General features: G+C 65.8%; 53 protein-coding genes and 1 riboswitch (2 of these 54 cut by a window edge). Of the genes, 30 read left to right on the top strand and 23 right to left on the bottom strand.

What is annotated here, in order from left to right; translation table 11 throughout:
- Positions 1–198, bottom strand: partial view of a formate-dependent phosphoribosylglycinamide formyltransferase gene (purT, locus tag AC3DE2_RS16175; RefSeq protein ID WP_488427032.1) — the beginning only. Its footprint begins 987 nt before the window's first position; 198 of the gene's 1,185 nt are visible here — the first part of the coding sequence; it begins with the start codon at positions 196–198; the stop codon falls past the left edge of the window.
- A 130-nt stretch (positions 199–328) separates the two neighbouring features.
- Here purT and AC3DE2_RS16170 point away from each other — a divergent pair, with 130 nt between their 5' ends.
- The 9 genes from AC3DE2_RS16170 (at position 329) to AC3DE2_RS16130 (ending at position 7,321) form a co-directional block, all read left to right on the top strand.
- Entirely contained in the window at positions 329–1,213 is an 885-nt protein-coding gene (locus AC3DE2_RS16170; protein ID WP_295376169.1) for an SPFH domain-containing protein, read from the top strand.
- 21 nt (positions 1,214–1,234) lie between these two features.
- The gene (locus AC3DE2_RS16165) at positions 1,235–1,420 is read left to right on the top strand and encodes a type II toxin-antitoxin system antitoxin (protein ID WP_488427031.1); all 186 of its coding nucleotides are present in this window, start codon (positions 1,235–1,237) and stop codon (positions 1,418–1,420) included.
- Between the two features lie 58 nt (positions 1,421–1,478).
- Complete coding sequence (locus tag AC3DE2_RS16160) at positions 1,479–1,658, top strand: DUF4177 domain-containing protein (protein ID WP_295376165.1); 180 nt, start codon at positions 1,479–1,481, stop codon at positions 1,656–1,658.
- A 1-nt stretch (position 1,659) separates the two neighbouring features.
- Entirely contained in the window at positions 1,660–2,964 is a 1,305-nt protein-coding gene (locus AC3DE2_RS16155; RefSeq protein ID WP_488427030.1) for an alpha/beta hydrolase, read from the top strand.
- A 2-nt stretch (positions 2,965–2,966) separates the two neighbouring features.
- The gene (locus AC3DE2_RS16150) at positions 2,967–3,506 is read left to right on the top strand and encodes a PH domain-containing protein (RefSeq protein WP_488427029.1); all 540 of its coding nucleotides are present in this window, start codon (positions 2,967–2,969) and stop codon (positions 3,504–3,506) included.
- A 10-nt stretch (positions 3,507–3,516) separates the two neighbouring features.
- Positions 3,517–4,347, top strand: coding sequence for a M15 family metallopeptidase (locus tag AC3DE2_RS16145; protein ID WP_488427028.1), 831 nt, complete (start codon positions 3,517–3,519; stop codon positions 4,345–4,347).
- On the top strand, positions 4,337–5,764 hold the full coding sequence (locus AC3DE2_RS16140; RefSeq protein WP_488427027.1) for an FAD-binding oxidoreductase: 1,428 nt from the start codon (positions 4,337–4,339) through the stop codon (positions 5,762–5,764). Before AC3DE2_RS16145 ends, AC3DE2_RS16140 begins: the two co-directional genes overlap by 11 nt.
- A 133-nt stretch (positions 5,765–5,897) precedes the next feature.
- The gene (locus AC3DE2_RS16135) at positions 5,898–6,614 is read left to right on the top strand and encodes a DUF4328 domain-containing protein (RefSeq protein ID WP_488427026.1); all 717 of its coding nucleotides are present in this window, start codon (positions 5,898–5,900) and stop codon (positions 6,612–6,614) included.
- A gap of 155 nt (positions 6,615–6,769) precedes the next feature.
- Complete coding sequence (locus AC3DE2_RS16130) at positions 6,770–7,321, top strand: cytochrome b (RefSeq protein WP_295379509.1); 552 nt, start codon at positions 6,770–6,772, stop codon at positions 7,319–7,321.
- A 151-nt stretch (positions 7,322–7,472) separates the two neighbouring features.
- Here the strand turns inward: AC3DE2_RS16130 and AC3DE2_RS16125 are convergent, their stop codons facing one another.
- From AC3DE2_RS16125 to AC3DE2_RS16105, 5 genes are all read right to left on the bottom strand, one after another.
- A complete protein-coding gene (locus tag AC3DE2_RS16125) occupies positions 7,473–8,147 on the bottom strand; it encodes a DNA-3-methyladenine glycosylase family protein (protein ID WP_295379511.1) in 675 nt (224 codons plus the stop codon).
- A 4-nt stretch (positions 8,148–8,151) separates the two neighbouring features.
- Entirely contained in the window at positions 8,152–8,520 is a 369-nt protein-coding gene (locus AC3DE2_RS16120; RefSeq protein WP_295379514.1) for a DUF423 domain-containing protein, read from the bottom strand.
- A 145-nt stretch (positions 8,521–8,665) separates the two neighbouring features.
- A complete protein-coding gene (locus AC3DE2_RS16115; RefSeq protein ID WP_488427025.1) occupies positions 8,666–9,844 on the bottom strand; it encodes a polyketide cyclase in 1,179 nt (392 codons plus the stop codon).
- A gap of 257 nt (positions 9,845–10,101) precedes the next feature.
- Positions 10,102–10,743 (bottom strand): response regulator, encoded by a 642-nt coding sequence (locus AC3DE2_RS16110; RefSeq protein WP_454570346.1) that lies wholly within the window; start codon positions 10,741–10,743, stop codon positions 10,102–10,104.
- Positions 10,740–11,981, bottom strand: a complete 1,242-nt coding sequence (locus AC3DE2_RS16105) for a sensor histidine kinase (protein ID WP_488427024.1) — start codon at positions 11,979–11,981, stop codon at positions 10,740–10,742. Before AC3DE2_RS16105 ends, AC3DE2_RS16110 begins: the two co-directional genes overlap by 4 nt.
- Positions 11,982–12,188: 207 nt before the next feature.
- Between AC3DE2_RS16105 and AC3DE2_RS16100 the strand changes: the two genes are divergently transcribed.
- From AC3DE2_RS16100 to AC3DE2_RS16060, 9 genes are all read left to right on the top strand, one after another.
- Complete coding sequence (locus AC3DE2_RS16100; protein WP_295379826.1) at positions 12,189–12,785, top strand: GNAT family N-acetyltransferase; 597 nt, start codon at positions 12,189–12,191, stop codon at positions 12,783–12,785.
- Positions 12,782–13,564: a septum site-determining protein MinC gene (gene minC, locus AC3DE2_RS16095; RefSeq protein ID WP_488427023.1), complete on the top strand. Its 783-nt coding sequence runs from the start codon at positions 12,782–12,784 to the stop codon at positions 13,562–13,564. The genes AC3DE2_RS16100 and minC overlap by 4 nt, the downstream gene beginning before the upstream one ends.
- 42 nt (positions 13,565–13,606) lie before the next feature.
- Positions 13,607–14,416, top strand: coding sequence for a septum site-determining protein MinD (minD, locus tag AC3DE2_RS16090; RefSeq protein WP_295379824.1), 810 nt, complete (start codon positions 13,607–13,609; stop codon positions 14,414–14,416).
- A 3-nt stretch (positions 14,417–14,419) separates the two neighbouring features.
- Complete coding sequence (gene minE / locus AC3DE2_RS16085) at positions 14,420–14,674, top strand: cell division topological specificity factor MinE (protein WP_141456118.1); 255 nt, start codon at positions 14,420–14,422, stop codon at positions 14,672–14,674.
- 81 nt (positions 14,675–14,755) lie between these two features.
- The gene (locus AC3DE2_RS16080) at positions 14,756–15,538 is read left to right on the top strand and encodes a tetratricopeptide repeat protein (RefSeq protein ID WP_488427022.1); all 783 of its coding nucleotides are present in this window, start codon (positions 14,756–14,758) and stop codon (positions 15,536–15,538) included.
- Positions 15,535–16,047, top strand: a complete 513-nt coding sequence (locus tag AC3DE2_RS16075) for a hypothetical protein (protein WP_295382188.1) — start codon at positions 15,535–15,537, stop codon at positions 16,045–16,047. The genes AC3DE2_RS16080 and AC3DE2_RS16075 overlap by 4 nt, the downstream gene beginning before the upstream one ends.
- Position 16,048: 1 nt before the next feature.
- Positions 16,049–16,738: a YrbL family protein gene (locus AC3DE2_RS16070; protein ID WP_488427021.1), complete on the top strand. Its 690-nt coding sequence runs from the start codon at positions 16,049–16,051 to the stop codon at positions 16,736–16,738.
- 43 nt (positions 16,739–16,781) lie between these two features.
- The gene (locus AC3DE2_RS16065) at positions 16,782–18,800 is read left to right on the top strand and encodes a M2 family metallopeptidase (RefSeq protein WP_488427020.1); all 2,019 of its coding nucleotides are present in this window, start codon (positions 16,782–16,784) and stop codon (positions 18,798–18,800) included.
- 280 nt (positions 18,801–19,080) lie between these two features.
- On the top strand, positions 19,081–19,620 hold the full coding sequence (locus tag AC3DE2_RS16060; protein ID WP_488427019.1) for a metal-dependent hydrolase: 540 nt from the start codon (positions 19,081–19,083) through the stop codon (positions 19,618–19,620).
- A 52-nt stretch (positions 19,621–19,672) separates the two neighbouring features.
- Here AC3DE2_RS16060 and AC3DE2_RS16055 read toward each other — a convergent pair whose 3' ends face one another.
- Genes AC3DE2_RS16055 through AC3DE2_RS16045 form a run of 3 tightly spaced genes read right to left on the bottom strand, consistent with a single transcriptional unit; the run spans position 19,673 to position 21,834 of the window.
- Positions 19,673–20,101, bottom strand: coding sequence for a hypothetical protein (locus tag AC3DE2_RS16055; RefSeq protein WP_488427018.1), 429 nt, complete (start codon positions 20,099–20,101; stop codon positions 19,673–19,675).
- A gap of 21 nt (positions 20,102–20,122) precedes the next feature.
- Positions 20,123–21,379 carry a multidrug effflux MFS transporter gene (locus AC3DE2_RS16050; protein ID WP_488427017.1) on the bottom strand — a complete coding sequence of 419 codons (1,257 nt, stop codon included), beginning with the start codon at positions 21,377–21,379 and terminating at the stop codon, positions 20,123–20,125.
- Entirely contained in the window at positions 21,376–21,834 is a 459-nt protein-coding gene (locus AC3DE2_RS16045; RefSeq protein WP_488427016.1) for a VOC family protein, read from the bottom strand. Before AC3DE2_RS16045 ends, AC3DE2_RS16050 begins: the two co-directional genes overlap by 4 nt.
- A gap of 165 nt (positions 21,835–21,999) precedes the next feature.
- Positions 22,000–22,112, top strand: a riboswitch (glycine riboswitch).
- A 52-nt stretch (positions 22,113–22,164) separates the two neighbouring features.
- On the opposite strand from AC3DE2_RS16045, the gene gcvP reads away from it, so the two are divergent.
- The gene (gene gcvP / locus AC3DE2_RS16040) at positions 22,165–25,083 is read left to right on the top strand and encodes an aminomethyl-transferring glycine dehydrogenase (RefSeq protein ID WP_488427015.1); all 2,919 of its coding nucleotides are present in this window, start codon (positions 22,165–22,167) and stop codon (positions 25,081–25,083) included.
- A gap of 137 nt (positions 25,084–25,220) precedes the next feature.
- On the top strand, positions 25,221–27,092 hold the full coding sequence (locus tag AC3DE2_RS16035) for an LTA synthase family protein (RefSeq protein ID WP_488427014.1): 1,872 nt from the start codon (positions 25,221–25,223) through the stop codon (positions 27,090–27,092).
- A 17-nt stretch (positions 27,093–27,109) separates the two neighbouring features.
- Here the strand turns inward: AC3DE2_RS16035 and AC3DE2_RS16030 are convergent, their stop codons facing one another.
- From AC3DE2_RS16030 to AC3DE2_RS16015, 4 genes are all read right to left on the bottom strand, one after another.
- Positions 27,110–27,589, bottom strand: a complete 480-nt coding sequence (locus AC3DE2_RS16030) for a GNAT family N-acetyltransferase (protein ID WP_488427013.1) — start codon at positions 27,587–27,589, stop codon at positions 27,110–27,112.
- Between the two features lie 46 nt (positions 27,590–27,635).
- On the bottom strand, positions 27,636–27,932 hold the full coding sequence (locus AC3DE2_RS16025) for a hypothetical protein (RefSeq protein ID WP_295382173.1): 297 nt from the start codon (positions 27,930–27,932) through the stop codon (positions 27,636–27,638).
- A 219-nt stretch (positions 27,933–28,151) separates the two neighbouring features.
- A complete protein-coding gene (locus AC3DE2_RS16020) occupies positions 28,152–28,493 on the bottom strand; it encodes a cupin domain-containing protein (RefSeq protein WP_488427012.1) in 342 nt (113 codons plus the stop codon).
- Between the two features lie 179 nt (positions 28,494–28,672).
- Positions 28,673–29,164: a pyridoxamine 5'-phosphate oxidase family protein gene (locus AC3DE2_RS16015; RefSeq protein WP_295382169.1), complete on the bottom strand. Its 492-nt coding sequence runs from the start codon at positions 29,162–29,164 to the stop codon at positions 28,673–28,675.
- A 171-nt stretch (positions 29,165–29,335) separates the two neighbouring features.
- On the opposite strand from AC3DE2_RS16015, the gene AC3DE2_RS16010 reads away from it, so the two are divergent.
- The 9 genes from AC3DE2_RS16010 to AC3DE2_RS15970 all read left to right on the top strand — a co-directional run bounded on the left by AC3DE2_RS16010 (position 29,336) and on the right by AC3DE2_RS15970 (position 40,633).
- On the top strand, positions 29,336–29,773 hold the full coding sequence (locus tag AC3DE2_RS16010) for a DUF6496 domain-containing protein (RefSeq protein ID WP_488427011.1): 438 nt from the start codon (positions 29,336–29,338) through the stop codon (positions 29,771–29,773).
- A 749-nt stretch (positions 29,774–30,522) separates the two neighbouring features.
- Positions 30,523–31,752 (top strand): hypothetical protein, encoded by a 1,230-nt coding sequence (locus AC3DE2_RS16005; RefSeq protein WP_488427010.1) that lies wholly within the window; start codon positions 30,523–30,525, stop codon positions 31,750–31,752.
- 90 nt (positions 31,753–31,842) lie between these two features.
- Complete coding sequence (locus AC3DE2_RS16000) at positions 31,843–33,492, top strand: caspase family protein (protein ID WP_488427009.1); 1,650 nt, start codon at positions 31,843–31,845, stop codon at positions 33,490–33,492.
- A gap of 21 nt (positions 33,493–33,513) precedes the next feature.
- A complete protein-coding gene (locus AC3DE2_RS15995; RefSeq protein WP_488427008.1) occupies positions 33,514–34,434 on the top strand; it encodes a serine protease in 921 nt (306 codons plus the stop codon).
- Positions 34,435–34,856: 422 nt separating this feature from the next.
- Entirely contained in the window at positions 34,857–36,215 is a 1,359-nt protein-coding gene (locus tag AC3DE2_RS15990) for an alpha/beta hydrolase (RefSeq protein ID WP_488427007.1), read from the top strand.
- Positions 36,190–37,521, top strand: a complete 1,332-nt coding sequence (locus AC3DE2_RS15985; protein ID WP_488427006.1) for a ComEC/Rec2 family competence protein — start codon at positions 36,190–36,192, stop codon at positions 37,519–37,521. The genes AC3DE2_RS15990 and AC3DE2_RS15985 overlap by 26 nt, the downstream gene beginning before the upstream one ends.
- A 2-nt stretch (positions 37,522–37,523) precedes the next feature.
- Positions 37,524–38,597 (top strand): chymotrypsin family serine protease, encoded by a 1,074-nt coding sequence (locus AC3DE2_RS15980; protein WP_295382164.1) that lies wholly within the window; start codon positions 37,524–37,526, stop codon positions 38,595–38,597.
- 11 nt (positions 38,598–38,608) lie between these two features.
- On the top strand, positions 38,609–40,057 hold the full coding sequence (locus AC3DE2_RS15975) for a hypothetical protein (protein ID WP_488427005.1): 1,449 nt from the start codon (positions 38,609–38,611) through the stop codon (positions 40,055–40,057).
- A gap of 63 nt (positions 40,058–40,120) precedes the next feature.
- Positions 40,121–40,633 carry a hypothetical protein gene (locus tag AC3DE2_RS15970; RefSeq protein ID WP_488427004.1) on the top strand — a complete coding sequence of 171 codons (513 nt, stop codon included), beginning with the start codon at positions 40,121–40,123 and terminating at the stop codon, positions 40,631–40,633.
- A 45-nt stretch (positions 40,634–40,678) separates the two neighbouring features.
- Here AC3DE2_RS15970 and AC3DE2_RS15965 read toward each other — a convergent pair whose 3' ends face one another.
- Both AC3DE2_RS15965 and AC3DE2_RS15960 read right to left on the bottom strand, forming a co-directional pair.
- Positions 40,679–40,951 carry an XAC0095 family protein gene (locus AC3DE2_RS15965; protein ID WP_488427003.1) on the bottom strand — a complete coding sequence of 91 codons (273 nt, stop codon included), beginning with the start codon at positions 40,949–40,951 and terminating at the stop codon, positions 40,679–40,681.
- A gap of 367 nt (positions 40,952–41,318) precedes the next feature.
- The gene (locus AC3DE2_RS15960) at positions 41,319–42,248 is read right to left on the bottom strand and encodes a DUF3800 domain-containing protein (RefSeq protein WP_488427002.1); all 930 of its coding nucleotides are present in this window, start codon (positions 42,246–42,248) and stop codon (positions 41,319–41,321) included.
- 569 nt (positions 42,249–42,817) lie between these two features.
- On the opposite strand from AC3DE2_RS15960, the gene AC3DE2_RS15955 reads away from it, so the two are divergent.
- The gene (locus AC3DE2_RS15955) at positions 42,818–48,349 is read left to right on the top strand and encodes an AAA family ATPase (protein ID WP_488427001.1); all 5,532 of its coding nucleotides are present in this window, start codon (positions 42,818–42,820) and stop codon (positions 48,347–48,349) included.
- Positions 48,350–48,571: 222 nt separating this feature from the next.
- Here AC3DE2_RS15955 and AC3DE2_RS15950 read toward each other — a convergent pair whose 3' ends face one another.
- The 8 genes from AC3DE2_RS15950 to folP all read right to left on the bottom strand — a co-directional run.
- Positions 48,572–49,864: an adenylosuccinate synthase gene (locus AC3DE2_RS15950; protein ID WP_440469360.1), complete on the bottom strand. Its 1,293-nt coding sequence runs from the start codon at positions 49,862–49,864 to the stop codon at positions 48,572–48,574.
- A gap of 385 nt (positions 49,865–50,249) precedes the next feature.
- Positions 50,250–50,435, bottom strand: a complete 186-nt coding sequence (locus tag AC3DE2_RS15945; protein WP_488427000.1) for a DUF2065 domain-containing protein — start codon at positions 50,433–50,435, stop codon at positions 50,250–50,252.
- A 174-nt stretch (positions 50,436–50,609) separates the two neighbouring features.
- Positions 50,610–51,473 (bottom strand): protease modulator HflC, encoded by an 864-nt coding sequence (gene hflC / locus AC3DE2_RS15940; protein WP_454570321.1) that lies wholly within the window; start codon positions 51,471–51,473, stop codon positions 50,610–50,612.
- On the bottom strand, positions 51,470–52,594 hold the full coding sequence (gene hflK, locus AC3DE2_RS15935) for an FtsH protease activity modulator HflK (protein WP_488426999.1): 1,125 nt from the start codon (positions 52,592–52,594) through the stop codon (positions 51,470–51,472). Before hflK ends, hflC begins: the two co-directional genes overlap by 4 nt.
- A gap of 247 nt (positions 52,595–52,841) precedes the next feature.
- Positions 52,842–54,143 (bottom strand): ribosome rescue GTPase HflX, encoded by a 1,302-nt coding sequence (hflX, locus tag AC3DE2_RS15930; RefSeq protein ID WP_488426998.1) that lies wholly within the window; start codon positions 54,141–54,143, stop codon positions 52,842–52,844.
- Positions 54,144–54,262: 119 nt separating this feature from the next.
- Positions 54,263–54,541, bottom strand: coding sequence for an RNA chaperone Hfq (hfq, locus tag AC3DE2_RS15925; RefSeq protein WP_295374471.1), 279 nt, complete (start codon positions 54,539–54,541; stop codon positions 54,263–54,265).
- Between the two features lie 118 nt (positions 54,542–54,659).
- Positions 54,660–55,616, bottom strand: coding sequence for a tRNA (adenosine(37)-N6)-dimethylallyltransferase MiaA (gene miaA, locus AC3DE2_RS15920; RefSeq protein ID WP_488426997.1), 957 nt, complete (start codon positions 55,614–55,616; stop codon positions 54,660–54,662).
- Between the two features lie 240 nt (positions 55,617–55,856).
- On the bottom strand, positions 55,857–56,204 hold the end of the coding sequence (gene folP / locus AC3DE2_RS15915) for a dihydropteroate synthase (protein WP_488426996.1). Its footprint extends 552 nt past the window's final position; 348 of the gene's 900 nt are visible here — the last part of the coding sequence; its start codon lies off the right edge, out of view; it ends in the stop codon at positions 55,857–55,859.

The raw sequence follows: 56,204 nt of genomic DNA, 5'->3' as shown, positions 1-56,204 counted from the left end.
CGCGGCCGGATCCAGCATGTCGAGTACATGCGCGCGGTGTGCGACCTGCATGGCCGGGGCATCGGCGTAACGGTCGGCGGCGATGACTTCCACGCCCAGCCGCTGCAGTTCCAGCGCGACCTCCTTGCCCAGTTCGCCCGACCCGAGCAGCAGGACCCGGGTGGCGTGGGGACTGAGCGGGGTACCGAGGTCGACCATGGGGCGGAATTCCGATGCGGGAGGGAGCGGCATTCTACCGGCCCGGCCCCTCCGCCCTCTCCCGCCGACAGACGGCACTTGCCAACTGATATCATTTTGATATCTTTCACCCGAACAAGGAGAGACCACCATGAAAGAGAATCCCATCCGCTCGCTGCCCGGCATCCCCTTCCTGCTCGCCCTGCTGGCGGTGACCGCCCTGGCCATTTGGCTGTTCGCCAGCGGCATCGGCCCCGATCCCAAGCACTCCGGCATCGTGTCCGGCCTGCGCATCGTCGCCGGCATCATCCTGGGCGTGCTCGCCTTCTTCAGCCTGATCGGCCTGTACACCGTGCAGCCCAACCAGGCGGCGGTAATCAGCCTGTTCGGCAAGTACGTGGGCACCGTCAAGGACAACGGCCTGCGCTGGAACAACCCCTTCTACTCCAAGAAGAAGGTCAGCCTGCGCGTGCGCAACTTCGAAAGCGGCAAGCTCAAGGTCAATGAACTGGACGGCAGCCCGATCGAGATCGCCGCGGTGATCGTCTGGCAGGTGGTCGATGCCTCCGAGGCCGTCTACAACGTGGACGACTACGAGAGCTTCGTGCACATCCAGTCCGAATCCGCGCTGCGGGCGATGGCTACCAGCTATCCGTATGACCAGCACGAGGAAGGCCAGCTGGCCCTGCGCAGCCACGCCACCGAGATCTCCCAGCACCTGAAGAACGAACTGGCCGAACGCCTGGCCGATGCCGGCGTGCAGGTCATCGACGCGCGCATCAGCCACTTGGCCTACGCGCCGGAAATCGCCCAGGCGATGCTGCAGCGCCAGCAGGCCAACGCGGTAATCGCCGCGCGCACCCGCATCGTCGCCGGCGCGGTCGGCATGGTCGAGATGGCGCTGGCCGAACTGCAGAAGAACGGCGTGGTGCAGCTGGACGAGGAGCGCAAGGCGCAGATGGTCAGCAACCTGTTGGTGGTGCTGTGCGGCGATCGCAGCACCCAGCCGATCGTCAACACCGGCTCGTTGTACTGAGCTGGGCAACGGGCAGGCATCGTGGCCGAGAAGAAAGCCTATCCCCTGCGCATCAGCGCCGACGTGCTCAACGCGGCGCAGCGCTGGGCGGACGATGAACTGCGTTCGCTCAACGCGCAGATCGAATACGTGCTGCGCGACGCGCTGCGCAAGGCGGGCCGCCTGCCCAAACCCGCGTCATCCCCCGAATCGGAAGACGGCAACTAGACGCGGCCCCCGGCGCACGGCGACGGGCCCGCGGAGCAATCGACACAAGGAGAGCAACATGAGCAAGCGCTGGACCTACCAGGTCATCGAAGTGAAGCCCGGCCTGATGGGCGGACTCAAGCACGAGGAACTGCAGAACGAGCTCAATCGCCAGGGTGCGCAGGGCTGGGAGCTGGTGAACATCATCGTGCCGGCACCGATGACCGCGGTGCAGATGATCTTCAAGAAGGAGATCTGAGATGCGCGTTTCTTTGTGGATTGCGCTGGTGCTCGGCGCGCTGTTCTCACCGGCCACGTTCGCCGCCGACGCACCCGGCGCGATTGCCAACCGCCTGCTGGACCACCTGCAGGGCGGCGACTACGCCGCCGCCGAGGCGATGTTCTCACCGGAAATGGCCACGGCGGTCCCGCAGGACAAGCTGAAGGCGGTGTGGGAATCGCTGCCGGCCCAGATGGGCGAACTGCGCACGCGCGGCGAGCCCAAGGTCATGCCGCACCAGGACATGCAGGTCGCGCTGATCCGGCTGGAGTTCGCCAATGGCGCGATCAACGCGCAGGTCGCGGTGAACGCGCAGGGCAAGGTGGCCGGCTTCCTGCTGCAGCCGGCGCCGCCGGCGGCCGCCACGCCGGTCCCCGCCGATGCGTCCTACCAGGAGCGTGATCTCACCGTGGGAACCGGCGAACAGGCGCTGGCCGCCACCCTGGCGATGTCGAAGGGCGCCGGTCCCTTCCCCGCCGTGGTGCTGGTGCATGGCTCCGGCCCGCAGGATCGCAACGAGACCATCGGTCCCAACCGTCCGTTCCTGGACATCGCGCGCGGCCTGGCCGCGCAGGGCGTCGCGGTGCTGCGCTACGAGAAGCGCAGCAAGGCGCGTCCGCAGGATTTCACCGGCGGCAAACCGTTCACCGTCGATGACGAGGTCACCGACGACGCGGTCGCCGCGATCGCCACCCTGCGCGCGCAGCCCGGCATCGACGGCAAGCGCGTGTTCGTGCTCGGACACAGCCAGGGTGGCATGCTGGCGCCACGCATCGCGCAGCGCTCCGGCCAGGTGGCCGGCCTGATCCTGTTCGCCGCGCCCGCCCGTTCGCTGTTGACGATCCTGCCGGAACAGAACCGCTACCTGCTGGCGCAGCAGGGCCCGCCGAGCGCGGAAAAGCAGGCGTTCCTGGACAAGCTCGACGCGCAAATCGCCAACGTCCGCGGTGACGCGCCCGACGATTCCACCGATACCCCGCTGGGCCTGCCCGCCCGCTACTGGCGCTCGCTGGAAGCGATCGATCCGGTCGCCGAAGCCAGGGCGAGCGCGCTGCCGCTGCTGCTGTTGCAAGGTGGCCGCGATTTCCAGGTCGTCGATACCGACTGGCAACGCTGGCGCGAAGGCCTGGCCGGCGATCGCAAGGCCACGTTCAAGCACTACCCGGCGCTGAACCACCTGGGCATCGCCGGCGAAGGCGTCGGCACGCTGTCCGAATACCAGCGCCCGGGCCAGGTCGATCCGCAACTCATCGCCGACGCCGTCCGCTGGATCAAGGAACACTGAGCATGACCCGCGATTTTCCCGTTGCCCCGCTCGACCGCTGGACCCTGCTCGGCCTGTGGCTGCCGATGACCAGCGCGATGGCCATCGCGGCCGGTTCCGTGCTGTGGAGTTCCAGCGAGCAGGTGCCGCGCGGCCTGCTGTTCACCCTGCCGTTCGTGCTGCTGGTGGGCGTGGTCCTGCATCTGCTGCTGCGCCGACGCCGCATCCAGTTGGAACAGGGCGAACTGAAAATCACCGCGACCATGTTTCGCAAGCAGGTTCCGATCAGCGCCATCGATCTGGACAAGGCGCGGATCGTCGATCTGGACGAGCACACCGAATTCAAGCCGCGGGTGAAGACCAATGGCTTCAGCCTGCCCGCGTTCACCGCCGGCCACTATCGACTGCGCAACAAGGCCAGGGCGTTCTGCCTGATCAGCGATCGCGCGCGGGTGCTGGTGCTGCCCCTGCGCGAGGGCCCGCTGGTGCTGCTCAGTCCCGAAAAACCCCGCGAACTGCTGGACGGCCTGCGCGAAGTGGCGGCCTCCACGCCGCGACGCTAAGCTGCGGGGCATGCACACGCCCCCGGTTCCGCTCAAGACCCGCCTGCTCAATACGCCCGACGTGGAACTGTGGCCCGGCGGCCTGCTGCGCGCGCGCAGCAACGCCGATGCGCGCATCCTCGCCCGCGCGCGGCGGGTACTGCGGCGCAAGCGCGACGGCCGCTACCTGGCCGCGGAACTGCCCGAAGGACTGATGCCGCTGCTGGCCGGGCTGCCGCGCGAGGCCGGCGTCGAGGCCGCGCTGGATCGGCTGGATCACGAGCGCGACGGACGCGGCCCCTGGCTGGGTGACGCCGGCGAACTGCCGCTGGATGCCCTGCGCGATCACCTGCACGCGCTGGGCCTGGACGAAAGCTACGGCGAGCGCACCGGCCTGCCGCTGGTGGCCGAGCCCGACACCCTGGCGTTCGCGGGCTTCGACCGCTATCGGCGCGCCCTGTGGCTGACCCTGGCCGCCGCGCGCGGCTGGCTGGCCCTGCGCGATGCCGCCGCGCGCGACGGCGTGGTGCTGGAGGCGATCTCCGGCTACCGCAGCCACGACTACCAACTCGGGATTTTCGAGCGCAAGCTGGCGCGCGGGCAGACCGTGGCGCAGATTCTTTCAGTCAATGCCGCGCCGGGTTACAGCGAGCATCACAGCGGACGGGCGCTGGACATCGGCGCGCCCGATGAACCGCCGGCCGAGGAGAGTTTCGAAAACACCACCGCGTTCGCCTGGCTGATGGCGAACGCGGGCGCGTTCGGCTTCACCCTCAGTTATCCGCGCGACAACCCGCACGGCATCGTGTACGAGCCGTGGCATTGGTGCTTCGCCGCTGATGTCGCGGTCGATGCCGACTGAGACGGAGCGCCAGCGCCGGCGGCTGTTGCGGGCGATGGCGCTGGGCAGCGCCGCCGCCGCAGTCGGCTGTCGCCCTGGCAAGGACACCGAATCCGTCGGCGATGTCAGCGACATCGATCATGTCCCGGTCGCCGGGCAGATCCACCCCGGTTCCACCGCCGCCCTCCAGCAGGCCCTGCGCCAGACCCGTGGCCCGCTTTCAATCGGGGGCGCGCGCTACAGCATGGGTGGGCAGATCGCCGCCGATGGCTCCACCCACATCGACATGCGCGGCATGAAACGGCTGCTTCGCCTGGATACCGAAGCCCGCACCGCGCGCGTGCAGGCCGGGATGTGCTGGCGGGATCTGCAGGACCATCTGGATCCGCACGATCTCGCGGTACGGGTGATGCAAAGCTACAGCAACTTCTCGATCGGCGGTTCGCTGTCGGTGAACTGCCACGGCCGCTATGTCGGCGCCGGGCCCGTGGCGCATTCGGTCCGCGCCCTGCAACTGGTGACCGCCGACGGCGGCGTGCATGAGCTGGATCACCAGCACTCGCCCGAACTGTTCGCGGCGGTGCTGGGCGGTTACGGCGGGCTGGGCGTGGTCACCGAGGTGGAACTGGATCTGGACGCGAACTTCCCGATCCGCCGCGACGCGCAGCGGGTGGCACTGGACGAATATCCGGACTTCTTCCGCGACGCCGTGCACGCGCGACCGGGCATCCTGCTGCACAACGCCGATCTGATGCCGCCGGATCTTGACCGGCCACTGGCCATCAGCTGGACCCGCACCGAACAACCGCTCACCCTCACCGAACGGCTGGTGCCGCGCGACCTCGACTACGGGCGCGAGCAGAACCTGATCTGGTCGGCCTCCGAACTTCCCGGCGGCGGCTCGCTGCGCGAGAAGTTCCAGACCGAACGCATCCTGGCCGAACCGGTGGTGGCCATGCGCAACCGCGAGGCAAGCCTGGATGCGGCCTCGCTGGAGCCGCGCACGCGGATGTTCTCGACCTACCTGCTGCAGGAGTACTTCATCCCGGTGAAGTCGTTCGCGACCTTCGCGCGGAGGATGACGGCCATCCTGCGACAGCACGAGGTCAACGCGCTGAACGTCTCCATCCGGCACTCGCCCGCCGACACGGTGTCGCTGCTGAAGTGGGCGCCGCAGGAAGTATTTTCCTTCGTGCTTTACCACAAGCAGCGTGCCTGGTCAGGCGTCGACCGGAAAGCCGGTCCCTGGACCCGCCAGCTCATCGACACCGCGCTGGCGCTGGGTGGACGCTACTACCTGCCCTACCGCCTGCACGCCACGCCCGAACAGTTCCACCGCGCCTATCCGGAAGCCACGGCCTTCGCCGCGATCAAGCGCCAGGTCGATCCGCAGCGTCGTTTCCGCAATCGGCTGTGGGACAAATACCTGCCTGCTTGAGTCGATCCCGCATCGGATGCACCGATGCCTGGACGAGACCGACCGGGTGACCAGCCGATGCGTCACCGGCGGCATCCCTCTTGCCGCTCATGACCTTCCTGCGTAACGTGATCGGCATCGTTCGGGGAATGACATGGACAATCCGTATCAGGCGTCGGCGGCCAGCGCCGGGGCGGCGGCACCGCTCGGCGTTTCCTACTTCAAGAATCCTGCGCTACTGACGCTCGCCGCCCGGATTTTCCTGGGACTCGGCATATTCACCTCCCTCTGCGCGAGCGCGCTAGCACTCCACGAGATTTCGCTGATGGGAGAGTATTCGGCCACGGACAGCCTGGACGACATCTATGATCAGATGCTCATCCCCATCATGTTGCTTGGCGCGGTCCAGTTTGTCGCGGTATTTGGCGCCTTCGTGGTCGTTGCGATGTGGATATATCGAATGGCCTGGAATGCGCGCTATTTCGCGGGCGCACAGCACATGGAGTACACCCCGGGCTGGGCCGTGGGTTGGTATTTCATTCCCATAGCCACGCTCTGGAAACCCTACCAGGCGATGAAGGAAATCTGGCGCGCAAGCGACGATCCCGCGCGCATGCGGCTCGTCCCCATTCCTTTCTGGCTACCGCTCTGGTGGTGTCTTTGGCTGTCGAGCAACATTCTCAGCAACGTGTCCGCCCGACTCACTTTCAGGGCTGAGATCATCTCCGAAGGGATGCTGGCGAACCAGATATCAGTCGTGGTGGAAGCCGTGAATATCGTGCTGTGCCTGGTGTTCCTGGTGATCGTGAACCGACTGTCACGCATGCAATGGCACCAGCAGTCACTGCGACAGGCGCAGGCGGTGGCCTGAAGACGCGGGCACGCGCGGCAGACCGGCTGGCAGGCAATTCGGCGTAACGATTTGCATTGTCGTTGCCCCCTCATCGTGGGCGAAAGCGCGGCGGACTTGAGCGAGATCAATGTGCCGCCCGCGCCGGGTATCGATACTCGCCGTGTACTCCCGACATGGCCGCCCCGATGTTCTCGACCCATGCCCGCTACCGTCCGTCCCTGGTCGCCCTGCACTGGCTGACCCTGCTGTTGCTGATCGGCGTCTATGCCACCATCGAGCTGCGCGGCCTGTTCCCGCGCGGCAGCGATGCGCGCCAGCTGATCAAGACCGCGCATTTCTTCCTCGGCATCAGCGTATTCGGCCTGACCCTGGTGCGCCTGCTGGTGCGGGTGTCGTCGCCTGCCCCGCCGATCGCGCCGGTGCCGCCGGCCTGGCAGAAGCTGACCGCCGGCGCGATGGCGCTGGCGCTGTATGGCCTGATGCTGGTCACGCCGGTGCTGGGTTACCTGCTGCTCAATGCGGAAGGCACCTCACCGGCGCTGGGCGGCTGGGCATTGCCGACCCTGATGGGCGCACGGGAAACCCTGGGCGACAGCCTCAAGGAATGGCACGAGCGCATCGCCGTCGCCGGCTACTGGCTGATCGGCCTGCATGCGCTGGCCGCGCTGTACCACCACTACGTGCGTCACGACGACACGTTGCTGCGCATGAGTTTCAGGCGCTGACATGTAGCGCGGAGCCCGTTCCGCTGCGGCGTTCAAGGATTGGGCGCCGGGGGTTCAGCGGAGCGGGCTTCGCTCTGCATGGCCGCCCGTTCGTTCCACCGCGACGGCGGGTGGTTCGAGCGAGGGAAACATCGGCGGAACGAGCTCCGCCCTAGTCCTGCGAACGCTTGGTCGGCGCCTTGGCCTCGGTGCCGAAGTCGGCGATGCGCCACAGGTACTGGGCGGCGTAGGTCCGGTACGGTCCCCAGCGCTCGCCGCGGGCCACCAGTTCCTTCGGCGTCGGCGCGGTTTCCAGCCGGTCGACGAACTGCGCGCCCTTGCGCACGCCAAGATCGTCCACCGGCAGCACGTCGGGGCGGCCGAGCCGGAACATCAGCATCATCTCCACGGTCCAGCGACCGATGCCGCGAATCGGCACCAGCGCCTCGACGATCGCGTCCTCGCTCATCGTCGACATCCGCCGCAGATCGGGAATCTCCCCGCGCGCCTCGCGCGCGGCCAGATCGCGCAGCGCCAGGGTCTTGTTGCCGGAAACGCCACAGGCTCGCAGCGCCGCATCGTCAATCTTTCCCAGGGTGTCGAAATGCAGCCGGGCGCTGCCGATGGCCGTTTCCACCCGTCCGACGATCGTCGCCGCCGCCTTGCCGCTGAGTTGCTGGTAGAGGATCGCGCGGGCGAGCGCATCGACCGGATCGAACGGCTTGCGCCAGCTGGGCTGCGGTTCGATGTAGCCGATCCGCTTCATCCAGGTGCCCAGCTTGCGGTCGCGCCGGCTCAAGTGTTCGAACGCCGCCTCGGTATCGAATCCGCGCGAATAACGGGGCATGGCCTCACCTGCGCACGGCGTCGAGGGCCCACAGCAGCCAGCCCGCCATCAGCGCCATGCCGCCGGCCGGCGCCAGTTGGGTGGACAGGCCGGCGAACACCGCCGCGATCAGGCTGCCGGAGAACAGCAGGGTACCGGCCAACAGCAGGAACAGGCCCGCCTTTCCCAGCCAACGCGTCGTCCCCGGCGCCAGCGCGGCCAGCGCGACGCCGTGCCCGAACGCGAACAGCGCCGCCGTTTCCAGTCGCGACTGCGCCAGCGCTTCGACGGTGGCATGGGCGGCATAGGCGGACAGGCCCACCGAGGCGCCGGCCAGCAGGCCGCCGCAGAGGGCGAAGACGGAGGGTTTGCGTTGGCGTCGGTCGTAGTGCATCAGCGTGGCGTCCTGCGGGTGCCGGCGAGCGCCTGTCCGTCGTGGAAAAACGGTCGCACAAAAAAACAACGCGCCGCTGTGGGCGGCGCGTTGTCGGGTTCACGCATGGGACCTTGCACGGACAAGGCAGGAATCCCGAAGCGGATTACTTGATGGCCCAGTAGATGTCGAACTGGCCGTTCTCGGTGAACGAGTTGTCCACGCCGCTCTTCCAGGACTCGTACGGACGGTCGACCACTTCGTAACCGTTGGTGACAGCCCAGGCGCGCAGGGCGCTGCGGCTGGCATCCAGTTCGGCCATGAAGCCGGTGTAGTTGGCGAACGCGGAACGGTGGGCCTTGGTGACCACGTGCTCGACCGGCGCGCCGGACGGGATGGTGACCTTCAGATCACCCGTGGAAGCGACCGGGGTCGAGGTGGCCGGGACCGGGACCGGAATCGGGTTGCCGTCCTTGTCCTTGGCGTCGGCGCCCGGGGTCTTCGGACCGGTGCCCGCCTTGCGGACCGGCACGGCCACGTCGAACGCGTACTTCTCGGCGCCGAAATCGGTGGTGATGATGCGGACCGGGCCGGCAGCTTCCAGGCCGTTGGCGTCCATCACCCGCTTGATCCATTCCTGGTTGGCCTTGATCGAGGCCTTGATGGCGTCGTTGCTGCGATCGATGTTGCCGGCGTTGACGACCAGCAGGTCCTCGGCGGGCAGCTCGACGAGCTTCAGGCCGGTCAGCTTGCTGCCTTCGGTGCGGTAGTCGAAGTTCGGCACCGTGGCGAGCATGTTGGTCAGCTTGGACAGGCCGGCCTTGACCGCGTCGCCGACGTGGCGGCTGACATACATGCCGGCGTAGCGGCCGATCAGGTTCCAGCCATAGGTGACTTCATAGGACTGGGTGATCTTGACGTTGCGGTTGTTCTTGCCGGTCGGTTCCAGGTCGAACGTGGTGACCTTGTCCGTACCCAGCTTCTGGTCGGTGATCGCGTAGACGATCTTGCCGGTGCCGCCGTTCGGCGCCGGGCGCTCGCTGGCGGTGATTTCCCAGCTGCCCTTGCCCCACTGGCCCTTGGAATCGAAGTCGACGCGCGCGCCGACGCCGGCGTGGCCTTCATCGCCACCGGAATAGGAAAGTTCATTGGCCGCCTTGGGCAGCAGCGGACTCCAGTCCTTGAGACGGCGCACGTTGTTCAGCGTGTCGAACACGATGGTCATGCGGCGGTTGGTCTCGGCGCTTTCCTCAAGCTGGCGCTTGGAAGGCAGCACCAGGCCGATTACCAAAAACAGCGCCAGAACCAGCGCCAGTGCAATCAGGAACTCGATCAAACGGGTCATTCAGGGAGTCTCCGGGGGCCGGTGCCTCGGCCATTGAAAATGTGCACCGCGCATCCTAACAGGCTTGGCGGGTTCCGCGCAGCCTCTTCCGGGCCGGATCGCGCCCTCGTTTCACGGGTCCGGAAACACGCGCCCTTCACGGGGCTTCGACGCCGGAAATCCCCCTCCGGGCGCGGGCCAGCGGGGCCGGCGCCATGCGAATGCCTGTATCGGCGGGCGCATCCCGGCCGGGCACGGCGCCCGGCCGTCGCCCGTTTTCAGACCAGTTGCAGCTCGAACGCCTTCAGGACCGCGCGGGTGCGGTCGCGCACGCCGAGCTTGGAGAGGATGTTGGAGACGTGGTTCTTGATCGTCCCCTCGGCCACGCCCAGCGAATTGGCGATCTCCTTGTTGGAGAAACCACTGGCCATCAGGCGCAGGATTTCGGTCTCGCGATCGGTCAGCGGATCCGGGCGATCCAGGCTGACGAAATCATTGCGCATATGCTCCAGTCCGGACAGCAGGCGCTGGGTCACCGCCGGCTGCACCAGCGATCCGCCATCGGCCACCGTGCGGATGGCGCCGACCAGCTGTTCCAGCGACACGTCCTTCAGCAGGTAGCCCTTGGCGCCGGCCTTCAACCCCGCCAGCACCAGTTGATCGTCGTCGAAGGTGGTCAGGATGATGGCCGGCGGCAGTTGCCCCGACCGGGCCAGCGCCTGCAGCGCCTCCAGGCCCGACATCACCGGCATGCGCATGTCCATCAGGACCACGTCCGGCTTGATCTGGGGAATCATCTCCACGGCCTGCTTGCCGTCGGCCGCTTCGGCGACGACCTCGATGCCGTCGTCGAGCGCCAGCAGCGAGCGGATGCCCTGGCGCACCAGGGTTTGGTCATCGACCAGGCAGACACGGATCACAGGTTACCTCCAGGGGCTGTCTCGGACAGCGGTTCGGTTTCGGGGTCGGCACGCAGCGGGAGTACCCCGGTGCTCTCGGCCGCGGGCAGCCGGATATGCAGGCAGAAGCCCTTGCCGGGCTGGGTTTCGACGTTCAATGCGCCCCCGTACTGGGCCAGCCGCTCGGCCATGCCGCGCAGGCCGTTGCCGGAGACCACCGCGTCGGCGCCACCGCCATCGTCGCGGGCGTCGATGAGGATGCAGCCGGCCTCGCGGCGGCAATGCACCCACAGGTTGCGGGCACCGGCGTGGCGGACCGCATTGGTGATGATTTCCTGGGTGCAACGCAGCAATACGTGCGCCCGCTGGGGATCATCCAGGGTCAGCGGCTCCTCGATGTCCATGTGGATGGCCAGCGCCGGCACCTTTTCGGCCAGCGGCAGCAGCGCCGCGCCCAGGTCGATGGCGCCGCTGTCGCGGAGCTGGCTGACCGCCTCGCGCACGTCGGTGAGCAGCAACCGGGCCAGGGTATGGGCCTGGCGCACGTGTTCCTGGGCCTTGCCCTCGGTCATGTGCCCGGCCACTTCCAGGTTCAGGCTGAGCGCGGTCAGGTGATGGCCCAGCAGATCGTGCAGTTCGCGGGAGATGCGGGTGCGTTCGTTGACCCGCGCGCTCTCGGCCAGCAGCACCCGGGTGGCGCGCAGTTCCGCGTTCAGGCGGCGCTGCTCCTCGCGGGCCTCGGCCTGCTGGCGGGCCACGTAGGCGGTGATCAGGACGAAGGCGGCGAAACCCACGTAGAAGGCCGACTGGAACAGGGCCTCCCAGAAGTTGAAGTCCTCCAGGGCCATGAACGACCACACCAGCGGCGCATGCCCCAGCAGCAGCCAGGCGATGGCCACCCGCAGGTTCAGCAGCCAGGGCAGCACCCCGGCCACGATTACCATCAGCATCGCGCTCAGGCCGGTCCGGCTGTACACCCCCACCGCCACCGCGGCCAGGGTCAGCACCAGCGCCAGCGGGATGTTCCAGGCCTGCGACACCCGGCCGCCACGGGCCCCCAGCGAACGGGTGGCGAACCAGTAGCAGGCGCCGAAGGTGAAATAGGCCAGCGCGGTCAGCGGGATGTCCACGCCCTTGCCGTCCGCGCCGCTGGACGGTGGCAGGAACCACACGTTCAGGACGATCGGAATGCCGACCAGGGCCCAGGTGTACAGGCCGGTGGCGCGCAGCAGGCGGGTATGGCTGAGTCGTCCCAACATGGACGCAGTTTAGGGGCAATCATCGACTTCGGCCGCCCAACGAAAGTCATGCTGCCGGCCCCCCGGCTCCACCCCGGCCGGTTCACGGACCGCTTACCCGGAAGCTGCCACCCTCCCGCCACAAATGCGATAATCCGCCGTCGGCCGCGCCGCGCGGCCCGCCCCGAACGAAAGCCTTCTGCAAGACCTCCCGCCCGGAGTTGAGTAATGTCGATTGTCATCCGCGACGTGCGCGAGCACGAGCTGGATTCCGTCCTAGCCCTGAACAACAATGCCGGACTGGCGATTCTGCCGCTGGATTCGGCCAAGCTTCACCGCTTCTACGAGCAGGCCGAATACTTCCGCGTCGCCGAACGCGACGGCAACCTGGCCGGTTTCCTGGTCGGCTTCGGCTCCCCGGCCGAGCATGACAGCAGCAACTTCGCCTGGTTCCGCGAGCGCTATCCGCAGTTCTTCTACATCGACCGCATCGTGGTCGCCAGCCGCCGTCGTGGCGGCGGTGTCGGCCGCGCGTTCTACGCGGACGTGCAGAGCTACGCCGAGCTGCGCTACCCGCAGCTGGCCTGCGAGGTGTTCCTGGATCACGGCGCCGACCCGGCGCTGCTGTTCCATGGCAGCTTCGGTTTCCGCGAGGTCGGCCAGAACCTGATGGCCGACGTCGACGTGCGCGCCAGCATGCTGATGAAGGAACTGTGCAGCTACCCGTGGGTGCAGGAAACCTACGGCGACGCCCTGCCCGACCTGCCCTGGGCCCGTACCCGCATGCTCGCCGCGGCGCGCGCCGAACGGCCGACCGGGACATGAGCGTGACCTCAGCGAACCTTGATTACGAACAGGCCGGCGAACTGAAGATCGGCCAGGTCGGCATCGCCAACCTGCGGGTCCGCACCCTGGATGTCGAACAACTGGTGCGCGAGATGCGCGAGCGGGTCGAGCGCGCACCCAAGCTGTTCGGCCGCGCCGCGGTCATCGTCGATTTCGGCGGCCTGATCCGCACCCCGGACGTGGACAGCGCGCGTGCGCTCATCGACGGCCTGCGCGGCGCCGGCGTCATCCCGGTGGCGCTGGCCTACGGCACCCGCGAGATCGAACAACTGGCCGAACAGCTCGGCCTGCCCCTGCTGGCCAAGTTCCGTGCCCAGTACGAGCGCGTGGACGCGGCCCCGCCCGCCCCCGCGCGCCCGGCGCCCGCCCCGGAACCGGCGCCCGCGCCCAAGCCCGCCGCCGCGGCCAAGGCGGCGGCCAACGCAGGCAAGCCGGGCCTGATGCAGAAGACCCCGGTGCGCTCGGGCCAGCAGCTGTACGCGGAGAATCGCGACCTGACCGTGCTCAACACCGTCGGCGCCGGCGCCGAAGTCATCGCCGACGGTTCCATCCACATTTATGGCGCCCTGCGCGGCCGTGCCCTGGCCGGCGCGCAAGGCAATACCGACGCGCGGATTTTCTGCCGCGAATTCCATGCCGAACTGGTCGCCATCGCCGGCCACTACAAGGTGATGGAGGAAGTACCCAAGGAACTGCGCGGCAAGGCCGTGCAGATCTGGCTGGACCAGGACCAACTCAAGATCGCCGCCCAGGACTGACGCGGCCCTACCTCACTAGAAGAACGACCAAGGAGAACACCATTGGCTGAAATCATCGTAGTCACGTCCGGCAAGGGCGGCGTCGGCAAGACCACCACCAGCGCCAGCATCGCCTGCGGCCTTGCCCGTCGCGGCAAGAAGGTCGCGGTCATCGACTTCGACGTCGGCCTGCGCAACCTCGACCTGATCATGGGCTGCGAACGCCGCGTGGTGTACGACTTCGTCAATGTCACCCAGGGCGAGGCCACCCTGAAGCAGGCGCTGATCAAGGACAAGCGTTTCGAGACGCTGTACGTCCTGGCCGCCTCGCAGACGCGCGACAAGGACGCGCTGACCAAGGAAGGCGTGGAGAAGGTGCTGAAGGACCTGGGCGACGACGGCTTCGACTACGTGGTCTGCGATTCGCCGGCCGGCATCGAGAAGGGCGCGTTCCTGGCGATGTATTTCGCCGACCAGGCAATCGTGGTGGTCAATCCGGAAGTGTCTTCGGTGCGCGACTCCGATCGCATCCTCGGCCTGCTGGATTCCAAGACCCGCCGCGCCGAGAACGGCGAGCCGCTGAAGGCCAACCTGCTGCTGACCCGCTACAGCCCCGCGCGCGTCGAAGGCGGCGAGATGCTGAGCATCAAGGACGTGGAGGAAGTGCTGGGCCTGAAGACCCTGGGCGTGATTCCCGAGTCCGGCGACGTGCTCAACGCCTCCAACAAGGGCGAGCCGGTGATCCTGGATCTGGAATCGCCGGCCGGCCAGGCCTACGACGACACGGTCGCCCGCCTGCTGGGCGAGGAGCGCCCGCTGCGTTTCATCACCCTGGAGAAGAAGGGCTTCTTCAGCAAGCTGTTCGGAGGTTAAGGCATGGGTCTGTTCGATTTCCTGCGTACCAAGAAGAACACCGCCGAAACCGCCAAGAACCGCCTGCAGATCATCATCGCGCAGGAACGTTCCTCGCGCGGCGGTCCGGATTACCTGCCGCTGCTGCGCCGCGAGTTGCTGGAGGTGATCAAGAAGTACGTCAACGTGGACGCCGAGGCGGTCAAGGTCGACCTGATCAAGGACGGCGAACACGACGTGCTCGACATCTCGGTCGCCCTGCCGGAAGGCCAGGGCTGACCTGGGGCCTCGTCCCGAGCCGGCCCGCGCCGGGCCGGCTCATGCCATAGTCGGCAAACCTTCACCGCCAGGATTTCCGACGTGGATGCCCAATCGTTTTGCCGTTGCCGGCGTGGCTTGATCATGGTCACCGCGTTGTGGGCCACGACCGCGATGGCCCAGTCCGCTGCGCCGGCTCCGGATTCCCCGGCGCCGGAAGCCTCCACCGGCACCCAGGCCGATCCCTGGCAGGCCGAGCAGGACAAGCGCATCGGTCTGGGCGATGAACTGCTGAAAAAAGGCCAGCCCGAAGCCGCCATCCGGGAGGCGTTCGATCCGGTCATCCAGGCCTACGAAGCGCGCTACGCGGGCGACGGCAAGATCTACTTCAGCTCCCGCGACTCCGCCGAGACCCTGATGTACCTGTTGGGGGTGGCCGCCGAACACGACCGCGGCGAGGGGCGCGGCGATGCCGTGGCGCTGGGGCCGACCTGGGCCCAAGGCTACTACGGCAAGGCCTACGCACTCATCGAACTGAACCGCTTCGACGAGGCCGCCACGGCGCTGGACCGGGCCCTGGAGCTCTCGCCGGCCAACTCGCAGTTCCTGACCGAACGCGGTTATGTGTACCGCGCCAGCCGCGAGTGGGACAAGATGCTGGCCAGCAACCAGGCGGCACTGGAGCATGCGCAGTTCACCCCGGAATCACTGCGCGAGGGCGTACGCGCACGCGCGTTGCGGGGTGCCGGCTATGCCCTGATCGAACTGGACCGGCTGGACGAAGCCGAACGTCATTTCCGCGATTCGCTGAAAATCGAACCCGAGAACCAGGTCGCCTTGGGCGAGCTGGATTACATCAAGCAGCTGCGCAAGAAAAAACCATGAACGCCCCCGCCCCGCCCTCCGCCGAACCCGAAGTCCTGCGCGTGCGTGATCGCGTGTTCGCCGATCTGGCGGAACTGCTGGCCTGCTACGGGCTGCGCCTGCATCACGTGGCCGACGGCGAGAAGATTCCCGGCAGCTTCTGGGGCGAACCGGAAGCCGGCGTGATCGCCGACAACGTCTATGTGCGCGGCGACACGCCGCTGCATTCGATGCTGCACGAGGCCTGCCACCTGATCGTGCTGACCCCGGAGCGACGCGCGGCGGTGCACACCGACGCCACCGATTCGGACATCGAGGAAGACGCCACCTGCTACCTGCAGATCCTGCTGGCCGACGGCATTGCCGGCGTCGGACGCGGGCGCCTGATGGCGGACATGGACGCCTGGGGCTATTCGTTCCGGCTGGGCACCACCCGCGACTGGTTCGAAGGCGACGCCGAGGACGCGCGCAGTTGGCTGGGCGAGCGGGATCTGCTGGTGCCCCGCTTCGGACAGCGGCACGCGGCCTGACATGCCCGCCACACCGCACGCGCCCTACCCGCCGCTGGGCGCGCATTGGGACGGCCTGACGGTGCTGGCGCGCGGCGCCAATCGCCTGTGCGCGGCGGACCCGGACGACGCCGGGCATTGCCTCAAGTTCGAACTCGCGGCCGTTGAACGCACCCGTGCGGGAACGCGCGCGCGCCTGCGCCGCCTGCTGGCGCGGCACCTGCCCGCGCTGGGCGAGAACGCCACCGAACTGCGTGCATGGCAACGCCTGCATGCCCGGATTGGCGAGCGGCTCGACGCCTGGCTGGCGCCCTGCCGGGGCATCGTTGACACGCGCTGGGGACCGGCGCTGCGCTGCGCGCTGATCCGCGATGCCGACGGCGGGCCCGCGCGCAGCCTGTACGCACATCTGTTCGACGGCAGCCCGCATACCCCGGCCTCGCTATGCACCGCGGTCGATGCGATCGAACGGGAACTGCTGGCCCACGACGTGCCTCTGTTCGATCTGAATGCCGGCAACTTCGTCGTCACCGGCGCCGGCGCGGAACCCCGGCTGGTCTGCGTGGATGCCAAGTCCACCCTGAGCAGCAAGGAAATCCTGCCGTTCTCGCGCTGGTCGCGACGCTTGATGCACCGCAAGATCCGGCGCCGGGCCGAACGGCTGCGCCAGCGCATCCGCGCCGCCCTTGCGGACGCACCGCCGCCGCACTAGCCTTCCGGGTTCCTGCGCCCGCCGCACCCCTGAAGGACATCCCGTGAAGCAACGCCATCTCCTGCTCGCACTCGCCATCGGCGCCAGCGTGCTGGCCCTGTCCGCCTGCAACAAGGACGACGCCCAGGACGCCGCCGCGCCGGCCGCCGCCCCCAAGGGCGAGACCGCGGATCAGTTCATCGCCCGGGTGAACCAGGAACTGCGCAAGATGTATCCGGAAATCACCGCCTCGCAGTGGTTGTCCAACACCTACATCAACGACGACAGCCAGTTGCTGGAAGCCAAATACAACGAGCGCTACCTGGCGCAGCTGAACGTGTGGATCGAGCAGGCCAGGAAGTTCGAGGGCCAGCAGATGTCGCCGGAAACCGCGCGCGCCATCCAGTTGCTCAAGCTGTCCACCGCCATGCCCGCGCCGAAGGATCCGGCCAAGCTGGAGGAACTCACCAAGCTGGCGTCCAAGATGGGTGGCATGTACGGCGCGGGCAAGTACTGCACGGGCGAAGGCGACGCCAAAAAGTGCCGCGATCTGGGCCAACTGGAAGACGTGCTGCGCAGCAGCCGCGACTACGACGCGCAACTGGATGCCTGGCAGGGCTGGCACACCATCGCCCAGCCGATGCGCAAGGACTACACCCGCTTCGCCGAACTGGTCAATGAAGGCGCCAAGGAACTGGGTTACGCCGACGCCGGCGAAATGTGGCGCAGCGGCTACGACATGACCCCGGCGGAAATCGCCGCCGAGACCGATCGCCTGTGGGGCCAGGTCAAGCCGCTGTACGAACAGCTGCACTGCTACACCCGCACCAAGCTGCAGGCCACCTATGGCGTGGAGAAGGGCCAGGTCAACGGCATGCTGCCGGCGCACCTGACCGGCAACATGTGGCAGCAGGACTGGGGCAACCTGTGGGACATGCTGCAGCCGTACAAGAACGCCGGCAGCCTGGACATCAGCGAGGCGCTGAAGGCGCAGTACCAGGCCGACTTCGTCAAGGAACTGGGCAAGGCCGGCCCGGCGCCGACGACCGAACAGCAGTTCCAGGCCGAACGCGCCGCGCAGCTGGCGGTGGCCAGGCAGATGACCGAACGCGCGCAGGATTTCTACGTGTCGCTGGGCATGCCCAAGCTGCCTGAGAGCTACTGGTCCAAGACCCAGTTCATCAAACCGCTGGACCGCGACGTGGTCTGCCACGCCAGCGCCTGGGACATGAACATGGGCGGCGAACCCGGCGGCGGTCCGGACGTGCGCACCAAGATGTGCATCAAGCCCAACGAGGAAGATTTCACCACCATCTACCACGAGCTGGGCCACGTCTATTACTACCTGGCCTACAACAAGCTGCCGCCGCTGTTCCAGAACGGCGCGCATGACGGCTTCCACGAGGCCATCGGCGACACCATCGTGCTGGCGATGACGCCGGATTACCTCAAGTCCATCGGCCTGGTCGGCGATCAGCAGCAGAGCCACGACGCGCTGATCAACGCGCAGATGCGCATGGCCCTCGCCAAGGTCTCCTTCATGCCGTTCGGCCTGATGATCGATCGCTGGCGCTGGGGCGTGTTCGACGGTTCGATCAAGCCGGCCGACTACAACCGGGCCTGGTGGGATCTGAAGGCGCGTTACCAGGGCGTGGCGCCGGTGAGCGCGCGCGGCGAGGACTTCTTCGATCCGGGCGCCAAGTACCACGTGCCGGGCAACACGCCGTACACGCGCTACTTCCTCTCGCACATCCTGCAGTTCCAGTTCTACAAGGGCCTGTGCGACGCCGCCGGCTACAAGGGCCCGCTGTACAACTGCAGCTTCTATGGCAACAAGGTCGCCGGCCAGCGCTTCTGGGCAATGCTGGAAAAGGGCGCCAGCCAGCCGTGGCAGGCCACGCTGAAGGAACTCACCGGCACCGAGAAGATGGACGCCAGCGCGGTGCTGGAATACTTCGCGCCGCTGCAGGAATGGCTGAAGCAGCAGAACGAAGGCCAGACCTGCGGTTGGCAGGCACCGCCGGCCGCGACCACCGCGGCCGCACCCGTGGCGCCGGCGGAACCGGCTAAAAAGAAGGGCTGACCTCCCCTTGCGGGAACTGGACAGGGCCGGCGCAAGCCGGCCTTGTTCGTTGCGCGGTCGGATAACGCCGTGTTGTGGCGAAAGTGCGTCGCCTGCGGGCAGGCCCCAGGCATTCCAGACTCGGCTGGCGCGGCCGGACGGATGCCGATTCGGCGCGCGCTCCCCATGGCCTGTTCGCGATGTCCGGATCACGCGACAGGATTTCGACCTCCACCGCCCTGCTTCACCGTCACTTCAAGGACGGCGGCGATGCTGGCGCCCCGCCTTGATGGAATCACGCATGCCCACCGTCTTCGCCCATGCCCTGGTGCCCGCCGCGATCGGTCTTGGCCTCGGTCGCCGGCGCATTCCACCGCGCTTGCTGCTGGCCGGCGCGATGGCGGCGATGCTGCCGGATGCGGATGTGGTCGCGTTCAAGTTCGGCATCGCCTATGCCGATGCGCTGGGCCATCGCGGCGCCAGCCATTCCATCGTGTTCGCGCTGGTCATGGGCGCATTGGCCGCGCTGTTCCGGCGGTCGCTGCGCACGACGGCGATGGGCGCCTTCCTCTTCGTCGGCCTGTCCGCCCTGTCCCATCCCCTGCTGGACATGCTGACCAACGGTGGCCTGGGCGTAGCCCTGCTGTGGCCGTGGTCGGAGCAGCGTTTCTTCGCACCGTGGCAGGTCATCGAAGTATCGCCGTTCGCACACCGCTTCTTCAGCGCGCGCGGCGTGGAGGTACTGCTGTCCGAGGCCCGCTGGATCGGCCTGCCGGCGCTGCTGCTGACGGCAACGCTCGCCGCGCCCCGCCGCCTGTGGGAGCGACGTCAGTCGCGATGAAGCATCCCGAGCGTCCCGGTCGCGACTGACGTCGCTCCTGCGGGGACATCCTTCAATGCTGGGTGGGCGCCGCGTCCGCTTCGGCATCGGCCTCTTCGCCGCCGGCGCGCATGTCCGCTTCCAGCTTCTTCTCGAAATCTTCCAGGCTCATGCCCTGCGCCGCGGCTTCGATGACCGCGGTGTCGCGCAGTTCGTCCGAATAGACCAGGCGCACCGGCTGGCCGTTGGCCTCGTGCAACGCGGCGGCGCGCTTGATCATCGCCAGCACTTCGGCGGCGCTGTCGGAACTGCCGGCGATGCGGCCGTCCATGCCCAGCACCCACACGCCGGCCTGGCGCACGATACCGGCCAGCAGATCACCCTGCGGATTGCGCAGTTCGGCATGCGGCTCGATCGCCGGCGCGTTCGCGCGGGCCAGGTTGCGCGCCTTGATCACCTTGCGCTTCTTGGCGTCGCGGCGGGCCTTTGAATTCGTGGACATCGGGGATTCCTTGATTGAAGCTCAGATTTGATCGGTGGGTTCCAGCGCCGCGGGTTCCTTCGGGCAGGCCTCGGCGCGCTTGCTCACATGGGCTTCCCAACGCCACATCACCCAACCGCCCAGCGTGAGCACGCCCGCGCCCAGCGCCAGCCACAGGCCATGACGGCTCAGCAGCGCCGAGATCACGCCGGCGATGATGGTGTTGATCAGCAGGTTGCTGAAGGCCTGCAGCGACGAGGCCGCGCCACGCTGGCGCGGATACATGTCGAGGATGGCCAGGGTGAGGATCGGGAAGATCAGCGCCACGCCGAACGCGGACAGGCACATCGGCAACACCGCCCACGGAATGCCGATGGCGTCGCCGGCCCACGCGTTGTAGGCGATGTTGGCGATCGTCGACACGCCCATGCAGGCGAAGCCGATGCGGGTCAACCGGGTGCCGCTGATGCGTCCGGCCGCGCGCCCGGACACGAACGCGCCCAGGGTCATGCCGCCGATGGTGGGCAGGAACAGCCAGGCGAACTGCTGCTCGTTCAGGCCCAGCCGATCCATCACGAAAATGGGCGCCGAGGCGATGTACAGGAAGATGCCGCCGAAACTCAGCGAGCCGGCCAGCGCCAGCCGCTGGAAGCGCGGATTCAGGGCGATGGCGAAGTAATCGCGCAGCAGGTGCTTCGGCGAGACCTTCACCCGCACTTCCGGCGGATGCGTCTCCGGCAACCACACGCCCACCGTCAGCAGCAACAGCAGCGAGAAGCCGGCCAGGAACCAGAAGATCACCGGCCACGCGCTCCAGCCCAGGATCCAGCCGCCGATGATCGGCGCGATCGCCGGGGCGATGCCGAAAATCATCGACACCTGGCTCATCAGCCGCTGCGCGTCGTCGCCGTGCAGCACGTCGCGGATCACCGCGCGGCCGACGATGAAGCCCACGCCGGCGGAGAATCCCTGCAACGCGCGGAACAGCAGCAGCGTGGCCATGTCCTGCGACAGCGCGCAGCCGATCGAGGCCAGCAGGAACACGAACAGGCCGCCCAGGATCACCTTGCGCCGGCCGAACGCGTCCGACAGCGGACCATGCACCAGGCTCATCAGCGCATAGGTCAGCAGGTACACGCTGATCACCTGCTGCATCGCCAGCTTGTCCACGCCCAGCTGCGAACCCATCGCATTGAACGCGGGGAAGATGGTGTCGATGGAGAACGGGCCGAACATCGCCAGCCCGCCCAGCAACAGGGCCAGGCGGCGGTTGGACGGCAGCTTGCGGACGCCGGTCATGGCGCGCTCCCGGCGGCGGCGGACGGATCCACCGGTGGCGAGGTCGGCGGCCCCTTCAGCTCGACCGTGTTGCCTTCCGGATCCTCCAGGTACTGGGACGGCCCCATGCCGTCGGCACCATAGCGCTCGCCGAACTCGCCCAGGTTCGCCCCGGCCGCCTGCAGGTAGGCCGCCAGCGCCTCGCGATCGAAGGGTTCCACCCGCAGGCACAGATGATCGACATTGCGGCCGCCGGCGCCCGGCGCGGCCCCGCCCAGCCGGCCCAGCTTGCCGTCCACCGGGACCAGGTCGATCAGCGACTCCCCGGCCCGCAGTTGCAGCAGGCCCAGCTCCGGCCGGTCCCGCTCCACGGCGCAGCCCAGCACCCCGCAATAGAAGGCGCGCATGGCCGCCAGGTCGCGGACACGCAGGACCACGTGGTCCAGGCGCAGCAGTCGGAAGGGGGGCGCATTCATGAACAGGGATGCCGGCGCGGGGAGCCGGACATGGTAAGGCCAACCGGGACGGTGCGGGCGGCCGCAGGCTATAATCCGCGCCGCAAGACCAGGTGGGAGAAGCGGGGAAACCCGCTGCCGAAGGCGCAAACGCCCGTAATCGCTCAGGCCCGATACCACCGCCGCTGCAAACACTCTGGAGAGATCGGCCACGCGCCGGCGCCGAAGGGGCACGAAGCACCCCGCGACCTCGTCCGCGGCGCTTCCAAACTCTCAGGCAAAAGGACAGAGGGGCACCCACGTGCGCACTTCGCACGCCCGGCTTCATGCCTTTTCCGGATGCCCCTGCCCATGTCCCAGACTCCGTCCTCGCTTCGCGATCTCGAGCACCACGACGCTTTCATCGCCCGCCACATCGGTCCCAACGATGCCGAAATCGCGCACATGCTGCGCGTGGTCGGCCACGACTCGCTGGAGGCGATGACCGACGCCATCGTCCCGGCCAACATCAAGTCCGCCGCGCCGCTGGCCCTGCCCGCCGCGATGACCGAAGAGGAAGCGCTGGCCAAGATCCGCGCCGTCGCCGACAAGAACCAGGTGTTCAGGAGCTTCATCGGCCAGGGCTACTACGGCACCCACACCCCCAAGGTGATCCTGCGCAACATCCTGGAGAACCCGGCCTGGTACACCGCCTACACCCCGTACCAGGCGGAAATCTCGCAGGGCCGCATGGAAGCGCTGATCAACTTCCAGACCATGATCACCGACCTGACCGGCATGGAAATCGCCAGCGCCTCGCTGCTGGACGAAGCCACCGCCGCCGCCGAGGCGATGACCCTGGCCAAGCGCTCGGCCAAGTCCAAATCCAACGTGTTCCTGGTCGCCGGCGATACCCATCCGCAGACGATCGAAGTGCTGCAGACCCGCGCCGAACCGCTCGGCCTGACCGTCGAGATCGTGCGGTCGACCGACGCGTTCCATGAAAAGCTGGCCGCCGGCGACTACTTCGGCGTGCTGGTGCAGTACCCTGCCTCCAGCGGCTGGCTGGAGGAATGGGGCCGCGACGCGGAGATCATCCATGGCCACCAGGCGCTGTTCGTCATGGCCACCGATCTGCTGGCGCTGACCCTGCTCAAGACCCCGGGCGAAATGGGCGCCGACATCGTGGTCGGCAACACCCAGCGCTTCGGCGTGCCGTTCGGCTTCGGCGGCCCGCACGCGGCCTTCATGGCCTGCCGCGACGCCTACAAGCGCTCCATGCCTGGCCGCCTGATCGGCGTGTCGGTGGACGCCGACGGCAATCCCGCCTACCGCCTGACCCTGCAGACCCGCGAGCAGCACATCCGCCGCGAGAAGGCCACCTCCAACATCTGCACCGCGCAGGTGCTGCTGGCGGTGATGGCCTCGATGTACGCGGTCTACCACGGTCCGGAAGGCCTGACCCGCATCGCCAGCCGGGTGGCCCGCCTGACCGCCATCCTCGCCGAAGGCCTGCGCTCGCTCGGCCATGCGTCCGTGCATGCCAGTGCGTTCGACACCCTGTGCATCGACGCCGGCGACGCCGCCCAGGCGATCCTGGCCCGCGCCAAACTGGCCCGCATCAACCTGCGCGTGCGCGGCAACGGCTCGCTGTGCATCTCGCTGGACGAAACCACCACCCGCGCCGACGTGGAAGCGCTGTGGAGCGTGTTCGCCAATCCCGGCGCCTCCCTGCCGACCATCGACGCGCTGGACGCCACCGCGCCGTCGCTGATTCCGGAAGCCCTGCGCCGCACCAGCGCGTTCCTGACCCACCCGGTGTTCAACACCCACCACAGCGAGCACGAGCTGCTGCGCTACATGCGCGCGCTCGCTGACAAGGATCTGGCGATGGATCGCACCATGATCCCGCTGGGCAGCTGCACCATGAAGCTCAACGCCACCGCCGAGATGATCCCGGTGACCTGGCCGGAGTTCGGCAACCTGCATCCGCTGGCGCCCGCCGACCAGGCGCAGGGCTACAAGGAACTGATCGACGGCCTGGAAGCCATGCTGGTCGAATGCACCGGCTACGACTCGGTCAGCCTGCAGCCCAACTCCGGCGCGCAGGGCGAGTACGCCGGCCTGCTGGCCATCCGCGCCTACCACCGCTCGCGCGGCGAGGCCAAGCGCGACATCTGCCTGATTCCCGAATCCGCGCACGGCACAAACCCGGCCAGCGCGCAGATGTGCGGCATGCAGGTGGTGGTCACCAAGTGCGACAGCAACGGCAACGTCGATGTCGAGGACATCCGCCGCGCCGCCGAGAAGTACAGCGATCGCCTGGCCGCGATCATGATGACCTACCCCTCCACCCACGGCGTGTTCGAAGAGGACGTGGTGGAGATCTGCAACATCATCCACCAGCATGGCGGCCAGGTGTACACCGACGGCGCCAACATGAACGCGCTGGTCGGCGTGGCCAAGCCGGGCAAGTGGGGTTCGGACGTTTCCCACCTCAACCTGCACAAGACCTTCTGCATTCCGCACGGCGGCGGCGGCCCGGGCGTGGGCCCGTGCGCGGTCAAGTCGCACTTGGCACCGTTCCTGCCGCGCACGCTGGGCGGCGAAGGCGACGTGGGCATGGTGTCGGCGGCCAGCTTCGGCAGCGCCAGCATCCTGCCGATCAGCTGGATGTACATCACCCTGATGGGCGCGGCCGGCCTGCGCAAGGCCACCCAGGTGGCGCTGCTCAACGCCAACTACATCGCCAAGCGCCTGGCCCCGCACTACGAGACTCTGTACACCGGCCGCAACGGCCTGGTCGCGCATGAGTGCATCCTGGATCTGCGTCCGCTCAAGGACGCCACCGGCATCAGCGCCGAGGACGTGGCCAAGCGCCTGATCGACTTCGGCTTCCACGCCCCCACCCTGAGCTTCCCGGTGGCCGGCACGCTGATGGTCGAACCGACCGAGAGCGAATCGCAGCACGAACTGGATCGCTTCATCGACGCGATGATCCAGATCCGCGACGAAATCCGCGCGGTCGAGGACGGCCGCCTGGATCGCGAGGACAACCCGCTCAAGCACGCCCCGCACACCGCCACCCAGGTCAGCGCCAGCGAATGGACCCACGCCTACCCGCGCGAGCTGGCCGCCTTCCCGCTGCCCAGCCTCAAGCTGCAGAAGTACTGGCCGCCGGTGGCGCGCGTGGACAACGTGCATGGCGACAAGAACGTGTTCTGCAGCTGCATCCCGGTGGAAGCCTTCGCCGGCGAACCGGAAGCCTTCAGCGAGCCGAACGTGATGTGAATTTGATTGCAGTTTGTCGAGAAAAGCCCCGCTGATGCGGGGCTTTTCTTTTCCCGGGCTGACAGCCATGGTCGGTCACCGCGTACTATTCACACCAGAAGTCGGAAACCTCGCTGATACGAGCCGCACGTCAAGACATGAGCCCAGCACATCCATTGCTCTTAAAATTCAAGCAGATCCTTTGCTTTCTTAAAGAAGCCGCCATTATCCTGTTGGCAGCATGGCTCGCCATTCTGGCTGGGGAAATCATCTACCGGGGAGCAGGAAATACGTTTGACTGGCTAAGGACCACCCTTACCCCCAGTATTGTTTCCGCATGCTATTTGAGCCTGTTAATTGCTGGTACGCGATTGTTGTTTTCGCTTCCCGCTGCCATCGGTTCCGGAGTATTGGCCTTCCTGCTTTATTCCATTGCCAATCACATCAAATTCGAAAAACTTGGCAGTTCGATTAACTCGAGCGATTTCCTGTTGTCGGGCCAATATCGCGGCGTTGTCGAAATTCTCTGGGGCACTGGTGCGTTCTGGGTTTTCTTGGTCCTGATCATGGCATGTGGCTGGCTACTATGGCTCGCACGCCGTCATTTATTTCGCAAATCTTTTCCACCTCCCGCCGGCATGGCTGTTCATGCCATCTGCGCCGCATCTTTCCTTATGCTGGCGGCGCTTCCCGACTACAACTTCAAGAATGCCCGTTTCCGCGGCAGTGCCGTGGCGACTGGGCTGGATCATTTGGGCATTTCCAATTTCAACTGGGACCCCGAGGCCAACACACGCGCCAACGGACAGTTGCTCAGTTTGCTGATGAACGCTAGTACCGCGCTCATCCTTCCACCTGCTGAATACAACGAGGACGCGATACGGCGGGTGCTTTCAAGCCAGAGCAGCGCGCCAGCTTCGCCATCAGGACGACCCGATATCATCGTTATCATGAATGAGGCGTGGTGGGATCCGACCCTGCTGCCGGGTGTTGGATTTTCAGATGCCTTGCTCTCCGAGCTTGAGAGTGGGTCACGCAGCAACTTGTTCTCTCCCATTTTTGGAGGTTATACCGCCAACACAGAGTTCGAGTTCATCACCCGGCTGTCCAATGCAAATCTGCCTGTCGGAAGTATTCCGTACGCACAATACGTCAACCGCCCTATCCCGACACTGGCGTCAGACTTCAACGCACTTGGATACGAAACGATTGCCATCCACCCCTATAGCAGCCATTTCTGGAATCGGGACAAAGCATATCCCCGTTTCGGTTTCTCGCGCTTCGAGTCTACGGACAACGCTTCATTCGAGGGCGCCAGTTCGGGATTCGTGAAAGACACGGTGCTGTCCCGCTTCATAGCGGACGAACTTGACAAGGGAGACACACCGAAGTTCATTTTCGCCGTAAGCATGCAGAATCATGGCCCTTACCTTGATGGTTCCCATCGCTATGCGGACAAACCGCGCATCAATATAAAACCGAAAGGACGACTGAATCCGGAAGCCGTCGATCTGCTCAGCACATATGCTACAGGCGTACGCGACGCGGTGACGGGCTTCAACCAACTGGTTCGACACATCCGGAATTCCGGTCGCCCGACCCTGCTAGTAATGTTCGGTGACCACCTGCCATTCCTGGGCGACGACTTCCTTGTCTACCATCAGAGCGGTTTCATCAGCTCTCAGGACCCCACGCATTGGACTCCCGAGGACAAACGCAAGATGCATACTTTACCGGTGGTTGCATGGACCAATGGAGCACCCGCGCTGTTACCACAGGAACAGTTCAGTCCGATTTATCTTGGGACCTGGATTAAACGTTCGGTTGGCCTGCCGCTGAACTCCATGGATCGACTCTTGCTCGAGCTTCAGACCAGCCATCCCATTGTGGCCCGACCTGGCGACTATACCTCCACGGAGTCTTCGGACGACCTGATGCAACAATATCGCGCTGTGCAATACGACATCCTGTTCGGGGAAAATTTCGCCTATCCCCTGCTTCGGCCAGATGCAACATCTGCTTCCAGATAGCGCCAGCCCAAGAATCATCAACTGCCCAGCACCTTGATCATATTCAAGCTGGTCACCAGATACCCCAGCCGCGCATACAACGCCTGCGCGCCCGCGTTGTGGGCAAACACATGCAGGCCAATCCGGTCGATGCCCAGCGCGCGCACCTGCGCTTCCATCGCCGCGAACGCCGCCGCCGCATGACCACGGCGGCGATGCGCCGGATGCACACGCACGTCATACACATGCACCTGCCGCTGTTCGCCCTCGGTGTATACGCCGTACCACAGCGAACCCACCACGCCGGCATCGCCCGCCACGATCTCGAATAGATGGTGATCCGGCGTCGCCGTACCCTGCGGCAACAGCTGCGCAAAGGCGGCCTGCGAACGTTCCAGCGCGCCTTCGGCGAGCCAGCGCCCGGCGGAGACATTTTCTTCCGCGTAATTTTCCACTGCGGCATGCAGGAACGCGCGGAATGCACGCTCGCTCATCGGGACCAGCGAAACTTCGGACATGGGCGAAAGAAACGGGACGGGAGCCCGACTCTATCCCACTCCCGGGTCATACGCGTGGCGGTGGCCCGGCCGGAATCGCCGGACGGGTGCCATCGCTGAGCGCCATCAGTTGGCAGAAGGTCGCGTCGTAGGCGGCCGCTTCCTCCTGGTAGCCGGCCATCGCCTGGAACGGACTACGCAGCGACAGCTTGTGTGCGACCGCGCGCAGCCGCTCGCCTTCCGGATGCGTCTGCACGAGCGCCGCCATCCAGACGGTTAGCGCTTCCAGTTGGCCGATGGCGCGCGCGTCGGTGGCTTCCAGCCGGCATAGGTGGGTTTGGATCTGGGTGTCTGACAAAAGCATGCAATCGGATTCCGACAGAGGGGCGTCGCCGCAAAGCCCCCTCTCCGCGTCGTTGGTGTCCCTCACGCGGCGGGCGCAGCGGATCGGACAGGCCGCACCCACCGTGGTCATTCACCGTTCGGGCGGGTGAAGCCGGAACTGAATATCCCGCGCCCCGTATTCAGCGACAGCCGCGTCATGTCCGGTAGGGGGCGTGCCCCGTGCCACGCCTGTGCCTGCTCAGCCCTTGCCGGCCGGCAACGGTTCCTCGTCCTGATCGTAAGCCGGCGGATAGTAGAGATTGAGCGTCTTCAGGAAGGTCCGCCCCGTGTTGCGGATCTCGTGGCGCTCGCCGTGCTCGATCACCAGCAGGCTGCCCGCGCGCAGCGTCTGCCGCTCGCCCTCGATGGTCGCCACGCCGGTACCGGACACCACGTACAACCACTGATCCGCACCACGATGCCGATTGTCCGGCCCGCCTTCCGCCTCACCCGGCGCGATGACCATTTCCGCCGCCTGCACCTCCCGCACCGCGAACGCGGTACGAAAGCCTTGTCCAAATCGCAGGTGTTTGTAGTGCATGCCGACTCCAGATGATTGCCGCGGCAACAGCCGTGATCGATACGCCCCCTTCCCCCGCTTCGCGGGGGAAGGTGCCCGAAGGGCGGATGGGGGCAAACCCTGTCGCCAACATGGCGATGGCGTCATCACTGCGACGTCGAGCCTGCGGTGGCCTGGGTTCGCCCAGGCACCCCGCCGACTCAATGCCGCAGATTCACCTCCGCCACCCGGTCGCGATAGTGCTTCTTCGGATCCATGCCCAGCATCAACTTCACGCCGGCCAGCATCGGGTTTTCGTTCAACCAGATTTCCGCGTGCTCGGCCTCGAAGCGCAACAGACACAGGCGCGGATCCTCCATTCCGCCTTCGTACCAGGCGGCCAGATAGGGATTCCACAACCGATCCACCACGTCGCGATCCATGTGCTGCACCAACGTGCCGTTGATGCTGGCGAACAAATCATGGCCCTTGGCCGAGAACGTCGCGATGGCCCGTTGCGGCGTGTCCACGCGCTGGGCCAGGCGGTTGTCGGTGGTGGTGAAGAACCAGATCGGGCCGTGCCCTTCCTCCTCCACCTGCGCGGTCATCGGACGAGTATGTCCGTCCTCGGCGCCCTCCAGACCGATCATCACGACCATGTCGGACTTGAGCAGCTTCCAGAATTTCTTTTCGAGTTCCTGCGGCGTGTGCATGACGATACTCCCTCGAAACAGGGTGGCTTCACGCTAGCCCCGCGCATGTCACGCCGCCGTCAAGCAAGCGTTATCGGGCTGATAGTCGCGTCCGCCAGCCGGCACGCCTTCTCCGCCTGTTCACGCCGACGGGACTAACACAGGCACGTTGTCCCGCAGGAGGACCCGGCCATGCCGGAAGCAAAGACCCGCCGCGCCGTCGCCCGCGACAAGCGCGAAGGCAAGTCGGCCAGCACCCAGGCCGGCGAATTCGTCCGCGAGGAAATCGAGCACGTCCGCGAAGGCAAGCACGGTGTCCAGAACACGAAACAGGCCATCGCCATCGGCCTGTCCAAGGCCCGCCGCGCCGGCATCGGCGTCGAGCCCGGTGACAGCGCCTCGCCCGAGGTCAAGAAGAAAGCCCGCAAGGACATCGCCAAGGGCCGGAAGAAGACCGCCAAGAAGGCGGTCAGCCGCACCGCCCTGTCCAAACAGGCCAAAAAGGCGGCCAGCAAGCGCACCGCCGCCAACCGCTCCGCCGCGGCGAAGAAGGCCGCCCGCACCAAGGGCCCGGCCAAGCGCTCGGCCGCGGCCAGGAAGGCGGCGCGTACGCGCAAGCAAGGCGCCTGATCGCAGGATGGGCCCCGGCCCACCATTGCCCATGCCCGCATGCCGATGACCCGGGGTGACGTTCGAACGAGCGCGGGCGCATTGGCAACGCCTGCACCGCGATGGTGGGCCCGGGCCCACCCCGCCTTCAGCGGCGGCCCGCCTCCCTCTCCCCGGACCACACCATTCGCCGGGCGGGCCAATATCCCGCCAATGCACGACCTGCACGCCATTTGAGGATGTCGTTGTGGCCCGTTGATGCGATCTTGGCGGCCTGCATCACCCAGACCGCTTCTTCGGCCCGGCTCCCGCAATGGGCGCCGGCTCCGAGGCTTCGATCATCACGCGTCCGCCCTGGCGCGGCGCGCAGTCCGCGTCCGCCACCTTGCAGGCGTCGCTCCCTGCGCGTGGTAGCCCGGAATGGCTGCCCGGAAAGCCTGGCTTGCCCGCCCGGCTCCCTGCCGTCCGTCGCCTGCGGTCGTGCCTGCCCGGCGCGCCCCTTGTCCGCGCCCGGTCTTCCGGTATAGCGTGCGCCTGATCCTGCCGCGCGCTGCACGGGGAAACCGGCGGATCTCCCGAATCCATCGCTCGAGGCAACAAGGCAGGCACCCGTCGCTGCAAGGCGTGCGGTATTGCCGCATCCGCCTGTCGTCGCCACGGGCCTGGTCATCACGCGGCAAAAAGGCAGGGAAAGAACCGCTGCGACATGCACCCCCCGGATGTCCCCGCGGACATCCTGGCCCAGGAACCGCATCCAAGGAGGAGTGTCGATGAAAGTCCACCATCTGGCCGCTTGCGCCCTGCTCTGGCTCGGCGCCATGTCCCTCGGACACGCGCAGGAAAGCACCGACAAGAACGCGGATCTGCAAGCGCAGATCGATCGCCTGACCAAGCAGGCCGAACTCAACAAACTGACCTATGGCACGCCCCTGGAAGGCAAGGCCGGCGACATCGCCGGGCCGGAAAACGTCAAGGGCCTGGCCCAGCAGCGCGTACTCGCACTGTCCGCCGCCACGGGACAGGATCTCGGCCGCAGGATTCGCCAGCAAGGCGCCACCCACCAGTGCCCCGGCGTATTGCTGACCGATGACGCGGACCATGCCACCAAGCAGGTGCTGGCGCTGTCGATACAGCAGAAGCTGGATGCGATGGGCAAGGAAATCGGCAACCTCGATACCGTCGCGTCGAAGTACAACTCGAAGAGCAAAAGCGGCCTGGTGGCCTCGGTCGGCATCATCACCGGCATCGCCCAGTCCCTGGTCAGCGTCTGGAAGCTCTTCCAGTCCAACTATGCGGTCAGCAGCTTCACCACCACCCGGGACGCGGACTGGACCGAAGCCAACATCCGCACCGGCTATCTCGCGGACAACCCTGCTTCCGCCCCGGCCCTGCTGTCCACCCGCTATCCTTCTTTTGCCCAGGCCAATGCGCATATCAAGCAACTGGATGACTGGCTGGACAGCGCGACACGCGCACGCGACAAGATTCAGCAGAAAACCAAGGACTCCAAGAAGCCCGCGGACCTCCAGGCGCGTGCCTATGCCGAGGAGGTCGTCAAGGCCATCACCGGCATGCGTACCGCCCTGGTCGGCGCCGATGCCTCGGTGATGGCGCCCATCGCCGCGTTGACGCCCTACCTCGCCAACCAGAAGAACAAGGGCTGCACGGTTCGCTGGAAGGACAACACACCCGACGGGGTGGCACTGACCAAGGACACCGTCTGGGGCAAGCGCGGGCGCATCTACCTCAACCACGCGGTGCAACTGTCCGCCATCGTTCTCGGCAGCGATGGCGCGCCCCTGTCCGCGCTCTGCCAGCAGCGCTCCATGGCCGCCACGATCAAGCTGTCCACGCTGGTCAAGGATGACCCCGCCGCTGCCGGGGGAGCCTGGACCGACATGGAACGCCTGTCGTCACCGGTCGACTGCGGGATGTTCCCGGCCGGCGCCGACGCAAGCCCGATTCCCGCCGGCAATGCACCGTCCCCTGCCGGGAGCTGAGCCATGCGAGGCAGCGGCTTTCGCCGGCTCTGTGTCGCGGGGGTATTGGCCAGCGGCCTGTGGGTTGCAGCCAATGCCGGAGCCGACGACATGGAAGCGCTCAGGATCGCCCAGGCCCCGCGGCGCCTGGCCCTGGTGGTGGGCAACGCGGGCTACCAACACCTTTCTTCCATTCCCAGCGCGGAGGTGGATGCCGCGCGGATGGAGGCGCTGCTGAAGGAACTGCGGTTCGAGGTGTCGCCCATCGCCACGATCACCTCGGCGGTGTCCTTCGAGGAAACCACGCTGCCCGATTTCCGCCGCAAGATCGAGGAAGGCGACATCGTGGTGGTCTATTTCTCCGGCCATGGTTTTTCCTACGGACAGAACAACTACCTGGCGGGAACCGATACTCCGCTGCAACTGGACGAGCAGAAGCTTCCCGACCACGCGGTGGCGGTGGAATCGCTGGAATCCTACCTGGCCAAGAAACGACCCGGCCTGTTGCTCTTCATCGTGGACGCCTGCCGGACCATCGGCGGTTTCGTCATCAAGGACAGGCAGCAGCAGTACGGCGTGGAAAAAGGCTACATGCCCGTCCAGCATGCCGATCGCGGCGTCAACACGCTGGTGGCCTACGGCTCGCGCCTGGGGACGGCGGCCTTGGGTTCGAGCGAAGCCTCGCGCCCCAGCACCTTCACCGAAGCGCTGTTGAACAATCTTTCCCGCCAACCCGGCGAGTTCGGCAGCGTCTTCAACGATGTCAGCGCCCGCGTCACCATCGCCACCGGTTTGACGCAACAACCCGGCGTGCTGGACTGGTCGGACAGCGATTTCTATTTCCTTCCCGATGACAGGGTGAGTGCAAAGGAACGCGAGGCGTGGCTGAGCGCGCTGGAATCGGGCATTCGCGAGCAGGTTCTTTATTTCAGCCGGCGCTTTTCCACCAGCCACTACGCCCATGCCGCACGACAATGGCTGTCCACGCACGACAAGGACGAACCCGCCTACACCCTGGTGTTTCCGCCCGCGGTGGAGCTGAGCTGGAATACCGATGCGCCGGTCGGCATCAGCCGCGCGGATTTCGGCCTGGCCTATGCACGCCTGCATCGCGTTGTCGACGACATGACACAGGCGGGGCCGACCTGGGATCCGGATACGGTGGGCCTGGTGGCCGCCTCCGCGAAAGCGCCCGCGCTTTCACCCGCGTTGCTGGAAACCCTCAAATCAAACCTGCAATCCCAGGCCTCGCTGGTCGCCAGCACCAACCTGATCGCGTACGCCGGGCCGGATACGTCCTCCGGGATTGAAAGCCGGGTGACGAAAGGCGACTACCTGCAGTTTGTCGATTTCGTCGAGGGCCCAGGCACCCATTCGCTGTGGATGCAGGTGCGCAAGCCCGACGACAAGCTGCTCTACATCCCCGCGCCGGACAAGCCGCTGGCCCCGATGAGCATCGGGCACCCGCTTGATGAGGTCATTGCCCGGACCGCGCCCGGCGACCTGCCGGAACTGATCGACGAATCCGCCATTCAACAGGAGTTCCAGCAATTCAAGGCCGCACGGAAGTCGGTCAGTTGGGTTTCCATTGCCTACGAACCATCCGATCGGAAGGAGCTCCAGCTCCAGCGGCAGGCGCGCGCCGCCCATACCCTGCGCGTTCTCAAGAAGCACGGCGTTCCCGGCGTCCAGATCACCACCACCGAGGTTCCGCGGAGCGGTCTGGGTGACGGGGTACGCGTGCGCTTCTTCGGCTATTGACCTCCCGGACAAGGAATCGCCATGGACATGTTCAGTCGTTGCCTCACCGCTTCGCTCCTGCTGGCCGCCAGCGCCTCCACCGCCTTTGCCCAGCAGCCGGCCTCGCGCGAAAGCCTGTTGACCGGCCGCACCGCGTCGCAACCAGTACTGGATGCCATCGAGGTCTATCTCGACAAGAAAGAGAAGAAGATCGTCGGTGGCAAGCCGGCCAGGGCCGGCCAGTTTCCCTGGCAGGTGGCCCTGCTGGTGGCCCGCGTGCCGGATGCCTACGACGCGCATTTCTGCGGCGGCAGCGTGCACGCCGAGCGCTGGATCGTCACCGCGGCGCATTGCGTCAACGACACCGAAGCAGCGGACGTCGCCGTCATCGCCGGTACCCATCTGCTGGACGAGCAAGCCCCCGCACGCATCGCCGTCAGCCGCATCCTGGTCCACGAGGGCTACGACGATGAAACCTACGACAACGACATCGCCCTGCTGGAACTGGAGAAACCCCTCGTGCTTGGCGACAGGATACGGATCATTCCCCTGCTGGCCGCGGCCGATGAACCCTCCACCCTCAAGCCGGGCGCGCTGCTGACGGTCTCGGGCTGGGGAAGGACGCAACAGGATGGCGAGGGCACGCCCGCCCTGCAGTACGTGGACATTCCCTCCGTTGAACGCAAGACCTGCAATCGCGCGCTCGCTTACGACGGCGCCGTTACCGAGCGGATGATCTGCGCCGGTGTCGCCGTTGGCGGCAAGGACAGCTGCCAGGGGGACAGCGGCGGTCCACTGGCGGCCAATGCGGCGACCCGGCCCCGCCTGGCGGGCGTGGTCAGTTGGGGCGAAGGCTGCGCGCAGGCCGGCAAGGTGGGGGTCTATACCCGCGTCAGCCAGTTCACGGGATGGATCTCGACCTGCACGATGGACATCGCCCGATGCCGGGCCAAGTCTCGATGAGCCCCGTACCGGAAGATCCGCGAAGCCACCGCGCGAGCCGCGCTTTCCCGTCCGGGCAGCACCGCTGACGCGACCGTCCGGGATCAGCCTCCGCGAACCGGAGCCTGTCCCCCGTCGGCGCCGCTCAGGTGGATACGCGAGCGTCCGGCGTTCCGCACACGCTGCCGTCCGTCGGATCGGCGCCGGTTTTGATTGCGGCCCGCGTTGGCTACTGATAAATCGCAGGCTCGCGCCGTGATGGGGACACAGGGGCCGGCGCGCGGCTGACAAAGACTGGATGCTTGCCGTCGCATCGCCACGGAGGTCGTTGTGCGAAAGTCGCCCTTGGATCCGCGCCCGGAGTGGCGCCTGCTGCGCATGGTCGCGCCGGTTCCGTCGTCGCTCCGGAGCCGTTCGTCATCGCCCCGTACCGGGAGGCCGCGATGAAACGGCATCCCCGTTCGCATTGGCGAAGCCTTTCCGCCACCGTCCTGGTACTCGTGCTGACGATACTGGGCGCCGTCAGTTGCGTGCCCGGCAAGACCTACCGGACCCAGTTGAAAACGGCGGACTACTGCGTCGCCCGGGACATGCGCGATTGTCCACGCGACGCGCTGCATCTGGTGGCGGGCGCGCCACAGGGCGTGACCTCGCCACTGTTGGGATTCGTGGAATTCGATGACCAGGGCTACCTGCGCGAGCCCGTCCTCAAGGATGGCCTGGTCCGTCACCTGGCGGGCCTGGCGGCCACGCGTCCGCTGCTCGTCGTGGTGTTTGCCCATGGCTGGAAACACAATGCCGATCCGGCCGACGGCAACGTCGCGGCCTTCAGCCAGTTGCTGCTGGATCTGGCCGCCGCGGACGAGGAAGGCTGCGCCAATACGCCCTGCCAATCGCGGCAGGTGGTCGGTGTCTATCTCGGCTGGCGCGGACTGTCCAATCGCCTGGAGCCGTTCAAGACGCTGAGCTTCTGGGATCGCAAGGGACGCGCGCATCGCGTGGGTGGGGACGGCGTCACCGAAGTACTGGCCGAACTGGCGAAGATCAACGCACGCGATCGTGAAAGCCGGCTCGTCATCATGGGCCACAGCTTCGGCGGTGCTGTCGTCTACAACGCCGTCAACCAGATGCTCATCCGCGATACCGCCTTCCTCAATCGCGACCGCGTGGCGCGCAACGTCGCGGACCTGATCGTGCTGGTCAATCCAGCCTTCGAAGCGGCGCGCTTCAATGCCATCCAGCGCAAGGCCTCCGGCTTCACCTTCGTCGCGAAACAGAAACCGATCCTGGCGATCTTCACCTCCGAAGCCGACATCGCGACCAAGCGCGCGTTTCCGGCCGGGCGCGCAGTGTCCACGCTGTTTTCCGAGCACCGCGATGCGCGGCAACGAAGCCAGAACATCCGGGCCATCGGCCACTACGCGCCATTCCAGACCCATACGCTGACCGAGAACAAGGGAACGGCCAACGCCGCCAGCCTCGGGGCGTTCGCCTGCGCTTGGCAGGCCTACAGCCGTGGCGACACGGATCACTGGACCGTCGGCCCGGTCGCGCTCAACCGGCTCGCGCCAGCCGATTCGGGTTCCCGCCGCTTCAATCCGTACCTGGTGGTCGGCGTGGAGAAGGGCATCATCTCCGGCCACAACGACATCTGGGGCGATGCGTTCTCCGACTTCGTGTACCGCTTCGTCGCGGTGCAGGACTACCGCACCTGCCCTTCCGCGGACGGCTCGCCGGAGCCGCCGCCGCCCACCGCAACACCACCGGAGGGATCCGATGAACGCTCCGCACGCCTACCGTAAACGCCATCTCCTCGCCGTGGGACTGGCACTGGCGCTGGGGGCGTGCGCCACGGCGCCGGCGGACAGGGGGCACCCCGCCGCGGGCACCTCTCCGGAGCCGGCGCCCGCGTCGACGGGCGATCCCGCATCCCCCGATTCGCGCGTGGATGCGGCTCCCACGCAGGATTCGGCCGTGGTGGCGCCCGTTCGTCCCGATGCGCCGCCGCGAAACGCCATCGTCCCCCATGGTTATCCCGAACCGGCGACGCCCGCCGGCCTGCCGATGGCCCGCGCGGATCCGTCCACGATGGTGGCGCACTTCATCAATGTCGGCCAGGGCGACGCCATCCTGCTGGAGTTCTCCTGCGGCGCCGTCCTCATCGATACCGGCGGCGAGCGCACCACGCGCGCGCGCGGCAGCGATTTGCTGCGCAGTTACCTGGAAGAATTCTTCGGCCGTCGCCACGACCTGTCGCGCACGCTCGATCTCGTCGTCCTGTCCCACCCACACTCCGACCACACCGACGGTGCAGTGGGCCTGGTGGAAGCCGAGCCCGCATTCGACGTGCTCAACCTGCTGGATGATGGCGAACCCGGCAGCCACGATTCCGGCCGCAAGGGGCAACTCGCATTGCAACGCTACATCGCCGAAAACGAAGGCGGCTATGTCGGTCTGAGCGAGTCGGACGTCAAGACGGTCTCCGGCGTCAGCAATGACGTCATCGATCCCGTCGACTGCCGCCCCTCCGGTGGTGTCGATCCGGACATCGTCGCGTTGTGGGGCCGCGTGGATCTGGACGTGGGCTGGGCCAATGACCGCAACAACGACAGCGTCGTGGTGCGGGTGGATTTCGGCAAGGCCTCGTTCCTGTTCGTGGGCGACATGGAACACCAGGGCCTATCGGCCATGCTGGAGTCCTACGAGGCGGACCAGCGCATTTTCGATGTCGATGTCCTGAAGGTCGGCCACCATGGCTCGATGAATGCCACCACGCCGGACTTCGTCCGCGCGACCAGCCCGAAGATCGCGGTCATCCAGGCCGGCGATACCGCGTTCATCAACGAACCCCACAACGCCTATGTCTACGGCCATCCGAACCGCGCCGCGATACGGATGCTGCTTGCCGACGACGGCGGAGTGTCGATGGCACGCGACCCCATCCAGGTGCGCGTGGGCATCAAGGGAAAAGGGCTGGGCGCCGACGCGCCACCGCCACAGTTCACCCGCATGCGGCTGGACAAGGCCATCTACAGCAACAGCTGGGACGGCAACATCGCCGTCGTGGCGAACGCGGATGGCTCGCTCCAGGTGGAAACCGAGTACTGAGCATGTGCGCCCGTACGCCCGCACCCGAGTCGCCGGGATTCCCGGAAGGGCTATCGACGGATCTGCGCGCGGCCAAGTCCGAAGCCAGTGACCGCTACTTCACCCGGTCCGCCCGGCATCCGCTCGCCCCCTTCATTCTCCGTCGCGCACTGGCCGGGCTGCGGGAAGTCGGCGGCCACCAGGTCCACGCCATCGGCATCGGCTACAAGCTCACCAACGGCAAACCCGGCGACGCGCTCTGCGTGCGTTTCTATGTCTCCCAGAAGCTGCCCAAGCGCCTGTTGTCCGCGCGGGCGCGCATCAATACCCACATCGACGGCATCGACACCGACGTGATCGAGGCCGCGCCCGCCTTCCCGGCCATGCCGCTGGCGTGCTCGCGCGCGCGCCGCCAGCACAAGCGCCCGTTGCGTCCCGGATCGTCAATCGGGCTCGAAACCGTCGCCGGCGGCACCCTGGCCTTTCGCTGCACTTCCCGGCGGGGTGCCGAACAAGGTCGCACCCTGCTGTTGAGCAACAGCCATGTCTTCTCCGACTACGGCGCCGCGTTGCCGGGCACCGGCATCTGCCAGCCGTCGCTCGCCGATGGAGGAACACCACAGGACCGCGTGGGTTCGCTACTGCGGTTCGTGCCATTGCAGGAGGGTGTGCTGGCGACCAACCAGGTGGATGCGGCGGTCGCCATCCTGGATGACGGCATCGGCGTGGAAGCGGATATCTGCACCGTGGGCGCCGTGCAGGGCACTGTCCCGCCCTTCGTCGGCCAGTTGGTGCACAAGCACGCGCGCTCCACCGGCTACTCCTCCGGCGTGGTGGACGACATCGCCTGCGACGTGCTGCTGCCCCTGTCCCGGGCCACGCCGCAACGCCAGGCCCGCTTCGTCAACCAGATCCGCATTCGCGCCCGCTCGGGCGCCTCCCTGTTCGCGCAACTGGGTGACAGCGGCGCATTGATCGTCGACAAGCCGGGCAACCGCGCGGTCGGCCTGCTGTTCGCGTGTCCGGACAACGGCACGCATGCCTTTGCCAATCCTATCCGCGCGGTACTCGATCAGCTGGACATCGACCTCGGCTAAGGAGAATCCCCATGAAGGCCCATCCGCGATTCACGGCAGTCTTGATGCTCGCGCTGTCCTGGACGTCGAATGCACAGGCGCAGGAGTCCACGCTGCAAGGCGACGCCGCCACCGCGACCGTGGCCCGCGAGCTGCGCGCGCAGGACACGCTTTCTTCCGGCATGGTCCAGCGCATGCGCGGCTCGACCCTGCCGCTGGGCGAGGTCACCCGTGTCCAGGACGATGCGCTGAGGGAAGCCATCGAACGTTCCGCCCGTGCCCGGGAGCCGGCCACCCGCTTCCCAGCATCCGTGGATCCCCAACCTACCCCGGCACCTGCCGAAGTCCCCGCCGCCACGCCGGCCACGCCCACCCTCGACCTGGCCGCCTTGCGCCAACAGGCGGGCGTGGGCGCGGTGGAGGTGTACCAGACCGGCCGCAAACTCGACATCGAAGGAAGCCAATCCATTCCGCTGGAACAGGGCCAGATTGTCGCCGTGCGCGACCCCACCGCGCAGCCCGTCACCGTGCAGGACGCCAATGGCACGCAGTCGGCCTCGCCAACCCGCCTGATCGCGCTCGACGCACTCGGCAAGCTCCGGCAACTGGCACTGGTCCATCGCGTCCAGGGCCTGACCTGGAACCGCAACCTGGGAAGCTTCACCGGCGTCCTGCTGGTGGGCCTGGTTGATCGCGAGCGGCCCGGCGAACAGGCGCGGCTGCCCGAGGCCATCGCCGTGCAACTGCTCGCCCCCGGCGCCTTGCTCAATCCGCAGGAACTGGCCATCGATCGGATTGGCGGCCGGCTGGAAAAGGTGGACGTTTCCATTGCCGATCCTGATGACCCCTTCCTGGTGCAACTGATCTCCTCCGTGGATCAGGATGTGCCGCAGGCCTCCGTGCCCCTGCACCGCATTCCGCTGGTGATCATGGCGCCCGCGCAGATCGACGCCTTCGGCATCGGCATGAGTGACATCACCGTGCGTGGCCGCAGCGGCCGCCTGCATCCGGGCGACGTGGTCAGCCTGGATCTGGACAACGGCGCCCTGGATGCCACCTCCCTGACCGTGGGAGCCGATGGCGTGGCAACCACCCGCCTGCGCTCCACCGGCCTGGGCCAGGGCGAGCTGAAGGTGGTCGGCGGCCCCTACGTCGCCGCCCCCGTCAAAGTGCGCTACGCAACGCCATTCCTGTTCCTGATGGCGACCCTCATCGGCGCCATGCTCGGCGCCACCATCTTCGTCTATGCGCGCAATCGCGGCGGCAAACTGCGCAGCCGCCTGCTGTTCGACTGGCTGGTCGGCATCATCGTCGGCGTCGGCGTCACCGCCATGATCTACGCCGGCATGAAACTCCCCGACTGGCTCCCCACCCCACGCAACCTGGTCGGCACCATCGTTCCGTTCGCGATGGCCTTCGTGGCCGCGGCGATGGGGGCGGCGCTGATTACCTTCCTGACGGGGTTCAAGGCGAAGACCTGACTGCTGATCGGGCCAAACCCAGCATCGCACTCTCATCACTCCCATCGCTCAATGGAGAACGCAATGACGCGCCAGCAAGCCCCGCGAATCATCTGGAAAAAGTTGCTGATCGTGTTCCTCGTGTTGATCGCCCTCTCCGTCGTGGCCGTGTACGCCGGTGGCGATGTCGCCGTCATCGCCCTGACCTTCCTCACCGGCAACATCGGTGGCTATGTCGGCATCCACCGCAACCTCGCCGGCCTTTCCGACGCGGAACTGGTCGAGCTGTCGGAGACCTGGCTGGGGCTCGTCATTCCCTCTTTCGTGGGCGGACTGCTCGCGTGCGTCCTCTATGCCATCTTCATTTCCGGCCTTATCGCCGGCGAAATGTTCCCGACCATCGTCGCCGACACGGGACTGGCCCCCGATGGCTTCAAGGCCATCTTCCACCAGCATGCCCAGGGCCCTGCCGAGTACGCCAAGCTGTTCTTCTGGTCCTTCGTCGCCGGCTTCAACCAGAAGTACGTCGTGGACGTCATTGATTCCATCAAGAGCAACAACGTGAACTCGACTCCTCCCTCGTCCACCCGCATATGAGATCCGGGAACCGGGCGACATCGCCGCCCGGTCCCTCCATATCCACTAGCGTGGCTGCCAGGTGGTGTTCTTGAGGACGAAGTCCAGTTCCTCGGTCCACTTTTCCAGGATGTAGGCCCAATCGCCCACCGGCGGGGTGGGTTCGTAGCGCTTGGGCAGTTCGCTGCGGGAGCGGGACAAGGTGGTGGTCAGCTGCACCCGCTGGTGCAGGCCGTACAGCAGGTGATAGGCCTCCTGCGTCAGCAGGTAGCCGGTGCGCTTCTTTTCTTCGCGCGGCCGTTGGTGGGGGTGAGAGGGGGTGTGGCGATCGTCGCCCATGGCAGTGCTCCCTTGCAGTGCGGTGGCCCGCCTGCACGCGCAGGCGGGATGTCGGGAGGCTCGAAACCGCGTAAAGCCGGCGGGCGTATTCCCCCAAAGGGGTGTTGTATTAGCCGCCCTCCCGACGCAGGAAGTCTGCAACGGGAAATTATGCCCGAACGTGAGTTCGGGCATAAAAAACCCACCGGGGTTTTCGGAGGTGGGTACCGCTTTACGAGGAGTTTCGAGGCTCCGGGGGCAATGGTTAAGGGCTGGGGTGGGTGGTGTCAACGCACATTGAGTGGCTCCTCATGCTGCGTTAGCTATCGACCCGAAGCGGTCACTCGGTTACGGCTCGGGCCGCCTGACGAGATGCCAAAAGCTAGACCTAGCGCCCAAAGAATCCACGCAACCAGTTCTTGAACGCATGATTGCGCTTCCAGCGCATAAAAGCGCGGAGGTGAACCTCGCGAGACGAACTTACCGGTGGTGCGAAGCCTGCCGTCTGCAATCTCCGCGCCTCCTTCTTCATCCGCTGCCATTCGCCTTTTGATTTCAGGCCGTCTACACCGTTCATCTGTTCTGCCACCCCCCTGTGAGTATGAGGGAGAACCATGTCGAGATCACCGCAGTCGAGGTGAGCACTACTGCTAATGGGGGCGAGATCATCAGACCCTTTCATCCACGAACCATGATCTTCATGCCTTCTGCGGAGGTGCCAGGCGAGCATGTCAGCAGCTTGAAGTGGAGCGAATGTTTTGTCGTCCGCGTATCTCGGTTTGCGCGCGATCAGTGCGCGTGCTTCTTTTGGAATGCTTTCCACCATGTACTCAAAAAAAAGATCAACCTCATCTTCTATTTCCGCCTGAGTGTCGAAGATGAACTCAATCTTGCATTGATGTTTCTGGCTGGCGACGAACCGGCAAACAGAGGAGACAATACCGAAGGTGCAGGAAAAATGTGCATTGCCTAGGCCGCGTGGGGCGATCGCCCTGAATTCTTCCCAATCAGCCGAACGACTCATTGAGTTGTGAAACGAAATGGGCGCGAAGTAGTCGATGAGCGCCTTCAGGCGAGCTAGCTTTTCGCTGACCTCGCCTTGTGTCCAGCCATAGAACTCCCCATCCCTGCTGTTTGCCTCACGCATCTTCATGTAGTTAATGGGCTTCCCGGCTCGCAGTTCGGCCGCCCATGCGTCGGAAAACAATGCCCAGTTCTCGGCGGTAGAAACAAAGCCGGCCATGAACAACCTCCGGTCGCCCTTGTCGCTGCCCGAGTCGTCAATCACAGCCTGGAGGCAAGCAAACGGTTCTCGCATCCCCCAAGCGTAGCGTTGACGGGGCCAAGAGGCTACCAGTCGAGGTCTGGAGTGCGACCCGAACCGCCATTACCATCGGAGCCATGAGTACGCCCGACCCGACGGCCCCTGACCCGCTTGGCGCTTCCCCAAGCCCCCAAAGTTTCCCGACACCGCCCGGGGAAGGCGAACGACGAGCACAGCGTGGCTATACGCGCCAGTACGACGCCGCGGCCGCTGCCATTTATCACGGGCTAGACCGCGGAGACCTACGCTGGGTTGGCCTTGCAGATCGTTGTGCGGGAATCGCTGATGACGTCGTGCTGGGGTACGACGGTGACGTTGTCGGTCATCAGTTCAAGACCTCACGAGACCCTGGAACCTTTCGCATCCGCACCCTACTTACGGGTGCGAGCGGACTGCTCCCAGGTTTAGTGGTCGCATGGCACGAACTCAGAGGCAGCTGCCCTAGACAGAACGTTCGCATCAGGGTGGTGGTGTCAGATGCGCCAGCGGACAATGACGACGTAGGGGGTGGGGGATCCACGCGGCAGTTTGTCTCGCACTGGCAGTTGCATCCGTCATGGAGCATGGCCGAGTGGCGGACCTCGCCATGGTGGCCGATTGTCGAGCACCTCTGGACGGCATCCAGGCTTGCAGAACCTGAATTCGAAGAATTCTTTCGCCGATTGGAGCTGATTCACGGCGATCAGGCAGACTTTGCAACGCGTTACGGCATCACGGCCCAATCGCGACCACAGGTTGACTTGATCGCGCAACGATTGCCGAAGCTGGTCGCACGCGTTCCCGAGCAGGACCGATGGACGCGGGACGAATTCCTCAGGGAAATGGGCTGGCGCGACACTGAGACGCGTCATCGCCATCAATTCCCGATCGGCATTGCCGTGCAGCGCAATCCGGCCTCGGAAATCCAATTGAGACGAGCGCTGAGTGCAAGCCCATCGGGCTACCTGTCGCTCGTCGGCCCTCCGGGTTCGGGCAAATCGACTCTGCTCCAGATCGCGCTGGAATCCGAGCCGCAATTGACTGTTGTCCGCTACCTTGCTTTCGTGCCTGGAGCTGCTCAAGGAATCGGCCGCGCCGAAGCGGCCGACTTTCATGAGGATCTGATCGTTGGAATGAGGCGGACTGGCTTGCTGGGCGTACGGTTTCGGCGGGAGTCGCCGCAGGACCGTCGGGAGGAGTTTGAAGCCCTGCTGGCAGCGGCTGGTCAGCGATTTCAGGAGACGGGTGTTCGAACGCTCATCGTGGTGGACGGTCTGGATCACGTCCCGCGCGAAGAGCGTCCTGAGCGATCGTTTCTTTCCGAGCTCCCGCTGCCAGCCTCGGTTCCGCAGGGGGTCATCTTTCTACTCGGCACCCAGCGTCTCGACCTTCCAGAGATCCCGCCCGCGGTCCGGGCGCAGGCCGATACGGCGGCAAGACGCGTGGACATGGCCCCGCTTTCGCAGGCCGCGATTTCTTCAATGGCAGATGCCATGGGATTACCGGAATCGGTGCCGAGATCGCGCCTTCGCGAGCTCGCCCATGGTCATCCGCTCGCCACGCACTACCTGATTCAGGCCTTGCTTTCGGCGGAAAACGAGCAAGCGAGGGACTCCATCCTGGAGGATGGGTTCGAGTATTCGGGGGATATCGAGACGTACTACGCGTCTGCTCTACGCGGGCTCGTTGACGATGATGAGGTCATGGACGTCCTCGGTCTCGTCGCACTTGCCGAGGCGCCGCTGGACTTGAGCCTCCTCGAGCATCTCTACTCGCGGGCGGCGCTTGAAAGGGCATGGCGCGCCGCGCGTCACCTTCTAAAGCGCTCTCAAGGTGGCTGGTCGATTTTCCATAACAGCTTTCGGTTGTATGTCGCTCGTGTCCCTCGATTCCGGTTCGGCGAGCCGGATACCGAATCTTCTTCGCGCCTCTACCGCCGACTTGTCGAGATTGCCGAGCGAACGGGCTCTGATTCGTCGCAACGCTTCCTGAGGTTGCGTTATCTGATGAGGGTAGGCGATCACGCGAAAGTGCTCGCAGCTACGACCCCCGCATTCTTTCGCGAGCAGTATCTGGCTGGTCGTTCGGCGTCCGATATTAAAGATGACATCAGGTTGGCCTTCAGTTCCCTCAAGTACATAAGGGACGCAACGGCTGCCTTCAACCTGATTCTTGCGTCCGACGAAATCTCTCGAAGGGCTTCTGCCTTCGAAGACGACCGCGAGACCATCAAAGCCCTAATCGCGTTGGGTCAGGTCGACGAGGCAGAAGCGCTCTTCGACGAGACAGGTGGCGACGGCTACGATGTCGTGGATGCTTGGCAAGACCAAGGAAACATAGAACGGGCAAGGACGTTGTTCGAGCGCATCGAGCCATTGCACGACCTAGGCTCGGATTCTTCGATGGGCAGTCCGATGACCTGGCAGCGTGAGCTGCAGAGGTGGGCTGCACGCGCTATCGATTTTCGCAGTTCCAGCGAGATAATGGCCGGTATCAACCGAATTGTTGAGATGGTTCGGCGCGAACGCGATCAATTCAATGACCCGGACGACCTGGGCTGGTCGATCCGTTGGGAGGCAGCGCTTGCCACGGTCGCCTCAGATCCCTCGGCGGATATTGACGTGGTGATCGGAGCCTATGAGTTGGAACCATCTGTTCGCGCGACTATGCGGCTGGTTGCGGCCAGGCGCGCTCTTCAGGACGGCGCGCAGGAGCGCGCCACCTCGGCGATTGCTGAGATTGATGACGTCGCAACAGATGCTGCTGAGTTGGCCGAGGTGCCTCGTGGGTTGAGACGTGGCGTGTCACTAATGGCTGCGCGCAGCGGTGCTGTGGGGAGTGCGCAATCCTTAGCGGTCGGGTTGGCGGTTCCGGCCATCGCCGAAATGGACAACTCAACAGACTACGAACTTTCCAAGGACATTCCTCGGGCGGTCATTGAGCATGCCGAACTCGTAACCCTGCTCAATGAACCTCTACCCACATCTTCCCCATCCAGCAAACCTCAGCTCGTTCCGCTTCAGCAATTTGCGGAGCACGCTGGCATCCTGGGCGCTAGAAGCAGGCGCGATTCGCAAGGCATGCAGGCTGGTGAAGTTGCACAGGAGTGCGCGGCTTTCATGCGCTACGTTTGTCGCACAGTTCCGGGTGGGGGTGGCGAATATTTCGTGATCGGCCAGCTAGACAGGGCGGCACCCGAAGTACTGAGTTCGCTTCTGAAGACTGCAGCACGTATCAGCCGCGAGGAATTCGCGCGAGCCATAGAAGCGGTAGACCGGATTCTCGAGGACCACCCGATGGTCCGTGGTCGCACGTTCTCTCTTGAGATGATGATCGCCAAGGCCGTCGCGAATCTGGGTCAGAACACGGATGACGCGGAGCGACGGCTGGATGGTTTGCTCGAGCGCCGCGACCAAGGGACGCCCGGTCAATTCCTGGAGAGCACTGCGCGCCTCGCCGATGCCTTTGCGCGCGTAGGCCGTCCGGCACGCGGCCAAGCCCTACTCGCGGAGCAGCGAGCGCATACCCTGGGATATGCGCTGCGTGCAAAAAAAGACCCGCAGTACGCGTTCTGGATGACTTTACTGCGGAAGGCCAACCAAGCGGACCCCAGTCAGCGCTCTGAGCGAGTCCGCATGCTTGCGCGACAGGCGATTGGCATGGCCTCGACGGAGGGAAGCGATGCGGCAGACCGGATCGCACATGGCCTGATTCTCGAGGCTGCCATGGACAGCGCGCAACTCGGCTCGAGTGTGGCTGATGCGCTGCTCGAGGCAGGTCTGATCGAAATGCCTGAAGTCGTGGACGCATTGATGGCGGGCATGATCCGGCGCGATCCACAGATCGTCCTTCCGTGCGTGAATACATGGCTTTCGCTTTGCCTGCCATTCCACCGGGCTGCCTACTACCGGGTATCCGAGGAGGCCAACTTCATTCACGAGGCAATTCAGACCGCGGGTTCTGAGATTCTGGACGATATCGGGAGATTGATGCTCGACAGTATCGCGGTTCACGCTCAGGTTGATGTTAGGCCGGAGCTCGTTGACGCATTGAAGGCCGCGCTTTCCCTGCGCGGCGCAGACGTGGCTACCGTCGAAGCGGCGAAAGTTCGTATTTCCGGCGACGCGCCGCTGCCAAGAAGTGGAGGCAACTCCCCCATGCGGTACGACGACGCGCTAGACATGCGGGGACTGGCGGATAGGTTAGACGCTGACGCTGCCTCGGGCGCCGTCAGCTTCGAAGCCGGATCGGCGTTTCGGCGGCTGCTGTCTGCCTCAGATTTCAACCTCGCACTGGAAGTATTTGATTGCCATCCAAAGGTTCAAGAGGACAATCGAGCCAGATTCTCTCTTGTCGACAGAGCCTTGGCGGAGGGGCAGCGAGAGGTCGCCATTCGTTTGACGGATGAATATCAGCCCGATGCCGACCGTAGTTTCAGTTGGTCGTGGATGATGGGTGGTGGGCGACAACGCTACTTCCGTGCCCGCCTGCAATTGGAAGGGGAGAGCGTCTACGAATTGGCTTATGCAAATCTGGCCTCGAGCTTGGCCGCCGGAGACGACGCCACCAATTCGTTACTTTGGGATCTCGATGACATCTGGCCACTTCTCGAGCCTGCTCCAAACTGGTCTGGCATGTGGGCGTCAGTACAAGACCAGCTGCCACACACTCGTGATTACGCTTTAGGCCGGGATGTCGACCATGAAGATGGATTGTCGGATTCAGCACTGATCGCCAAGCTTTTTCATAAGGTCATCTCGCTGCCCGTTTCGGAACTTCAGTGGCAAGCGGGGGGCGGGGCGCTGTCTCTCTCGGCTTCTGACCCGGCCGCCTTTGGGATCCTGATCAATTCTCTCCTGAGCGATTCGGGCGATTCGATCATCAAAGGGCTTCAACTGCTTCGGTCTACAGGCAACCCTGCGCTTCGGGAACTATTTGCCTCACGAATTGGCGATCTGGCAAATGATGACGACTTTGGAGTGCGCGTTCTCGCGCGTAAGTTGGCCGAACGTTGGGGATTGGATCTCCACGTTGGACGCAGCGCACTACCGGCATTTTATGGATTTTCTCTTCCTCCGCTTGAGGTTACCGAACGCGATGAAACGCTTCGCGAACGACCTTTCGGTGCGCCTCTCGTATCGGACGCTGCGGCGTGGTGCGCACCTTTCACCGACTTGATCGAAAAGATCGCGTCAATCGCCGGGGTAACCGAGGATCACATTCGCCACCGAGTCCAGCAATTTATAGACGGCTGGGGCGGTGTCCAGGCGTTTGGTTCGGCAGGCGCTGCTGAGCTCAGAGGAACCCTTCAGAATCTGGGTTTGCAGCTGAAATACTTCGCCCCACATTTCGTTGGTGGTTTGCGCGCGTTGCGGCATGTGGCCGGCGAGTTGGACGGCGCCGGGCGAATCGACACCGATGAAGTCGATTCGCTGCTCGGTGACTTCGCGATTTCTCCGGAGTGGATGCGGAGTGCGATCGATCGAAGGCCGGAGTTTGTGGTCCGACCAGTGCTGCCGCGCGGCTTCAGCGCGGACGAAGAGGCTTGGCTAGCGCAGGTGGAGGAAGACCTCACTGTCGCGGTAGGTGCCGAAACCATCTTGGCGGAGCTGACCCACTTCCAGGGGCGATCCAGTTTCACGGCCTACGAGTGGAGTCGGATGCGCCTTCTTGGGACGAAGCTTCCTCCCGGTCAAAACCCCGTGTCGCTATTCGAGCGCTTGCCCGACTCTGGTTTTCCGGTCCGTGCCGTTACTCGGCGGGGCCTTGCACCGCTGCCGCGCTTTGAGTTGACGCTCGCTCCGGGCCTAGCCAATCGATTGAGGTGGCAGGCGGCGACGGACGGTACATCGCGATGGTTCGATGCCAATGGTCAATTGGTGGCGACTGCGTATTGTTGGAGAGACGGTGGTCCGGATGGGCAAACGCACGGGGACTGCCTGTATGGCGAGGGTGCGGTGATTGCGCTGACCGAGATCGGCCGCACGCAGCTCGAAGGGCTCGTCGGCGCCCGCCGGGTCGAAACTGTGGCTCGGCGTGCTCGATCACATAACGCCCAGAACCAAGAGCGATTCGCTGCTTCGAGACCGCCCGACGATCCAGGATTACCGGAATAGTGCCGTTCGCCTTGTGCCGATATCTGAATCGCTTCCCCGCTAGCACTGAATAGTTGCATCGCCACCGGTCACATGCCTGTGATTCAACGCGGCTGGGAAGGCCGTGCTCATCTCCCCCGGCTGTTCTCGAAGGTCCGCTCCTGGCCGAAAGGAGACACTGAGCATTACGCTGTCCAAAAAAAGCCCCGCAAACGCGGGGCTTTTTTGGCTTGTTATGCCAACTCAAGCAAACGGATCCTGCAGCGTCATCGTATGGTCGCGGTCCGGGCCGGTGGAGACAATGGCCAGCGGGCAGCCGGACAGTTCTTCCAGGGCGCGCAGGTAGGCGCGGGCGGCCGGGGGCAGCTTGTCCCATTCGGTGATGCCGTGGGTGGTTTCGGACCAGCCCGGGAATTCCAGGTAGACCGGCTCGCATTCTTCCCAGCCCTGGGCGTCCAGCGGGGCGTACTCGGTTTCCTTGCCGCGGTAGCGGTAGGCGATGCACATCTTCAGCTTTTCCATGCCGTCCAGCACGTCCAGCTTGGTGATGCACAGGCCGGTGATGCCGTTGATGGCCACGGCGCGCTTGAGCGCGACAATGTCGATCCAGCCGCAGCGGCGGGGACGGCCGGTGGAGGCGCCGTATTCCTGGCCGCGGTCGCGGATGCCCTGCCCCACTTCGTCGTCCAGTTCGGTCGGGAACGGGCCGCCGCCCACGCGGGTGGCGTAGGCCTTGGCGATGCCCAGCACGTAGTCGATGGCGTCCGCGCCCACGCCGCTGCCGGCCAGCGCGCCGCCGACGGTGGTGTTGGAGCTGGTGACGTAGGGATAGGTGCCGTGGTCGATGTCCAGCAGGGCGCCCTGGGCGCCTTCAAACAGCACGCGCTTACCCTGCTTGCGCAGGTCGTGCAGGATGCCGGCCACGTCGGACTTCATGGGCTGGACGTATTCGCCGAAGGCCAGCGCTTCGTCGTAGACCTGCTGGAAGTCCACCGCGTCCACGCCCAGGTATTTGGTGAGCACGAAGTTGTGGTAATCCAGCGCGCTGCGCAGCTTCTCGGCCAGCTGGTCGGGGTAATGCAGGTCGGCGATGCGGATGCCGCGACGCGCCACCTTGTCTTCATAGGCCGGGCCGATGCCGCGGCCAGTGGTGCCGATGGCCTTGCCGCCGGCGGCCTTTTCGCGGGCCTGATCCAGGGCGATGTGATACGGCATGATCAGCGGGGCGGCCGGGGAAATCTTCAGGCGCGAGCGCACGTCCACGCCGCTGGTTTCCAGCTCTTCGATTTCCTTCTTGAGGGCGGCCGGGCTGATGACCACGCCGTTGCCGATCAGGCACAGGGCGTCGGGCCGCAGGATGCCGGAGGGAATCAGGTGGAGGACGGTCTTCTTGCCGTTGATGACCAGGGTGTGGCCGGCGTTGTGGCCGCCCTGGAAGCGGACGACCGCACCGATTTCCTCGGTAAGCAGGTCGACGATTTTGCCTTTGCCTTCATCGCCCCACTGGGCGCCGAGCACGACGACTGACTGACCCATGACGGGTAACTCCTTCGCTTGTTGGCGACCATCGGGGCCGCCGGGATGGGCCGGACCGGGCGCGGCGTTACCGATGCGGGCCGTCTCCATCGGGGAGGGGTCCACTACGCTGTGCCCAGACACGGAAAAAGCCGGCGGGGTTGGCTCTGGCGAGCGCCCGTCCGGCTTTTGTGCATTATCCGGGTTTTGGGTGAAGGGGGCTACCCCGATTGGCTGAACGGGGGGAAATCCGGCCAGGTGCCCGGCCTCGCCTGCCCGGTAGAAGCGGCGCAAGCCGCGACCGTGTGCCCCTTGCCGCCGGCTGGGTTATCGACTTCCTGGATTTGCTGCTTCTGTCTGGATTTCCGGTCGCGGCTTACGTCGCTCCTACCGGGACATCGGAACCTCAGTGGCGCAGCCACCACAGCAGGGTCAGGCCGGCGACCAGGACCAGGCCGCCGGCCTGGCGGATCTGGGCATCGGGCAGGTTGAGCAACTGCAGGGCCAGGCGCTTCCACAGCCCCGGCGAGACCAGCAGGAACAGGCCTTCCAGGACGGCGACCAGGCAGAGGGCGGACCAGAGATCGGGCATGGGGGGCCGGGATTGGGGATTCGGGATGGGAGATTGGGAAAGGCGGCGCTGACGGACAACTCCGGAAGTCTCGGGGCCGGTCCTCAACAGGGGGACGTCCCCTCAACCTCCCAGCGACCGGGATCCGCCGTTACGAATCCCGAATCCCCACTCCCCAATCCCGGAGCGACCGCGTCAGCGGTCGCTCTTGAGGTACTGCAGGAACGGATCGTCCTTGTCCAGGACGATCACGCTGTTGCCGTCGGCGAAGGAAGCGCGGTAGGCGTCCAGGCTGCGCTGGAAGGCGAAGAACGCGGGGTCCTTGTTGGCGGCGGAGGCGTAGATGCGAGCGGCTTCGGCGTCCCCTTCACCACGCTGGCGCTGGGCGTCGCGCTCGGCTTCGGCCACCAGCACGGCCTGATCGCGATCGGCCTGGGCGCTGATGGTGCGGGCCTGCTCCTCGCCTTCGGCGCGCAGCTGGCTGGCGACCTGCTTGCGCTGGGCGCGCATGCGCTCGTAGACGTCGGTGATGACCTGGCTGTCGGTGGGCAGGTCAATCTGCTTCAGGCGCAGATCGGTGATGCGCATGCCCAGGGTGGCGGCGCCCTCGTTGATGCTCTTGAGCTGGGCGGTGACGATCTGGTTGCGATCGCCAGAGACCAACTGGGTGAGCGTGCGGGCGTTGATTTCGTTGCGCAGCGAGTCGGTGATGATCGGCGCGAGGCGATCATTGACCAGCTTTTCGTCGCCGCCGGTGGCGCGGTAGAACGCGCGCACGTCGGAGATATGGCCCACGGCGAAGAAGTCGATGCTGACGTCCTTGCGCTCGGAGGTCAGGTAGCGCTCGGGCTGGGTTTCCAGCACCTGGAAGCGGCGATCGAACACGCGCGCGGTTTCCACCAGCGGCCACTTGAAGTGCAGTCCCGGCGGAATGTCGGCGCGGGCCACGCGGCCCAGGTTGAGGACCAGGCCGGTCTGGTCCTCACGCACGACGTACACCGAGCCCATCAGGCCTAGCACGATGGCGACCAGCAGCGCCACGATTGCGGGAAGTCTCATCGTCCACTCTCCTCACGTCCGGCCGGTCGCGCGGGACGCTCGGCACTGCGCAGCGGGGTTGTCGCGCTGCTTTCCACGGCGGGCATCACCACTTCCGGAGCCGGGGCGGGTGCGGTATTGGCACCGGCCTGCGCCGGCATCGGCAGGTAGATCAGCTGACGGCTGTCGCCACCGACGACCTTGCGGTTGTTCTGCTGCAACACCTGCTCGACGGTTTCCAGCCACAGGCGCTTGCGGGTGACGTCGGGGGCGTTCTTGTACTGTTCCTGCAGCAGCGAGAACCGATCCGCGTCACCCTGGGCGCGCGCCACCACGGCGGCCTTGTAGCCTTCGGCCTCGGTGCGGGTGCGGGCGGCGGTACCGCGCGCCTCGGGCACGATGCGGGCGGCATAGGCGCGCGCTTCGTTGACCAGGCGATCCTTGATCTGCTGGGCGGAGTTGACCTCGTCGAAGGCCGGCTTCACTTCTTCCGGCGGACGCGCGTCGGGCAGGTTGAGTTCGGTTACCACCAGGCCGGTCTTGTAGGCATCCAGCGAGGCCTGCAGGCGCTCCTTGGCCTGGCTGCCCAGCGGGCCGCGCTCGCCGAGCACGGTGTCCAGATCCGAACGGCCGACCTGCTCGCGCACCGCGCTCTGCGCGGCCTGCTGCAACACGTCATCGGCATTGCGCGAGCCGTACAGGTACAGGCGCGGGTCGGCGATGCGGTACTGCACGTTGACCGACACGGTGACGATGTTCTCGTCGCGGGTCAGCACCGGCATGGTGTTGCTGAAATTCTTGATCTCGGTGGCGTTGACCTTGGTGACGCTTTCAATCGGCCACGGCCACTTGAAGTTGGGTCCCGGCTGCATGACGCGGGAGAACTGGCCGAAGCGCAGGACCACGCCGCGCTGCTGTTCGCCGATCAGCTGGAAGCTGGAGAACAGGACGACCAGCAGCAGCGCCACGCCAATCCAGCGCAGGGGGCCGTTGCCGTCGAAGGAGCCACGCAGGCGATCCAGCAGGTCGCCGAGGCCGCCGCCACTGTTGCCGCCGCGGGGATTCCAGCCCCGTCGGTTGTCGTTGTTGCCGTTTCCGCCGCCGCTGCCAGAGCCGCCGCTTCCAGGGGTGTTCCAGGCCATGCCCACTCCGTCGTCAATGATGCGTGGGCCGAAACCGACGCGTTTCCGATTCTACAAGATAGGGCCGCCCTGCCGCCGGACAAGGGCTGAAGGGCATGGGGCGGGCGGTTTTTCGCCGGGTGGGTGGCGGTGGGATGCGGAGTGGTTTGCGGGGCGGGTGGGATATCCGGTCGCGATTGACGTCGCTCCTACAGGGGCCCTACCTGCCCGCTCCCACGCGAGCCCGCACCGTTCTCGCGGATTTCTGTCAGAAGGTGTCTTCGACAGGTTCGGGGAGCAGGGTTTCCAGCGCGTGGCCGCCCGCCTCGGCGGCCAGACGGCGCGCGTCGGCCAGGGCCATGTCCAGATCCAGGTGCCAGCCGGTTTCGTCGTGGCGTTCGCCGCGCACCGCGCCGAGCGCGTGCAGGCGCGAACGCAGGCGCGCCGAACGTTCGCCCAGGTGCACGGTGCCGATGATCCGTTCCAGCCCGAGCTTCTGCGCCAGCGCCTCCTTGAGCACGTCCAGCCCGGCCCCGTCGCGCGCGGAAATCCACACGCGCTCGTGGCCCTCGTTGGGTTGATCGTGGCGCGGCGCGGCGCCCTCGATGCGATCGATCTTGTTGAACACCAGCAACTGCGGAATGTCGCCGGCGCCAATGGCCTGCAGCACTTCGTCGACCTGGGTGACGCGTTCCTCGCGCAGCGGATCGGCCGCGTCGATGACGTGCAGCAGCAGGTCCGCCTCGCGCGCTTCGGACAAGGTGGAGCGGAACGCGGCGACCAGTTCGTGCGGCAGGTCGCGGACGAAGCCGACGGTGTCGGCCAGCACTACGCCGCCGCCAGGGAGTTCGATGCGGCGCACCGTGGGATCCAGAGTGGCGAACAACTGATCGGCCGCGTAGGCCTCCGCGCCGGTCAGGGCATTGAACAGGGTGGACTTGCCGGCGTTGGTGTAGCCGACCAGGGCCACGCGCGGCAGTTCGCTGCGCACGCGGGCGCGGCGCATCTGGGTGCGCTGCACTTCCACTTTCTCCAGCCGCTTCTGCAACTGCTCTACCCGTTTCTGCAGCAGGCGGCGGTCGGTTTCCAGCTGGGTTTCACCCGGGCCGCGCAGGCCGATGGAACCACCCCGCTGGCGCTCCAGGTGGGTCCAGCCGCGGACCAGGCGGGTGGCCATGTGTTTGAGCTGGGCCAGTTCCACCTGCAGCTTGCCCTCGTGGCTGCGGGCGCGCTGGGCGAAGATGTCCAGGATCAGGCCGGTGCGGTCCAGCACGCGGCGCTCCAGGTACTTCTCCAAGTTGCGTTCCTGGCCGGGCGAGAGCGGATAGTTGACCAGCACCAGATCGGCGCCGGTGGCCTCGGCCGCGGCCTTGATTTCTTCCAGCTTGCCGCTGCCGATCAGGGTGGACGGATTGGGCCGGTCGATGCGGGCGGTGAGCAATGCGGCGATGGTGGCGCCGGCGGAGCGGGCCAGGTCGGTGAACTCCTCCGAGGCGCCATCATCCGGCGGGCCGCCGGCGTGGGGCTGGATCAGGAGGGCGTGTTCGCCTTTGCGGGAACGTTCGAACATGGGGAAGCGGTTTGGACTCGATGTCAGGGAGGATCCGGCCGCCGTGGCGCCCGGATCCCATTACATGGGGGCGCCGACCCCCGATTTCACCCTGGAATCTTCACCGGTTTCCCGGGTGGTTACTCGGTTTCTTCTTCTTCGCCCGGCGCGCCGCCCTCATTGGACTGCACGTAGCCGCCTCCCGGTCCCACGCGCACGTTGCGCGCCGGCACCACGGTGGAAATGGCGTGCTTGTAGACCATCTGGCTGACGGTATTGCGCAGCAGGACCACGAACTGGTCGAACGATTCGATCGTGCCCTGCAACTTGATGCCGTTGACCAGGTAGACCGAAACCGGCACCCGCTCGCGGCGCAGAGCGTTCAGGAAAGGATCCTGCAAGGATTGCCCCTTGGACATTGTGGCGAACTCCCGAAGTGTCGCTTATAGGAATAATTGTGGTGTTTCCGGGTCCGCGCGCTTGGTATCCCCTGGCGGCCCGGCCCCCGATGTTACACAACCGGGGCGGTTTGACCAGCTACACAGCGCCCAGAAACTGCCGTCGGGCCCGCTCCAGGGCGGCCGAATCGCGCCCCGGATCGAACCAGCGGGCGTCCAGTTCGCCCCGCAGCCAGGTCAGCTGGCGCTTGGCGAGCTGGCGGGTGGCGAAGATGGCGCGATCGCGGAATTCTGCCGCGGAAGTGGTCCCGTCCAGGTGTTCCCAGGCCTGGCGATAGCCCACCGCGCGCACCGCCGGCAGGTCCAGCGGCGCGACCACGGCCTGCATGCGCGGCAGCGCGCGCAGGCGCCGGACCTCGTCCAGGAAACCCTCGGCCAGCATGGTGTCGAAACGTTGTTCGATGCGCGCATGCAGCACGGCGCGCTCGGCCGGCGCCAGCACCAGCTTGAGCACCCGGAACGGCAGCCGCGGCGGCCCCGGTTCGCGCTGCCACTGGCTGATCGGCTTGCCGCTGAGCCGATAGACCTCCAGCGCACGCTGGATGCGCTGCGGATCGGTGGCGTGGATGCGCGCGGCGGCGGCGGGGTCGACCCGTGCCAGCTCCGCATGCAGGGCCGGCCAGCCCCGCTCGACCGCTTCGGCGGCCAGCGCGGCGCGGGTGTCGGGATCGGCTTCCGGCATCGGCGCCAATCCCTCCAGCAATGCGCGGAAATACAGGCCGGTGCCACCGGCCAGAATCGGCAGCCTGCCGCGCGCGGCGATGTCGGCCAGCGCGGCGCGCGCGTCGGCGGCGAACTCGGCCGCCGAGTAGGTCTGCCACGGATCCCGCGCATCGATCAGGTGATGCCGCACCTGCGCCTGCATCGCCGCATCCGGCTTGGCCGCGCCGATATCCAGGCCGCGATACACCAGCGCCGAATCGATGCTGACGATCTCGCCACCGCAGCGCTCGGCCCATTCCATCGCCAAGGCCGTCTTGCCCGAGGCGGTCGGGCCCATCAGGGCAATGGCGAGCGGGCGGGTATCGGCGGGCATGGGTTGGTTGGGGATTCGGGATTGGGGATTGGGGATTGGGTAGGGGAAGGTGGCTTTTTTATGTCCCCCTTTTGAAAAAGGGGGATTAAGGGGGATTTGCTTTTGGTGCGAAAAGCAAGAGCTTTTCAACCGCCGAATGGCGGGTCAATCCCCCGTCACCTGCTTCGCAGGTGCCCGCCCCCTTTTTCGCTCTCAACAGCCGAATGGCTGATCAAGGGGGCCAAGAAGCGGGCAAGCCCCTCAATCCTCATCCGGCCAGCGAATCGTCGGCGCGGCCGGTTTCGCGCGCGGTTGCGGCACCGCGGCCACCGCGTTCCACACCTTGAGCGCATCGACGGTTGCGGCCACGTCATGCACGCGCACGATCGCCGCGCCGCGCTGCGCGGCAATCAGGTGCGCGGCGACCGAGGCGGCGACGCGTTCACTGGCGACGTCACGGCCGGTGAGTTCGCCCAGGCTCCGCTTGCGCGAGAGACCCGCCAGCACCGGTACGCCCAGTTCGACGAAACGCTCCAGTTGCGCCAGCAGCGCCAGGTTGTGCCGGGTGTTCTTGCCGAAGCCGAAACCCGGATCGACGAGGATGTTTTT

This window comes from Pseudoxanthomonas sp. 68-E7, from assembly GCF_057773145.1.
Note: the sequence above shows the minus strand (reverse complement) of the source record. Positions and strands in the feature narration are given on the sequence as shown.

Excerpts from the sequence above, each read along its gene's own strand:
- minE (WP_141456118.1), top strand. The coding sequence starts at position 14,420 with ATGGGTCTGTTCGATTTCCTGCGTACCAAGAAGAACACCGCCGAAACC.
- AC3DE2_RS16015 (WP_295382169.1), bottom strand. The coding sequence starts at position 29,164 with ATGCACACGCCGCAGGAACTCGAAAAGAAATTCTGGAAGCTGCTCAAG.
- AC3DE2_RS15975 (WP_488427005.1), top strand. The coding sequence starts at position 38,609 with ATGAAGGCCCATCCGCGATTCACGGCAGTCTTGATGCTCGCGCTGTCC.
- hfq (WP_295374471.1), bottom strand. The coding sequence starts at position 54,541 with ATGTCCAAGGGGCAATCCTTGCAGGATCCTTTCCTGAACGCTCTGCGC.
- AC3DE2_RS15970 (WP_488427004.1), top strand. The coding sequence starts at position 40,121 with ATGACGCGCCAGCAAGCCCCGCGAATCATCTGGAAAAAGTTGCTGATC.
- AC3DE2_RS15995 (WP_488427008.1), top strand. The coding sequence starts at position 33,514 with ATGGACATGTTCAGTCGTTGCCTCACCGCTTCGCTCCTGCTGGCCGCC.
- AC3DE2_RS16045 (WP_488427016.1), bottom strand. The coding sequence starts at position 21,834 with ATGAATGCGCCCCCCTTCCGACTGCTGCGCCTGGACCACGTGGTCCTG.
- minC (WP_488427023.1), top strand. The coding sequence starts at position 12,782 with ATGAGCGTGACCTCAGCGAACCTTGATTACGAACAGGCCGGCGAACTG.
- AC3DE2_RS16050 (WP_488427017.1), bottom strand. The coding sequence starts at position 21,379 with ATGACCGGCGTCCGCAAGCTGCCGTCCAACCGCCGCCTGGCCCTGTTG.
- miaA (WP_488426997.1), bottom strand. The coding sequence starts at position 55,616 with ATGCCCGCCGATACCCGCCCGCTCGCCATTGCCCTGATGGGCCCGACC.
- AC3DE2_RS16120 (WP_295379514.1), bottom strand. The coding sequence starts at position 8,520 with ATGCACTACGACCGACGCCAACGCAAACCCTCCGTCTTCGCCCTCTGC.
- AC3DE2_RS15960 (WP_488427002.1), bottom strand. The coding sequence starts at position 42,248 with ATGCGAGAACCGTTTGCTTGCCTCCAGGCTGTGATTGACGACTCGGGC.
- AC3DE2_RS15950 (WP_440469360.1), bottom strand. The coding sequence starts at position 49,864 with ATGGGTCAGTCAGTCGTCGTGCTCGGCGCCCAGTGGGGCGATGAAGGC.
- AC3DE2_RS16130 (WP_295379509.1), top strand. The coding sequence starts at position 6,770 with ATGGCCGCCCCGATGTTCTCGACCCATGCCCGCTACCGTCCGTCCCTG.
- AC3DE2_RS16010 (WP_488427011.1), top strand. The coding sequence starts at position 29,336 with ATGCCGGAAGCAAAGACCCGCCGCGCCGTCGCCCGCGACAAGCGCGAA.
- AC3DE2_RS16135 (WP_488427026.1), top strand. The coding sequence starts at position 5,898 with ATGGACAATCCGTATCAGGCGTCGGCGGCCAGCGCCGGGGCGGCGGCA.
- gcvP (WP_488427015.1), top strand. The coding sequence starts at position 22,165 with ATGTCCCAGACTCCGTCCTCGCTTCGCGATCTCGAGCACCACGACGCT.
- AC3DE2_RS16020 (WP_488427012.1), bottom strand. The coding sequence starts at position 28,493 with ATGCACTACAAACACCTGCGATTTGGACAAGGCTTTCGTACCGCGTTC.
- AC3DE2_RS16105 (WP_488427024.1), bottom strand. The coding sequence starts at position 11,981 with ATGTTGGGACGACTCAGCCATACCCGCCTGCTGCGCGCCACCGGCCTG.
- AC3DE2_RS15945 (WP_488427000.1), bottom strand. The coding sequence starts at position 50,435 with ATGCCCGATCTCTGGTCCGCCCTCTGCCTGGTCGCCGTCCTGGAAGGC.
- AC3DE2_RS15955 (WP_488427001.1), top strand. The coding sequence starts at position 42,818 with ATGGCCGAGTGGCGGACCTCGCCATGGTGGCCGATTGTCGAGCACCTC.
- AC3DE2_RS16160 (WP_295376165.1), top strand. The coding sequence starts at position 1,479 with ATGAGCAAGCGCTGGACCTACCAGGTCATCGAAGTGAAGCCCGGCCTG.
- AC3DE2_RS16030 (WP_488427013.1), bottom strand. The coding sequence starts at position 27,589 with ATGTCCGAAGTTTCGCTGGTCCCGATGAGCGAGCGTGCATTCCGCGCG.
- AC3DE2_RS16075 (WP_295382188.1), top strand. The coding sequence starts at position 15,535 with ATGAACGCCCCCGCCCCGCCCTCCGCCGAACCCGAAGTCCTGCGCGTG.
- AC3DE2_RS16000 (WP_488427009.1), top strand. The coding sequence starts at position 31,843 with ATGGAAGCGCTCAGGATCGCCCAGGCCCCGCGGCGCCTGGCCCTGGTG.
- AC3DE2_RS16115 (WP_488427025.1), bottom strand. The coding sequence starts at position 9,844 with ATGACCCGTTTGATCGAGTTCCTGATTGCACTGGCGCTGGTTCTGGCG.
- hflC (WP_454570321.1), bottom strand. The coding sequence starts at position 51,473 with ATGAGACTTCCCGCAATCGTGGCGCTGCTGGTCGCCATCGTGCTAGGC.
- AC3DE2_RS16125 (WP_295379511.1), bottom strand. The coding sequence starts at position 8,147 with ATGCCCCGTTATTCGCGCGGATTCGATACCGAGGCGGCGTTCGAACAC.
- AC3DE2_RS16035 (WP_488427014.1), top strand. The coding sequence starts at position 25,221 with ATGAGCCCAGCACATCCATTGCTCTTAAAATTCAAGCAGATCCTTTGC.
- AC3DE2_RS15965 (WP_488427003.1), bottom strand. The coding sequence starts at position 40,951 with ATGGGCGACGATCGCCACACCCCCTCTCACCCCCACCAACGGCCGCGC.
- AC3DE2_RS16070 (WP_488427021.1), top strand. The coding sequence starts at position 16,049 with ATGCCCGCCACACCGCACGCGCCCTACCCGCCGCTGGGCGCGCATTGG.
- AC3DE2_RS16150 (WP_488427029.1), top strand. The coding sequence starts at position 2,967 with ATGACCCGCGATTTTCCCGTTGCCCCGCTCGACCGCTGGACCCTGCTC.
- AC3DE2_RS16055 (WP_488427018.1), bottom strand. The coding sequence starts at position 20,101 with ATGTCCACGAATTCAAAGGCCCGCCGCGACGCCAAGAAGCGCAAGGTG.
- AC3DE2_RS16060 (WP_488427019.1), top strand. The coding sequence starts at position 19,081 with ATGCCCACCGTCTTCGCCCATGCCCTGGTGCCCGCCGCGATCGGTCTT.
- AC3DE2_RS16005 (WP_488427010.1), top strand. The coding sequence starts at position 30,523 with ATGAAAGTCCACCATCTGGCCGCTTGCGCCCTGCTCTGGCTCGGCGCC.
- hflK (WP_488426999.1), bottom strand. The coding sequence starts at position 52,594 with ATGGCCTGGAACACCCCTGGAAGCGGCGGCTCTGGCAGCGGCGGCGGA.
- AC3DE2_RS16155 (WP_488427030.1), top strand. The coding sequence starts at position 1,660 with ATGCGCGTTTCTTTGTGGATTGCGCTGGTGCTCGGCGCGCTGTTCTCA.
- AC3DE2_RS15990 (WP_488427007.1), top strand. The coding sequence starts at position 34,857 with ATGAAACGGCATCCCCGTTCGCATTGGCGAAGCCTTTCCGCCACCGTC.
- AC3DE2_RS16140 (WP_488427027.1), top strand. The coding sequence starts at position 4,337 with ATGCCGACTGAGACGGAGCGCCAGCGCCGGCGGCTGTTGCGGGCGATG.
- AC3DE2_RS16170 (WP_295376169.1), top strand. The coding sequence starts at position 329 with ATGAAAGAGAATCCCATCCGCTCGCTGCCCGGCATCCCCTTCCTGCTC.
- AC3DE2_RS16145 (WP_488427028.1), top strand. The coding sequence starts at position 3,517 with ATGCACACGCCCCCGGTTCCGCTCAAGACCCGCCTGCTCAATACGCCC.
- AC3DE2_RS15985 (WP_488427006.1), top strand. The coding sequence starts at position 36,190 with ATGAACGCTCCGCACGCCTACCGTAAACGCCATCTCCTCGCCGTGGGA.
- AC3DE2_RS15980 (WP_295382164.1), top strand. The coding sequence starts at position 37,524 with ATGTGCGCCCGTACGCCCGCACCCGAGTCGCCGGGATTCCCGGAAGGG.
- hflX (WP_488426998.1), bottom strand. The coding sequence starts at position 54,143 with ATGTTCGAACGTTCCCGCAAAGGCGAACACGCCCTCCTGATCCAGCCC.
- AC3DE2_RS16025 (WP_295382173.1), bottom strand. The coding sequence starts at position 27,932 with ATGCTTTTGTCAGACACCCAGATCCAAACCCACCTATGCCGGCTGGAA.
- AC3DE2_RS16100 (WP_295379826.1), top strand. The coding sequence starts at position 12,189 with ATGTCGATTGTCATCCGCGACGTGCGCGAGCACGAGCTGGATTCCGTC.